Genomic DNA, 56,662 nt, shown 5'->3' on the forward strand with positions numbered 1-56,662 from the left:
GTTTCTTATGTGCCCGTCTCGGTGTTTTATCGCGGCCAGGAAAAAATTGACCGGCTGTCAGAGCTGAGCGGAAAGAAGGTGGCGATCGGCGCACCAGGCAGCGGTTCGCGCGTGTTGGCATTAACCTTGTTGAAAGCCAACGGCATCGAAGCCGGCGGCAAGGCGGAGTTACTCGATATCGGTGGCGACGAAGCTGCGAAGGCGCTGACCGATGGCAAGATCGACGCTGCCTTTCTGATGGGCGATTCGGCCTCGCCGCCGACCATGGGCAAGCTGTTGCGTACGCCTGGCATTCGTCTTCTCGATTTTGCGCAGGCGAGTGCCTATGCGCGCCGCTTCAGCTATCTGACCGAACTGAAAATTCCAAAAGGTGTGTTCGATCTGGGTAAAAACATTCCCAGCCGCGACATTCGCCTGATTGCCCCCACCGCCGAACTGATCGCCCGCGATGATCTGCATCCGGCACTCTCCGATTTGTTGATCGAGGCCGCCAAGGAAGTGCACAGCGGCGCCAATGTGCTGCAGCGTGCCGACGAATTCCCGGCGCCACTGGCGCATGAGTTCCACATCAGCGACGATGCCGCCCGTTACTATAAGTCGGGCAAGAGCTTCTTCTACCGTACCTTGCCGTTCTGGCTTGCCAGCCTGGTCGACCGTACTTTAGTGGTGCTGCTGCCGATTATCTTGTTGCTGATCCCTGGTTTCAAGTTGGTGCCGCTGCTCTACGGCTGGCGCATCAAATCGCGCATTTATCGCTGGTACGGGATTTTGATCGCACTGGAACGTGCCGCCGTCACCGACACCGACACCCCGGAACAACAGGCAGAGCTGTTGAAGCGCCTGGATAGTATCGAAGAAGCGGTTAACCGGATGAAAATGCCGCTGGCTTTTGCCGATCAATTTTATGTATTGCGCGAGCACATCGGCTTTGTGCGCATGCGCTTGCTTAATCGGAGCTAAGTTCCAGCTGAGCTCGGTTGACCGGACCGGACCTGCAGCTGAAGTAATGCCTTGCAAGCGGCCAAAATATATAGCACATTACGAGTGGCAATGGCAGGCCTGCGCGCTAAAACATCTTTGCAAATTGCCCTGCGGCATCAGTTATCATTTGGCGGATATTTGTTACTCGAGCAGAGGTGAGCCATGAGATTCCCTGTTTCTGTCATATGCGTGTTGCTGTTTGCACAATCCGCACCGGCGTTTGCGGCGCTTGGTGCAGCCGTCGGTCCGGCCGGCGGCACAGACCAGGCCCAGTCAGACTCGGCGCGTGCCAAGGCCAGCGCACGGGTGACCAGCTACAACGGGTATTCGGTTAGTGAGGTGGCGGAGCCGTCGGGTACCACGGTGCGGGAATATATAGGCGCAGACAACATCGTGTTTGCCGTCAGCTGGCAAGGCCCCAGCATGCCGAACCTGCAGCAATTGCTAGGCAGTTATGCCGATCAATATGTGAGCGCAGCCAGCGCGCCGCATCCGGGACGACGCGCGGTAGCGATTCAGTCGGATCGGCTGGTATTGCATTCGGGTGGACATATGCGCTCCTTCGCCGGCAGTGCGTATGTACCTGCCTTGCTGCCGCAAGGCGTAACTCCTGACAATATTCGCTGACCGGGGATGACTATGCGCTTCTTGACGTATCTGCTTTGCCTGTTCTGCAGTCTCCTCTTGCTTGCCTGTGGCGGCGGTGGCGGTTCTGACAGTGGTTCAACGCCGGCGCCGACACCGCAACCGCAACCCGCTCAAAATGTCCAGACACTGGTGCTCGATAGCGGACCCCTGACGGCTTCCGGCCAGTCGGTCGGCGCCGTCAATTCACCCTATGTCACGTTGACCATCTGCCAGCCTGGCAGTACGACGCAATGCCAGACCATCGATCACATTCTGGTGGATACCGGATCGAGTGGTTTGCGGATCATGTCTTCTGTCCTGGCCGGCAATATGGCCCTGCCGTCGGTGACCAGCGCCAACGGCAACCCCGTAGCCGAATGCGCACGGTTTGCTGACGGCTATAGCTGGGGCTCGGTGAAACAGGCAGATTTGCGTATCGCCGGCGAGGTTGCCAGTGGCATCTCGGTACACATCATAGGCGACAGCGCCTTTCCGACTGTGCCCAGCGGCTGTTCCGGCAGCCTGGTGGCGGAAAATACAGTGGCGGCATTCCATGCCAACGGCTTGCTCGGCATCAGTACCTTTGCCCAGGATTGCGGCGGGGCCTGTGCCAGCCAGGCGCTGGCGGGCTGGTATTACTCCTGCTCAAGCGTGAATTGCAGCGCTATCGCGCTGGCGCTGGGCCAGCAAGTGGGCAATCCGGTAGCGGTTTTCCCGCAGGATAATAATGGCACGCTGATACAACTGCCGGCCGTCGGCGCAAATGGCGCGTCCGGCGTGACAGGTTCGCTGATTTTCGGCATCGGCACGCAAGCCAACAATGCATTGGGCAGCGCTACCATCTATACCTTGAACAGTTCCGGCAACTTGAACACCTTGTATCAGGGACAGACTACGCCGGCTTTTTTTGACAGTGGATCGAATGGATTGTTCTTTGCCGATTCGTCTATTCCCAACTGCACCCTGAGCACAGGTTTTTACTGCCCTTCGTCGACGTTGAGCAAGAGTGCGGTGAATACCGGCCTGAACGGCCGTAGTAATAACGTCAGTTTCAATGTTGCCAATGCAGATTCCCTGTTCAGGGCCAACCCGAATAACACGGCATTCAGCAATTTGGCAGGCGCGGAGGCTTTTGCTTCATTTTTCGACTGGGGGCTGCCATTCTACTTCGGGCGCTCGGTTTATACCGCGCTTGAAGGCGTAACAGCTGGCGGTACGGTGGGGCCGTACGTTGCTTATTGAACCGCAGCCAGCGGAATTGCCGTGAATTACCTGAGGGCGCACAATCATGCGCCCCTTTTTTTGTTTGTCGGCGAGCAGATCCGCTCTTTATCTACCCTTTATCGACTCGGTAGATAACGGGATGGGTCGACCGGTTTTCCCTGCCGGCGGATTTCGAAATACAGTTTGACTGAGTTGCTGTCGGATTTGCCCATCTCGGCAATTTGCTGACCCTTACCGACCATCTGCCCCTCTTTGACGACGATGGTCTTGTTGTGGGCGTAGATCGATAGCAGATTGCTGTTATGTTTGACGATGACAAGGTTGCCGTAGCCGCGTATGCCGCTGCCGGAATACATGACTTTGCCGGCCGCGGCGGCCAGAACCGGCTGCCCGAGCTGGCCGAAAATATCTATCCCTTTCTTTCCCTGGCCGAGGCCGCTGGCGGATTTGCCGCTTGCAGGCCAGGTCCAGTCGATTTTGTCTTTTTCGTCGTTGGATGGGCTGGAGGCGGTGCTGTTGTCGACGCTACGCGGCGTGGTCGTGCCGCTGACACGAGCGCCTTGGGAGGCGACTCGCAATACTTGACCCACCTTGATGTCATTGGGGTCCGACAGCTTGTTCCAGTTGATGATGGCGCTATTGCTAAGCCGGAATTTGCGCGCGATGCTGGATAAGGTGTCGCCCTTTTGCACAGTGTAATAGCCGGGGCCGCTGGGCTGCGCTGCGCCACTGGTATCGGAGCCGGACGGCGTGCTGCAGGCGGTGAGGGCGGCCAGCAGAATCAGTGCAAGGCCGAATTTTCTAATTCTGTCTGGATTTTGCGAGCTGGATGCTGCTGTTTTCTGGACCAACAATGACATTCCTCTAATCAATAAATCTCGGCATAGAGCGGGAAAAAGATCTTGCCCACCCCGCACCTTGTTTCGCTTTGGTCAAAGAATGACCGGCAACGTTCGGCTAGTGCGCATCCTCTGACCTTGTTTGGCTTAACTAGTTGCGTATTCCGCATCCACTGTGTCAGGGCCACGCATGTGTTGCCACTTTTTCTAGAGATTTAAGGATATCTCAATTGTGCCGATGAGGTAAATCTCGATGTCGATCCGTCGAAGCTGGATTGACTGTCAATCCCGGGCGGGCAGCAGCCTTCTTTTTAGATATCGATAAGATAATTAATTGTACCCGTCCGCAGCTTGCCGTTACGTTACATGTAACGTATCAAGTGTTGCCAGGTAACACGGTTTTCAGGTCATCAGGATTTGATTGGAAATTTTCTTAGTCATTGATTTGTAAAGCTTTATTTCTTTTCTTTATGGAAAAATAACGACCTTCTATTTCTCTTTATTTGAGGTTTTTCAGTTGGCATGCTCCTTGCGGAATAGACAAGCAGGGACAACTGGTTCGAACTTTCAATAAGGGGAAATACATCATGAATACATCGCAAAAAGGCGGTCTGATTGTCGCATCGTTATTGTTGACCAGTTTGTTGGCCGGTTGCGCCAGCGGCGGCGACCTGGGTAAATCACTTGGCTCGGCAGCAGGAACCGGACAGGGAGCAGGCGGTACCGGCGCTGGTACAGGCGGCGGCGCGGGCGGCGGTGGCGATGGGGGTGGTTCGGGTGGCGGTGCAGGTGGTGGTGATGGTACCGGTGGTGGCACTGGCGGAGGTACCGGCGGCGGTGATGGCGGCGGTAACGGCGGTGGTAATGGTGGTGGTAACGGCGGCGGTAATGGTGGTGGTAACGGCGGCGGTAATGGCGGTGGCGGCGGTGGTGGCACAGGTGCTGCAAGTAACTTGCTCACCAACCTTGGTGGCACCGTATCTGGCACAGGCGCCGCGCTTGGCGGGATAGGCAGCACTGTGATCAATAACGTGCCGATCCTGTCTCCCCAGGCAAAAAGCGGTCTGGCCGGAGTGGTTGATAACGGCACGGGCATTGTTTCTACCTTGGGTGCAGGTATCACCAACGGACTGGGTCAGCTCGGCACCAATCCGGACGCGGTCGGCACTACGCTCGGCAGTACCGGCGGGGTAATCACGGGCCTGGGAAAGACTGTAGAGAGCGCAGGGCAACTGGTCACCGGATTGGGCAGCGGCCCATTGGCGCCATTGGCCGTAGTGACCACGCCTCTGGGCGATGTGGTGACAAAGGTCGGCGCTACTGTCGCCGGACTGGGAGACCCGTTGACCCACGTCTTGACTACCGGTCCGGTGGAACAAATCACCCAGACCGTCGGCCAGGCAATTGTACCGCTGACCAGCACGGTGACTACCTTGACGCAAACAATCGGCAATACAACCGGCCTGAACCAGCCGGTGAACACCTTGCTGGTGACGGCCGGCGGTGCCGTAAATACTCTGGGAAGCGCACTGACCGGCACCAAGGCGCCTGTGGTCAGCAACCTGGGGCCGGTGGTGAGCGATGTGGGCGTTATCGTGGCTGGTCTCGGCACGAATGCCCTGGTCGGTACCGGTCAACCTCTGCTCGGCAACAAGACAGGCGGCTTATTGCAGCCTTTGAATAGCGCTCTTACGGGCGTGCTTGGTGGAGTGGGCGGAGCTGCCGGTGGCGGTCCATTGGGCCCAGTCACCGGTTTGCTGGGTGGTTTGACTGGCGGTCTCGGCGGCGCCTCAGGTTCGGGTAGCGGCCCACTGGCTCCGATAACCGGCTTGCTGGGCGGTTTGACCGGCGGTCTCGGCGGTGCAACAGGTTCAACTGGCGGACCACTGGCTCCGGTAACCGGTTTGTTGAGCGGCTTGACCGGTGCCGTCGGCAGTACAACAGGCTCTACCGGCGGGCCATTGGCTCCGGTAACCGGCTTGCTGAGCGGTTTGACCAGCGGTCTCGGCGGTGCCGCAGGTGCGGGCGCGGGGCCATTGGCCCCGGTCACCAAGCTGGTAGGTAGCTTGACTGGTGCGGTCGGTGGTGCGGCGGGTGCAGGCGCGGGCGCCAGCCCACTGGCTCCGGTCACTAATCTGGTCGCCGGCTTGACTAGTGCAGTCAGTGGCGGAACCGGATCAACCGCCAGCCCGCTGGCGCCGGTAACAGGCTTGCTTGGCGGATTGTTGGGCGGTGCTAAGAAATAATGGTTGAGTGTTTTTCAGGGAAGCGCTGGCAAGGCGCCAGGCTTCCTTGTTTCAATATTGAAACCGGCCACCGTCGCTCCGGCGATGTTGACGCGAGAACCCGGAGCCGATATTGCGCAGATACTACAAGTTGAAGCCTGGTGTCAGCTACCCACAGTCCAATTAGCAACGCCATGCAGCGGCAGGGAGTCAGTCGAGAAAAAATGCAGTAGGAAGACAAGCAAACAAAGGCTGAAATCGTGTATTTAATTTTTCGGGGATGGGATCATGAGAGCCGAACAGATAGTGGATTTGATTGCTTGCGCCAGCCCACAAGCGCAGATACCGGGAAATGATTTGCTGATCGGGATGCTGGCGCGGGAGATTGCGTCACTGTCGTACAAGCTGACCGAACAGGAGTTATATCGTTTGATAGCCGTTGGTTCCCTGGTGTATGAACGGGGGCGTCGCGGCAGGATTTGAGATAACCGCGAGATAACCGCGAGATAACCACCGGTTAATGCAGATCGGCGCTGGAACAAACACGATTACGACCGGCAAATTTTGCCGCATACAGCGCTCTGTCTGCAGCCTGAATCAGTTCAAAAGGAACATTTCCATCCCTGACCGGGACGAAGGCATCGACGCCGGCACTGATAGTGACTACACCCTCAGGGTCGCCAGGATGCTCGATCTGCAGATTGTAGATGGCAAGCCGGATCTTTTCCGCAACCGCAACAGCACCCGCCAGATTGGTATCGGGTAGCAACACCGCTATCTCTTCGCCGCCGTAACGTGTCGCCAGATCGCCTGGACGATTTTTGCTGGCTTTGACAGTGTCACTGATCTGCCGCAGGCATTCGTCGCCGGCCAGATGCCCGTAAATATCATTAAATTGTTTGAAGTAATCGACATCGATCATCACCAGCGCCAGTGAATTCCCGGTGCGCACGGCGCGACTGAATTCGTCGCGCAGCGCGCTGTCGAACTGGCGCCGGTTGGCGAGGCCGGTCAGGCTGTCTTGCAAGGCGAGTCGTTCCAGATGCTGATTGAGGGATCTCAGCGATTCCTGGACCCGCAGCAGATCGGCTTCTGCCAGCAAGCGCAACTTGATCTGATGGATCAGCCGCCAGCCCAGCAGGGCCAGGGCCAGCGTCAGCAGCATGGCGCCAAACAGATGCAGGTAGGTGTCGGCGCGCCAGTCGGATAACACTTCCTCCTTTGAGCGGGCGACAGTGACGAATAGCGGATATTGCTCCAGATGGCGATAGGCGATCAGCCGCTCCACGCCGTCCTGGCCGGAGCGCATGACGGCCGTGCCGACGGCGCTTCTGGAAGCATAGTCGCGGTAGATCGGATAGTTAGACAGGTTCTTGCCGATAGCATCTTCCACCATCGGGCGCCTTACCAGCATGGTGCCGTCATTCAAGCTTAGAAAAATAGAACCGGCGCGGCCGATATCGAAACTTTCGTAATAGTTCTTGAAGTAATCGATGTTGATGGTGCCTAGCACCAGGCCGGCGAAGCTGCCGTCGGGATGGTTGAAGCGTCTGGAGACGGTGACTATCCAGGCGCCGGTGGAGCGGCTGCGTATCGGCGGCCCGATGTAGGGGCCGCGGCTGGCGTGGCTACGGTGATAGCCGAAGTATTGCCGATCGGAGTTGTTGACCACCGGGATCGGTCCGCTGCGTGCGTTGGCTAGCCACAGTCCGTTTTCATCGTAGATAGAGAGATCGTTCAGCTGCGGCAATTCGGCAATGTGCTGGATCAATAATTTATGCAGGCGCTCCAGCGAGGCGCTGCCGGTGCCGTCGACTTCGAGGCGTTCAATCACGCCTACCAGCACAGTGTCGGCTTCCTTGATGGTGTCGTCGGCATGTTGCGACAGGGCGCGCGCCAGGTTGGAGGTCGCAATTTCGGTTTGGCGCAAAGCGATATCGTGCGCATTCCAGCTGCGCCACACTTCGATCGTCATCAGCGAAGCGCAAACCAGTACTACGAAGATGGTCGCAAGAAAGGTGATGGGTAGCGGTTTGAGGCTAACATGCGTTGGCCGAGGCGCTATCGCGATGGGAGCGTTCATCGTATCTCCTGACAATAGCGCGTTGGTCCATGTTTCAGTTTGGCCGGATTCCCTTGCGATATTCGGTCGGAGAAGTCCACATGTGCTTGCGGAATAATTTGGCGACGTGCTCGCCGCTAAACAGGCCGCAGCGCCGTGCAATCTTGTCTACCGGCAAGTCGGTCTCGGTCAGTTGCTGGCGTACTGCTTCCAGGCGCAGATTCAGCAGGAAGTCATGCGGCGTCTGTCCGGTTTCACGCTTGAACTGCCGCACGAAATTTCGCTCGCTCATGGAAACATAATTGGCGGCGTCGACTACGCTGATCGATTCGGCCAGATGCTCGACAAACCAGAGCGAAGCTTTGTGGATCTTGCTGGCCTTGACGGGGGCATTGGTTGGCGACGCCTGATTGACGGTCGGCGTATCGCGCCGACGCTGGCACACCACCAGGCTTTGCGCCACGCGCCGTGCAACCGTCGGGCCGAGATCGTTTTCCAGCAGGCGCAGCGCCAGGTCGGTCGCCATGCCAACGTCGCAGGACGTGAAAATTCCATCGTCTTCGCTGATTTGCGCTTCGCGGTCGATTTTTATCAAAGGGAATTCACGCGCCAGTTTATCCAGCAGTGCCCAATGCGTAGTGGCGCGGCGATTATTCAGGAAGCCCGCAGCGCCGATCACGAATACGCCGGTGCAGATTGCAGCGACGCGGCGTACTTTGCTGCGCATTTGCTGAAGCCAGGCAATCAAGTCGGGATCGCGGTAAGCGTCGAAGTTTCCGGTGCCGCTGGCGATGAGCAGTGTGTCGAACTGATGTGTGCCGACAGATGCCAGCGATGAGGTCATGATTTGGACCGAGGCAGACGACATGATCATGCCGCCCGAGATAGAAAGAACTGAAACCGAGTAACGCGTGGTGCCAGGAAATACTGTCGACATCAGCTTGTCGCCGATGCAGAAAACATCTGCAGCGCCTACCACGTCTGCCAACACGACCCCTTCGAAAACAATGATCCCTATATGCCTGGTCGAGCTAGTGTCTAAGCGGCTGTCGCCTATCACCTCAAGTGTCTTTATGCACTCGATATCCATGTGACTCTCCCCACACGCAATCTACCTTTTTGCATTGCCGGGACGCAATTTTTTATTGGTAAATTACTATGTTCCATTCTGCTACAAAATTTGATTTTGTCCAGCGAATGATTGTTAAATTTAGTTAGTTCCGTGGCGTATTCACACAAAATTTCTTACGGCAACTAAAAGTCCATTCTTAAATTTCTTCTGAGCATCAGTGTTGATTTTCATTAAGTATTTAATTGCGTGCCAAACTGTTTTATTGCATCCGAACTTAAACAATATCGCTCATCGGATTGTCATCTCTAAACCCGTTCTTGCGTTCATCCATTGCGTTCATTCAATTGGGCGAACTAGTGTTCGTGCATTCCCCTTTTGTCGTCGAGCGCGTCTTGCAGGCGAGAATTTTCCAGCGTCAGTTCAGCCACAATCTGTTTCAGCTTGGCATTCTCGTCTTGCAGGCACTTCATGTCGTGCGGATAACCTTGCAGGCCACCGTATTGCCTCTTCCAGTTAAGGAAGGTGCGTTCGGTAATTCCAGCCTGCCTGATCACGTCGGCCAACGGCATGCCTAGCTCTTCCTGTTTGAGAGCGGCAGCAATTTGGTCGCTTGAGAATGGCGAACGCTTCATGGCATTCCCTCGCCTTCTGGTGGTTAGCGATCTTTTAATTGCGATAGATCTGGCAATTTATCCAAGCCAAGTCGAGCACGAATTACGGGATCTTTGTACTGATCACCGATGTTGTTGATATTGTTTTGACCGATCACGCCGGTTGAAGATGCAGCAGGAGGAACCGGTGCGGCTGGAGCTCCAGGTGCTGCGGCTCGTTCCATGCCAGGGCAAGAACGTCCGGTCGATTCAACTGCTTTCCGATTGGCTTCGCTTTGGCACAGCAAGGCAAGCGCGACATCGTTCAAACCCATTGCACGGAACTCACGCGAATCGAGTCGGCGTACGCAAGCCTGGTCGACCATGGTGGTGCCGCCGGTTGCGCCGAAACCTGTGAAGGACAAGCCGAACGATGCGGAACCCATGCAAGTGTCGGACAAGGTTGTGGTCAACGATGGCGCGACAATATTCGGTACTGTCTTGACGGTGTACGTGCCGCCGTAATCAACTGTGGCTTTGGTGTTGTTGGGGCTGCTGCCTGGATCGCCCGCTGCGCTGCTGGTGCCTGTTCCGGCTCCGGCTCCGGCTGTAGTGCCGGTACCGGACGTACCCGACGTGCCTGACGTACCTGAACCCGGCAGTGAAACCGATACGCTCACAGTTGAATTGCCACCGGTCGCTGCGCCGCCGGTTCCGCTACCGCCATTGGTGGCCGAAGCGCCATATGTACCTGAAATCTGGTTCGACGCGGTACCGCCCGCAGCCGTGCCACCTGCTGCCGATCCGCCTGATCCACCGCTGCCGCCAACGGCGGTTGCCGTAGATGTGGATGTGGATGTGGGCGTCGTCTGCGCAAAAACTGGTAATGTGAAAGCTGAGGCTACCAGGATACCTATAAGTTTGTGTTTCATGGCCTCTCCATCGTAATGCTTGGTTTTATAAGCGAGAGGAGAAAATTTCTTTTCCCTCTCGCAACTCATAGCTAACCGAGCCGTTACCTGTTGTTGTTATTACTGATTGCCGGCTTTTGCCGATGAGAATGCACTGCCGCCAAAGCCCCCGTTGCCAGCAGTAGCATTGCCAGACAGGGCGCTGCCAGCGAACACAAAGTTTCCTGCCGAGCCGCCTGTATTGGTAGCGCCATTAATCGATGCATCTGCGTTACCGGTCCATGAGCCGCTTGTTCCTCCGCCCGAAAGGGCATTGCCGTTATTGGCTTGCGTACCGCCGGTGGCGCTGGATGAGCCAGCACCGCCTGTGGAGCTGCCAAACCAGCCAGCGTTGCCGCTGTTGCCGCCAGTGCCGGCGCCGCTGCTGGTTCCGCCGGCTGTAGTTGCGCCGCCTGTTGCCGTGCTGCCGCCGGCGCCGGTCCAGTTGGCGCCGGTATTGGCATTGCCGCCGGTAAGTGTTTGAGTGGCATTGCCGCCAACTGCTGTGCCGCCGGTGGCCGATCCGCCGGTTGCGCCACCTGAACTTGCCGATCCGCCCGCACCGCCTGCGCCACCGACCGACACTGCGGATGCGACGCTAGTGGTGGTGGCGGTACTTGTATTTGTATTTGAACCCGAGGATTGATGAGCGAATGCTGAGACGGCGAACAGTGAAACTATGGATGCGGCAATAATTTGCTTTTTCATTTCTGTTTCTCCTTGGAGGGGGGGGGCATCATTCACCAGAGTGTCTTGCCTGCACGCCCCTAGCCACAAGCAAGCGTTACCACTGATAAGTGCATGCCAGCTACGCGCTGAGCCGCCAGCTCCTGTTTGTTTGATCGGAGTTGCGCTCCCATGCGGCAACAGGCGTTGCGGATGCCTCATCAAGTCAAAACGAAAATGTCTGATTTCGACAAGGCCAAGCGTGATCGGATAGCGATACGGAGAAGGCGATCGACACTAGACTCATCGAGTGAGTACATTTGCGTTGATCTGATAATAGGACCGCAAAGCGGAGTGTTAATGACAAAACCTTGTCTGGTTCGGACACCTGAAATGGCCGATATGGATAATTTTTTTTGAAATGCGGGATGTGAGCGCTAACAAAAAATGACAAAAATGACAGTGCATTCACAGGGCACCCCCGAAGCCCGTTGTGAATAATGGCGTACGGAAATCTTATTGGTATTAGAGGTTGTCCGTTTTTGACAAGAGATAAAAAGAACTTGTGTGTTTTCCGACTGTCGGTGTCGGTAACCGTAGCGGGAGAGGGAATTTACTTCATCGTTATCGGCGTTGCGCTGTGTAAAAGTCGAGTTGCAGAAGCCTTGGCGAAAACTGCTTCTCTCTTTTACGCATCTTGCGGTTATCGGATATATTGCCGCATGCAAACGAATTTCTGCTCCGTGCTTATCCCATCTCAAAAAGACCAACAATGAATATCACCGAATTGTTTTTGCTCGCCGCCGTCTGGGGCGCGTCGTTTCTTTTCATGCGCGTCGGCACGCCGGAATTCGGCCCGGTGCCGCTGATTGCCTTGCGGGTGGGGATAGCGGCACTGGTGTTGCTGCCGGTGCTGCGGTCGGCCGTGGCACGCGCTCATGTGCGCAAAAAGGCATGGCCGTTGCTGGTTGTAGGGGTGACGAATTCAGCGCTGCCGTTTTCACTGTTTGCCTACTCGACCTTGTATGTCAACGCAGGATTCGATGCGGTTCTGAATGCAACCGTGCCGCTATGGACCGGACTGATTGCATTCGTATGGTTGAAAGCGCCAATGAGCCGGCCGCAAGTCATCGGCATGCTGGTGGGCATGGCCGGCGTGATTGTGTTGGTGTGGGACAAGATTGGTGAGGGGCAGCCCGGTGTCTGGCTGGCGACAGGCGCGGTATTGCTGGCCACGCTGTCCTACGGCTTCGCTATCAATTATTCGAAAACCCGGCTGGCCGGTGTGCCGCCGTTGGTGGTTGCATCCGGCAGTCAATTGGCGGCGACGCTGGTGTTATTGCCTTTGGCGTTCCTGTATTGGCCGGCAGCGCCGGTTTCGGCCACGGCTTGGTACGCAGTGTTGGCCCTCGGCGTGGTTTGCACTGGCTTCGCATATGCGATTTTCTATCGTTTACTGGATCGGGTGGGTTCGGCTTATGCTGCCTCGGTGACTTTCCTGATTCCCATATTTGGCGTGATCTGGGGCGCTGTTTTCCTGAAGGAGGCGGTGACGGTATCCATGATTCTGGGTTGCCTGATCATATTGTTTGGTACGGCCCTGGCAACCGGCAAACTCAATCCAGCCGGTTTTTTAAGCGGTAAAACAGCAAAATAAAGTCCGGCTCTCCTGTGTCGGAGAAATCCGGGATTCGTGAATATATGTAACATTCCGATAGCCAGTATGTCGTTTTCGCGGCTTCCGGCAGCGTAAATTGCCTGCTTCTATGGCATAATCAAGAGCTAAATTCACTGTTTTGCGCGCCTCGCAGCCGCCCTGGATCATGCTTAAAACGCTCTACGATAAACTTTGGGAATCTCACGTCGTCCATTCTGAACCGGATGGCACGGCGATTTTGTACATTGATCGACATCTTTTGCATGAGGTCACCAGCCCTCAGGCTTTCGAAGGGCTGAAGCTGGCAGGCCGCAAGCCCTGGCGGCTCCCGGCCAACCTGATGGTGGCCGACCATAACGTACCTACCACCAGTCGCGCCAACGGCATTGCCGACCCAATCTCGCGCCTGCAGGTGGAAACCCTGGATGCGAATGCCAAGAGCTACGGCCTGACCTATTTCGGCATGAATGACCATCGCCAAGGCATCGTCCACGTGATCGGACCGGAGCAGGGCGCAACTTTGCCTGGCATGACCGTGGTCTGCGGCGATTCCCACACGTCGACCCACGGCGCGTTCGGTTGCCTGGCGCACGGCATCGGCACTTCCGAAGTCGAGCATGTGCTGGCTACCCAGACCTTGCTGACCAAAAAATCCAAATCGATGCTGGTACAGGTCGACGGCGTGATTCCTGACGGCGTCACCGCCAAGGACATCGTGCTGGCCGTGATCGGCCGCATCGGCACTGCCGGCGGTACCGGCTATGCAATCGAATTTGCCGGTTCGGCGATTCGGGCGTTGTCGATGGAAGGCCGCATGACGGTATGCAACATGGCGATTGAAGCCGGTGCACGTGCCGGCATGATCGCGGTCGACGACACTACCGTCAACTACGTCAAAGGCCGGCCGTTTTCGCCGGTCGGACCGCATTGGGAGCGCGCCGTGGCTTACTGGCGCACCTTGCATTCCGATCCGGGCGCCAAGTTCGACATGGTGGTTACCCTCAACGCAGCCGAGATCAAGCCGCAAGTGACCTGGGGCACCTCGCCTGAAATGGTAGTGGCGATTGATGGCCGCGTGCCTGATCCGGACAAGGAAAAAGACGCCACCAAGCGCGACGGCATGGAGAAGGCTTTGGCCTACATGGCGCTGAAACCGAATACTGCGATTGAAGACATCCGTATCGACAAGGTATTCATCGGCTCCTGCACCAACTCGCGGATTGAAGATTTGCGTGCCGCAGCGGCGGTAGTGCGCGGCAAGTTCCGTGCTTCCAACGTCAAGCTGGCGATGGTGGTGCCGGGTTCCGGCCTGGTCAAGGAGCAAGCCGAGCGCGAAGGCCTGGACCGGATTTTCAAGGATGCCGGTTTCGAATGGCGCGAGCCGGGTTGTTCGATGTGCCTGGCAATGAATGCCGACCGCCTCGAACCGGGTGAACGCTGCGCTTCCACCTCGAACCGCAACTTCGAAGGCCGGCAAGGCGCCGGCGGCCGCACCCACCTGGTCAGCCCCGCGATGGCGGCGGCGGCGGGTATCGCCGGTCATTTCGTTGATATCCGTTCCCTGTGATCGAGTAGTTCGTACGCTCTGAATAAAATATTTACCGAAGGACAAAGATGAAGAAAATAGTCACCTTATGTGTTTTGCTGGCCAGCGTTTATGCATTGAGCGCTTGTAATACCTTCCACGGCTTTGGTAAAGATGTGGAACACGTAGGCGAGAAAATTCAAGGCAAATGATCACCTCGCGTGGGCGGGGATGGCAGATTGGGCAGATTGGAATCAAGAAATGAATAAATTTACTGTACTGGATGGCTTGGTAGCGCCGCTGGATCGCGCTAATGTGGATACCGATGCGATTATTCCGAAGCAGTTCCTGAAGTCTATCCAGCGGACCGGTTTCGGCCCGAATTTGTTTGATGAATGGCGTTACCTGGATCATGGCGAACCAGGCGTGGATAATTCGCGGCGTCCTTTGAATCCGGATTTTGTCCTGAATCAACAACGTTACCAGGGCGCATCGATTTTGCTGACCCGCAAGAATTTCGGTTGCGGTTCGTCGCGTGAACACGCGCCATGGGCGCTGGACCAATACGGTTTTCGTGCGGTCATCGCGCCAAGTTTCGCCGATATTTTTTTCAACAACTGTTTCAAGAATGGCTTGCTGCCGTTAGTGCTGCCTGAGGCGCAAATCGACCGTCTGTTCGATGAAGTCAAGGCCTTCCCGGGTTATCGCCTGATAATCGATCTGGAGAAACAACTGGTCTGCACAGCCAATGGCAGCCTGGCGTTTCCGTTTGAAGTCGGCGAGTTCCGTAAGTATTGCCTGCTGAACGGTCTTGACGATATCGGCCTGACCCTGCGCCAGTCCGACAAGATTCGCGACTTTGAAGAGCGCCATTTGTCTGCTCAGCCTTGGTTGAGCAATACAATTTAAGCGGCTTGACCAGTAACTGGTCACTGATACTGATATTTTTTGAATTATTCAATCCAGGAAAAAATGAAAATAGCAATTTTGCCAGGTGATGGCATCGGTCCGGAAATCGTTGAACAAGCGGTTAATGTGTTGAACGTGCTTGGCGAAAAATTTGAACTGGAATCGGCTCCGGTCGGCGGCGCCGGCTATGCGGCGCATGGTCATCCGCTGCCCGAAGGCACCCTGAAACTGGCAAAAGAAGCAGATGCTATCTTGTTCGGCGCCGTTGGCGACTGGAAATACGATACCTTGGAGCGTTCACTGCGCCCGGAACAAGCAATTCTCGGCCTGCGCAAGCACCTCGGCCTGTTCGCCAACCTGCGTCCGGCGATCATGTATCCGGAACTGGCCGGCGCTTCGACGTTGAAGCCGGAAGTCGTGTCCGGACTGGATATCCTGATCATCCGCGAACTGACGGGCGACATCTATTTCGGTCAGCCGCGCGGTGTCCGCACGGCGCCGGACGGCGCTTTCAAAGGCGAGCGCGAAGGTTTCGATACCATGCGCTATGCTGAACCGGAAATCCGTCGCATTGCGCACGTCGCATTCCAGGCGGCGCAAAAGCGCGGCAAGCGCCTGACCAGTGTCGACAAGGCCAATGTGCTGGAGACTTTCCAGTTCTGGAGAGACATTGTCACTGAAGTCCATCAGGAATATCCGGATGTCGCGCTGGATCACATGTATGTCGATAACGCAGCGATGCAACTGGTGCGTGCGCCGAAGAATTTCGACGTTGTAGTCACCGGCAACATGTTCGGCGATATCCTGTCGGATCAGGCTTCGATGCTGACCGGTTCGATCGGCATGCTGCCATCGGCCTCGCTGGACGCCAACAACAAGGGTTTGTACGAGCCGTCGCATGGTTCCGCACCGGATATCGCCGGCAAGGGTATTGCCAATCCGCTGGCGACCATTCTTTCGGCGGCCATGATGTTGCGCTACTCGCTGAACAAGGCAGAACAGGCTGATCGCATCGAAAATGCGGTCAAGAAAGTATTGGCGCAAGGTTTGCGTACTGCCGATATTTACGAAGCAGGTACGACCAAGGTCAGCACCGGTGAAATGGGTGCGGCGGTGGTCAAGGCGCTAGGGTAAAAGAATTAGGCAGATGGGTCTGCCGTAATGTGAAGTGCGGGGCTTTTCCCGTTTATTGTTAGGGAATCATGATGAAACTGGTTGGTTTGGTCGGTTGGCGTGGCATGGTGGGTTCGGTCTTGTTGCAGCGTATGCAAGAAGAGGGCGATTTCGCCCATATCGAACCGGTATTCTTTTCAACTTCAAATGCTGGCGGTAAAGCCCCGGCATTGGCGAAAAACGAAACAACGTTAAAAGACGCCACCGATATTGAAGCCTTGAAAAAATGCGACATCATTATTACGTGCCAGGGCGGCGACTACACCAGCGAGATTTTCCCGCAATTGCGTGCCGCCGGCTGGAATGGCTACTGGATTGACGCAGCTTCGACGCTGCGCATGAAAGACGACGCCATCATCGTGCTGGATCCGGTCAATCTGGATGTGATCAAGGATGGTTTGAAGCGCGGCGTCAAGAACTACATCGGCGGCAATTGCACGGTGTCATGCATGATGATGGGCCTGGGCGGTTTGTTCGAACACGACATGATCGAATGGATGACCTCCATGACTTATCAGGCGGCATCGGGTGGCGGTGCGCAGCACATGCGTGAGCTGCTGACCCAGTTCGGCTCCATCAATGCCGAAGTCAAGGCGCTGCTGGACGATCCGAAATCGGCGATCCTGGAAATCGATCGCAAGGTGCTGGGCAAACAGCATTCCATGTCGGCTGACGAAATCAAGCAATTCGGCGTACCCCTGGGTGGCAACCTGATTCCCTGGATCGATAAGGATCTGGGCGAAGGCTTGTCAAAAGAGGAATGGAAAGCCGGCGCGGAAACCAACAAGATCCTTGGCCGCGGCGCCGGTTTCAGCAATGGCGGCAAGGTTATCCCGGTGGATGGCCTGTGCATCCGCATCGGCGCCATGCGCTGCCATTCCCAGGCTTTGACCATCAAATTGAAAAAAGATGTGCCGCTCGATGAAATCAATGACATCATCGCTAGCAATAACCAGTGGGTGAAGGTAGTGCCTAACGACAAAGAATCGTCGATGCGCGACCTGACGCCTGCGGCGGTTACCGGCAGCCTGACAATTCCTGTCGGTCGTTTGCGCAAATTGCAGATGGGTGGCGATTATTTGTCAGCATTCACCGTAGGTGACCAATTGCTGTGGGGTGCGGCAGAACCATTGCGTCGCATGCTGCGGATTGTTCTGGATACCTGACTTGTTACGGTAGTTGTGATATTGTTGCCGACTTGCAACATAGCCCGCTAAATATTTTCTTGAGGAAAGTCTTAGCGGGCTTGGCGTATCTGTCGGTATAGTATTTGTCAGTCCCTATCGACCGTTACGCCAATTGGTGCAGTGCTACGTAAACAGGCTCATTGTTTGTGAGGCGCCACACTAATGTCAATCTAGATATTGATTTTTAAAAAAACTGGGTACAGTATTTGCTTTCAGCAAGATTTGTTTCCTAATACGTCAACGGACAGCCCTTCATGCCACACAACATGCACCCGAATTCTTCGAATAAATTTATTTCCACCGGTTTAAAGACCCTCACTGCAGCCGTGGTTTCCGCCATGCTGATGATTTCCAGTGCAGAGGCTGCCGGTCTGGGTAAATTAACCGTGCTGTCCTCGTTGGGACAACCGTTACGTGCAGAAATTGAGCTTACCTCGGTAAGCCAGGACGAAGCGGGTTCGCTAGTGGCGAAACTGGCTAGTCCGGAAACTTATCAGCAAGCCAATATCGATTTCAACCCAGCCTTGTTGTCTTTGCAATTTGCCATCGATCAGCGCAATGGCCGCCGTTTTGTGCGGGTAACCTCGACCCAGCCTATCAATGAGCCGTTTGTCGACATGTTGATGGAACTCGGCGGCACCAAGGCACGTCTGGTGCGCGAATATACCTTGTTGCTTGATCCTGCCGGCCAGCGCCAGGCACAACCGGCACAAATTGCCGCGCCTGCAGCGCCGCGCGCCACAGCCGCAACCTCTACTGCCGCTGTCGCCCCTCGTTCGGCGCCAGTCCAGCCAGTAGCCCAGGCATCATCGCCAACCGGTTCGACCATCACCGATGCTACTCGCGCTGCTGCTGCCAAGGCAGTCGCTAGCGGTGCTAACGGCGCCACCGGTACAGCCAGCAAACCGGTGGCTGCTGCCACTGGCGCCGCCAGCCCGGCCAAAGCCACAGCCGCTGCGCCTGCAGGCGGTGATTATCACGTCAAGAAGGGCGATACGCTGGCACGCATTGCTAGCGAAAACCTGCCGGCCGGCATCTCGCTGGACCAAATGCTGGTCGCGTTATACCGCAGCAACGAAGGTGCGTTTGTCGGCAAGAACATGAATCGTCTGCGCTCAGGCCAGATCCTGTCGATTCCTAATGCTGACAGCGCAGGTGCTGTCAGTAAATCGGAAGCCAGGAACGTCGTAGTGGCGCAGTCCAAGGACTTCAAGAGCTATCGCAATACCTTGGCCGGGCTGGTGGAATCGGCCGCGCCGAATGCTGCAGCTGAATCCAGACAAAGCAGCGGCGGCAAAATTACTGCCAAGGTGGAAGAACAAGCCACTCCAGCCAGCGAATCCAAGGACAAGCTGAAATTGTCGCGCGGTTCTGCTGCGGCTGCGGCCGGTGCTGCCGATGCCAAGGCTGCTGCCAATGCGGCGACTGAAGAGAAGATTGCACGGGAAAAAGCTGCCGCCGAGGCCGCTTCGCGCGTCAAGGAGCTGGAAAAAAATGTCAGCGACCTGCAGAAAACTCTCGAGTTAAAGAACAAGAACCTGGCTGACCTGCAAAATCAGGCTGCCAATGTGAAGCCTGCCGTACCTGCACCTGCTGCACCTGCACCAGTTGCAGCGGCGCCGGCACCAGCAGCGGTAACACCACCTCCGGCCGTGCCTGCGGTTGCCCCGGTTGTGGCAGCTCCAGCAGCAGCCGTTGCGGCAAGTTCGGCTTCGGCCCCGGAAGCAGTTGCTGCTGCCTCTGCAGCCGACGCAAGTGCTAAGCCAGCGGCCCCGGTGGTTGCTGCGGCACCCGCTGCCGTAGCGCCTGCAGCGCCGGCTGCGGTTAAACCGAAGGTGACAGCACCGCCTCCGCCAGAGCCAGGTTTCATTGAAAGCCTTACCGAAAATCCATTATTGCTGCCGGTTGGCGGTGTCCTGGTGGCGTTGCTGGCCGGTCTCGGCTTGTTCCGTTACCGTCGCAACCGTGCGCGTGAGCAGGCTTTCCTGGACAGCAGCGGCGCGCCGATGACCAATTCGGGTTTGAAGGGTAACTCCTTGTTCGGCTCGACAGGTGGCCAGAGCGTCGACACCAAGAACAGCATCTTCAATTCAAATTTCGTACCGTCGGTCAGCCATCTGGATACCAATGTCGATCCGGTCGCCGAGGCAGATGTGTACATCGCTTACGGACGCGATGCGCAAGCCGAAGAAATCCTGAAAGAAGCGCTGCGCAACCAGCCAAACCGCAACGCGATTCGCGTCAAGCTGCTGGAAATCTACGCGAACCGTAAAGATCCACGCTCGTTTGAAATCCTGGCCAGCGAGTTGTACAGCCTGACCCGCGGTGAAGGTGAAGACTGGCAGCAGGCGGCCGCTCTTGGTCTGAATGTCGATCCAGCCAATCCTTTGTACGGTGGCGGTAAATTGCAGGATCAGGTAATTGCCAAGGCCAATTCGATTACTGCGCCGACTCAGCCGATGGAAGGTCTCGATTTCAATTCGTTGACTGCGCCGACCGAGCCGCAAGCTGCGCCGATTCCTGAACTGGTGCACACCGCGGCCCCGGTAGAATTACTGGCGCCGTTGACGGCAACGGAGCTGGGCAAGCATGCCAGTGCACCTGCAGCTTCTGTAAACGATATGGATTTCGATCTGGAAGAACTCGGCAGCGAAGCATCCGCCAACCAGAACACTGTATTGCTGTCGCCTTCCCACGAAACCGGCAAATCCATGCTCGACGCACTCGATTTCGAGTTGGACCATAAGCCTGCCGCAGCGCCGAAAGTCGCGGAAAAGAGCGTACCGGCGCCGACCGCGTTTGGCACGCTGGAAATCCCTGCCGGCGGCCAGCCTTCGAATTACGAACCGGCTCATGCCCATATCGATATTCCAGCGGAAGCCAAGCCAGTCAAAACACCGGCGGCACCTTCGTATGCGCAACATGCCGAACCTATGGCTGCACCGCTGGAGTTTAATCTGGCCGGCATGAATCTGGATCTGGACAGCGCAGTTCATGCACATGCTCCCGCCAAGGCAGAAGGCGCCGCATTTGCAACAGTGGCGACTGACGTAGCCGTATCTGCCGCAGCCAATCCTGAAATGGCGACCAAGCTGGACCTGGCCGTTGCGTACAAGGAAATCGGCGACAAGGAAGGTGCGCGCGAACTGCTGGAAGAAGTATTGAAAGGCGGCAGTGCAGAGCAGGTCGATGCAGCGAAGACATTGCTGGCCAAGCTGTAACTGCCATGTAAGCTAGTACAATATCAGCAGCATTTTGCTTTTGACGGGCGCAGCGTTATGCTGGCGCCCGTTTTTCTTTTTTTTAACAGGAGCTGGATTGAAACGTATCGTTCTAGGCGTGCAGTACGACGGCACACCTTGGCAAGGATGGCAGACCCAACCTAACGGCAAGACAGTGCAGGACCGGCTGGAAGCTGCCTTGCAAAAATTCACGCAAGGCCCGATAGACACGATTTGTGCCGGCCGTACCGATTCGGGTGTGCATGCGCTTGAACAGGTGGTGCATTTTGATACGCCTTTGTCGCGCGAAATATCTTCCTGGGTGCGTGGGTTGAATGCTTTCCTGCCGTCATCGATCGCCGTGCGATGGGCTCATGAGCTGCCTGGGCTGCCTGCGCCTGCCGATGGAGACGTGGCGGATCACGGCGCCAGAGACCAGTTCCACGCGCGTTTTAGCGCCACTGCCAGAACTTATCACTACCTGCTGTACAACAATCCGGTCCGCTCGCCGCTGCTGGAGGGCAAGGCAGGTTGGGTATTCCGGCCATTGGAACTTGAGTTGATGCGTCAAGCTACGGCGCATCTGGTCGGCACTCACGATTTTTCGGCGTTCCGCGCAGTGGAATGCCAGGCCAAGTCACCGATACGCACCATGGACGAAATTCGCATCGAGCAGCGTGGCGACCTGATCGTATTCACCTTGCGCGCCAACGCCTTCTTGCATCATATGGTGCGCAATATCGTCGGCTCCCTGATCTATGCCGGCAATGGGAACAAGCCACCGGAGTGGATCGCAGAATTGCTGTCGCAGCGCGATCGCCGGCTGGCTGCGCCGACTTTCATGCCGGACGGTCTGTACCTGGCGCAAGTGGCCTATGATCAGAAATGGCAGTTGCCCCAGCAACCGGCTGGATTGATGCCTTGGTTATAGATGTCCCGCGCTTGCGATGTCAAATTATCATTTTTGAAGTAATGTTTTCAAGGTGATGTAGTGCGCAAGTTAATGTTTTTTTGACTAGATTAAACTACACTAAAGCCCATGAGCCACCGTACCCGAATCAAAATCTGCGGCTTGACCCGCGAGCAGGATGTGCAAGCTGCCATCGCTGCAGGCGCGGATGCCCTTGGTTTTGTGTTTTACCCGAAGAGCCCGCGCTACGTCACCCCGCAGCAGGCCGCCAGGCTGATTGCCATCGTGCCGCCGTTTATCACCACGGTTGGTCTGTTTGTCAACGCCGAGCCGGAGCAGCTGCAAGAGATAGTGGCGCAGGCGCCGGTATCGCTGTTGCAGTTCCATGGCGACGAAACCGTAGAGCACAGCGCCTCCCTGGCGCAATCGGTAAACCGGCCATTTATACGTGCCATGCGGATTGGTAGTGCTACTGTGGCCGCCGATTTGCTAGAATACGCTCAGGCGTATCGTTCCGGCAGCCGTTTGTTTGCCGGATTGCTGCTCGATACCCTGGTTGAAGCTTATGGCGGCAGTGGAAAGGTATTTGATTGGTCTCTCATCCCAAAAGAACTCGCGCCTCAGGTCGTTTTAAGTGGTGGCTTGAGCGTGCTCAATGCGACTGACGCGGTAAAGCGCGTACGTCCCTTTGCGGTCGACATCAGCAGTGGCGTCGAGCAAGACAAGGGCATCAAGGACGCCGCCAAGATTCGCGCATTTATTGAAGCGATACGGCAGGCGGACGCCGATCACGATCAGTTAGGTTAGAGAGATACACCATGAAAGAATTCACCCCCCTCGAGCAATATGCCGAGCGCCAGCCGCTCGCCAGTACCTCCTTGCATCAAAGCGCCCAATACAACTTGCCTGACGCCAAAGGCCATTTCGGCATGTACGGCGGCAGCTTCGTATCGGAAACCTTGACCCTGGCGCTGAGCGAATTGCAGCAGGCTTACGCCAAATATCAAAACGAGCCGCAATTCCTGGCTGAATTCCACAGCGAGCTGAAACACTACGTCGGCCGCCCCAGTCCGATTTACCACGCCAAGCGCTGGTCCGAGCAGATGGGCGGCGCGCAGATCTATTTCAAGCGCGAGGATTTGAATCATACCGGCGCCCACAAGATCAATAATGTGATCGGCCAGGCCCTGCTGGCCAAACGCATGGGCAAGCCGCGCGTGATTGCTGAAACCGGCGCCGGCCAGCACGGCGTGGCGACCGCCACCATATGCGCGCGCTTCGGCCTCGAATGCGTGGTCTACATGGGCAGCGAAGACGTCAAGCGGCAAATGCAGAACGTGTATCGGATGAACCTGCTGGGGGCCAAGGTAGTGCCGGTCGAATCCGGTTCGAAGACCTTGAAAGACGCGTTGAATGAAGCCATGCGCGACTGGGTCACCAATGTTGAAGATACTTTCTACATCATCGGCACGGTCGCTGGCCCGCATCCGTATCCGATGATGGTGCGCGATTTCCAGTCGGTGATCGGCAATGAATGCCTGACGCAAATGCCGGAAATGACCGGGCGCCAGCCTGACCATGTGATCGCTTGCGTCGGCGGCGGCTCTAATGCGATGGGGATTTTCTATCCCTACATCGATCATCACGACGTTGCCCTGGTGGGGGTGGAAGCTGCAGGCGAGGGACTCGCCAGCGGCAAGCACTCAGCCTCGCTGACGCTGGGTTCGCCGGGCGTGCTGCATGGCAACCGTACTTATCTGCTGCAAGATGCGAATGGCCAGATCATCGAAACCCATTCGATTTCTGCCGGTCTCGATTATCCGGGAGTCGGGCCGGAACACGCATGGCTGAAGGATTCCGGCCGCGCTACTTATGAAACCGTGACCGACGATGAAGCGCTGGCGGCATTTCATACCTGTTGCCGTATCGAAGGCATCATCCCGGCGCTGGAATCGAGCCATGCCTTGGCCTATGCGGCCAGGCTGGCTGCGACCTTGCCAAAGGATAAGATCATCCTGGCCAATTTGTCGGGCCGCGGCGACAAAGACATGCATACCGTTGCCGAACGGTTGAAGCTGGCTTAACACGGTTAGCCGAGATCCTGTCCGCAGCAGTCAGGTCCGCTGTGGACGGGCAAACAACCACAACGCATTCCATCGCATTTTCTATCTATAGAGCCTATGTCACGAATCCAGACTACCTTGGCAGCACTCGCCGCAAACAATAAAAAAGGGCTGATCCCTTTCATCACCGCCGGCGATCCTGCGCCGGAACTGACCGTGCCGCTGATGCATGCGCTGGTCAGGGGCGGCGCCGATATCCTGGAACTGGGGGTGCCGTTTTCCGATCCAATGGCGGAAGGCCCTGTGATCCAGCGCGCTTGTGAACGGGCGTTGAAATTCGGCGTCAGCTTGCATGACGTGCTGGGCTACGTGCGCGAGTTCAGGCAAACCAATGCCACCACACCGGTGGTGTTGATGGGTTACGCCAATCCTTTGGAGCGGATGGGCGTCGATGCCTTTATTGCCGCCGCCAAGGAGGCAGGGGTCGACGGCAGCATCGTGGTTGATTATCCGCCGGAAGAATGCGAAGAATTTGCCGAAAAAATGCAGGCTAACGGCATGGATCCGATTTTCCTGCTGGCGCCGACCTCGACTGAAGAGCGGATTGCGCAAGTAGCCAAGGTCGGCAGCGGATTCACGTATTATGTTTCATTGAAGGGTGTCACCGGCGCCGCCAATATCGATACCGCCGAAGTCGCAGCAAAAGTGGCGGCGATCCGCAAGCATGTCAAATTGCCAATCGGTGTCGGTTTCGGCATTCGCGATGCGGCGACTGCCAAGGCGGTGGCGCAAGTATCGGATGCGGTAGTGATCGGTAGCCGGATCATCCAGGAGTTGGAAAATACGCCGCGTGAGCAGGCTGTGGCGGCGGTAGAGAGCTTCTTGTCAGGGATACGGAAAGCGCTGGACGAGTAATTTAGATGTCGGAGTGGAAATATTTCCTGAATCAACTGGTTTGATTAACTATTTCGCTGATTTGGGGATGAAGGTACAATTCGGCAAGAAAAAAATCTGAAGGAGGTCACTCTATGAGTTGGCTAGAAAAATTACTACCCCCACGTATTCAGCGCAGCGACTCGGCAACCCGTAAATCGATCCCTGAGGGATTGTGGGTTAAATGCCCGTCGTGCGAAGCGGTTTTGTATCGCACCGACCTGGAGTCGAACATTCATGTTTGCCCGAAGTGCGATCATCACATGCGGATCCGTGCGCGTGAGCGCCTGGACGCCTTGCTGGACGCCGGCGGGCGCTATGAAATCGGCCAGGAAACCCTGCCGATCGATACCCTCAAATTCAAAGACAGCAAAAAATACCCGGACCGCCTGAAAGCAGCGATGGACGCCACCGGCGAAACCGATGCGCTGATCGTGCTGGGTGGTTCCATCATGACGTTGCCAGTGGTCGTGGCGGCGTTTGAGTTTGAATTCATGGGCGGCTCCATGGGTTCGGTGGTAGGTGAGCGCTTTGTGCGTGGCGCCCAGGTTGCGCTGGAGCAAAAAGTGCCGTTCATCTGCATCACCGCTACCGGCGGCGCGCGTATGCAAGAAGGTTTGTTGTCCCTGATGCAGATGGCCAAGACCACTTCGATGCTGACCAAGCTGTCGGAAAAGAAGTTGCCATTCATCAGCGTTCTGACCGATCCGACCATGGGCGGCGTTTCCGCCTCTTTCGCCTTCATGGGCGATGTCGTGATCGCTGAACCGAAAGCGTTGATCGGCTTTGCCGGCCCGCGTGTGATTGAGAATACCGTGCGCGAAAAGCTGCCTGAAGGCTTCCAGCGCGCCGAATTCCTGGTCACCAAGGGCGCGGTCGACATGATTGTCGATCGTCGCAAGATGCGTGAAGAGATTGCCCGTTTGTTGGCGCTGTTGCAAGATCAGCCGGCTGAATCCATCGCTTGATGTGAATTTCGCCATGGGGCCTGAACTGTTGCCGGTTCAGGCCTTTTGTTTTTAGTTGGATGTCAAAATGTCAAATATTTCCGCCAAGCCTGTGACGCTGGCCGACTGGCTTGCTCTACTCGAGTCACGCCACTTCAAAACCATCGACATGGGCCTGGACCGCGTGGTGCAGGTGAAGGAAAGACTTCAGCTGCAATTCGCCTGCCCGGTCATCATGGTTGCCGGCACCAATGGCAAAGGCTCGACCTGCGCCATGCTGGAATCGATCCTGCTGCGCGCCGGTTACAAGGTCGGCCTGTATATCAAACCGCATTTCCTCGATTTCAATGAACGCGCGCGCATCAACGGCGAATCGGCATCGGATGCCGCCCTGATCGCCAGTTTCGAGGCGGTAGAGGCGCAACGCGGCGATATTTCCCTGACTTATTTCGAATTCACCACGCTGGCCATCATGCATCTGCTGGCAGAGGCCAAGCTCGATGTGGTGATCCTGGAAGTCGGCCTGGGAGGGCGCCTGGATGCGGTCAATATCGTCGATGCAGATGTGTCGATCGTCACCAGCGTCGATATCGACCATACCGAATACCTGGGCGATACGCGCGAGAAAATCGGTTTTGAGAAGGCTGGCATTTTCCGTGCCGGCAAAGCCGCGATCTGCAGCGATCCGGTGCCGCCGCAATCATTGATCGATCATGCCAACGCGATCGACGCCGATCTTTGGTTGCTGGGACGCGATTTCAACTATACCGGCGACAAGCAGCAATGGAATTACGGCGGCCGCGGCCAGCGCCGTAATTCATTGGGCTATCCCAGCCTGCGCGGCGCCAACCAGTTGTTGAATGCCTCGGCGGCATTGGCTGCGCTGGAGGCGCTGCGGCAGGAGTTGCCGGTGAGTGCACAAGAGGTGCGTAGCGGTTTTGTCATGATGGATTTGCCGGGCCGCTTCCAGGTCCTGCCGGGACAGCCGCTGGTGATCCTGGACGTCGCGCACAATCCGCATGCGGCGGCGACCCTGGCCCAGAATCTCGACAATATGGGCTTTCATCCTTATACCTATGCCGTATTCGGCGCCATGCTGGACAAGGATATCGAGGGCATTGTCGCGCAATTGAAAACGCGCATCGATCATTGGTGCCTGACGGCATTACCGTTGCCGCGTGCCGCCACTGGCGAGCAGTTGAAAGAACGTTTGCTGGAGGCCGGTGTCCATCGGGAGGACGGGGCAAATGCGCAATCGAGCATCATGTCTTTCGATTCTCCTGCAGAAGCCTATGCAAATGCATTAAGCAGAGCAGGTGAGAATGATAGAATTGTGGTTTTCGGATCGTTCCTGACAGTGGCCGGTGTAATGGCGGCCCGAAAGTCTGGATTTCACTGACGATTTATCAGCGGGTATGCACGGGGTATGCGTGTGAACCGGCTCACTAGCTAGCAAAAAATATCGCATGGGTTTGTTCTCTTTTCTTCGCAAAAACAAGCAGCAAACAGACCCTGACCAGGGCGTTTATCGTTCAAAGGCGGATACCGGATTCGGTCCTGGCGCGGAACAGGGCGAACTGCCCCTGCGTACGCGCAAAGCCAAGGCAAACAAGGCCGGCAACCAGCCGAATGAAGCGGTAGATCCGGTCTTGCCGGAAAAGAAGCGGGCCCGGCGCCGGCTGGTGGGAGCTGTAGCCCTGGTGCTGGCGGTAGTGATCGTGTTGCCGATGATCCTCGATTCCGAGCCGAAGTCGCTGCCTAACGATATTGCAATTCAGATCCCGTCACGCGATAAGGTGGATGCAAGCGCGGGCGCAAATGCCTCGGCCAGCGCGGCATCGGTCAGTAATAGCAGCGGCCTTGATCAACAGGAAGAAATAGTCGATCCGGCCAGCAGCACCCCAGTTGCGCCAACACCGGCGCCACCGCCAGCGACCGTAGCCAAACCTGCCGTGTCCGACAATGCTGGCAATACTGCTGCAACTCCGCCTAAGGTGGTAGCAGCGGCGCCACCTGAGGCCGCGTCTAAGCCGGAACCTAAACCAGAACCTAAACCAAAGCCGGAAGCCAAGCCGGAAGCGAAGCCAAAGCCTAAAGCGGAACCAAGCCAGGTCGCCGATAAACAGGATGACGCAGCGCGGGCGCAAGCGATTCTGGACGGGCGGGGCGGGGCTGCGCCAGCAGCCGACAAGAAGCCAGGAAAATTCGTGCTGCAAGTAGCCGCACTGGCAACGCAAGACAAAGTCGATGAGCTGCAAGGCAAGCTGAAAGATGCCGGTATTCATTCATATACGCAAAAAGTTCCAACTCAGGCCGGTGAGCGCATCCGTGTCCGCGTTGGCCCGTTCAGTAGCAAGGAAGAAGCTGAAAAAACGCGCGCCAAGCTGGCCAAGCTGGGTTTGAGCGGCAGTTTGATTCCTGGTTAAAAACGAGCTGGCGGACGAGTGGCTTGATTTCGGCCGTATCTGGCGCCATATAGGTCACTGATCAAAGATATGCAGACAGCAATGCGGACAGCGTGACAATTTTCGACTATCTGGTGTTATTCGTACTGATCTGCTCGGTTGTGATCAGCACTTTACGCGGCTTGGTAAAGGAAATCCTGTCATTGGCAAGCTGGGTCGTAGCCTTGGTGATCGCCAACGCGTATGGTGAAAATCTGGCAAAATTGCTCCCCGAAGTGATTCCTGGAAATGTAACGCGTTTAATTGTGGCTTTCCTGGCATTGTTTATTGGCGTAAGGTTATTAATGATGTTGTTGAGCATGGCGCTGGAAGCCGTGATCAAAACCAGCGGTTTGGGGTTGGTGGATCATGGGCTGGGTGTCTTGTTCGGCGTGGCGCGTGGCCTGGTGATTGTATTGGCGGTGGTTTTGGTATGCGGTGCTACGGCAATTCCGCAACAGCCTTTATGGCGCGATGCGCTGCTGAGCCCGATGGCGGAGACTGCTGCACGGACTGTCATACCCTATTTGCCGGGTGAGTTCGCCAGCCATCTGAAGTTTTGAATTTGTTTTACAGGATTTGTGCAGGATTTCGCTGGCATGGCGAAGTTTGCATGAGTCCCATTGAGTAGTCCCGGATTGTTTATTGTTTAGGAGTCCACCATGTGTGGCATAGTCGGCATCGCTTCCCACAACCCCGCTAATCAGCTCATTTATGATGCCTTGTTGCTTTTGCAACATCGTGGTCAGGATGCGGCGGGGATCGCTACCAATCACGGCAACGGATTTTTCATGCATAAGGCCAACGGCCTGGTGCGCGACGTCTTCCGTACCCGCAACATGCGCTCGCTGCCAGGTAATTTCGGCATCGGCCAGGTGCGTTATCCGACTGCAGGCACCGCCAGCGCGGAAGAGGCGCAACCGTTTTACGTCAATGCGCCATTCGGCATCATCCTGGCGCACAACGGCAACCTGACCAACGCCGAGCAGCTGAAAATCGAGATGTTCAAAAACGATAGACGGCATATCAACACCGATTCCGACACCGAAGTGTTGCTGAACGTACTGGCGCATGAAATTCAGCAAGCAACTATCGGTTACTCGCTCGATCCTGGCGTCTTGTTCAAGGCCGTATCGAGCGTCCACAAACGTGTGCGCGGTTCTTACGCCGTGGTGGCGCAGATTGCAGGCCATGGTTTGCTGGCATTCCGCGATCCGTACGGAATCCGGCCACTGTGCATCGGCCTCAACGAAACCGACAAGGGCACCGAATACGTCATCGCCAGCGAGTCGGTTGCTCTGGAAGGCCTGGGTTTCCGCTTCCTGCGCGATGTGATGCCGGGTGAAGCGATTTTCATCGACATCGACGGCCAGATGTATAACCAGCAATGCGCTGACAATCCGACCCTGAATCCTTGCGCCTTCGAATTCGTTTACCTGGCCCGCCCTGATTCGATCATCGACGGCGCATCGGTGTACGCAACCCGCCTGAAAATGGGCGAGTATCTGGCAGACAAGATCAAGCGCGAATTTCCTGGTGGCGACATCGATGTGGTCATGCCGATTCCCGATTCGTCCCGTCCTGCGGCAATCCAGCTGGCGCTCAAGCTGAATATCGAATACCGCGAAGGCTTCATCAAGAACCGTTACATCGGCCGCACCTTCCTGATGCCAGGGCAGGCAATCCGCAAGAAATCGGTACGCCAGAAACTCAATGCGATCGGCTCCGAGTTCAAGGGCAAGACCGTATTGCTGGTCGACGATTCGATCGTGCGCGGCACTACCAGCCGTGAAATCGTGCAGATGGCGCGTGATTCCGGCGCCAAGCGGGTGATCTTTGCCTCGGCTGCGCCACCGGTCAAGTTCCCGAACGTCTACGGCATCGACATGCCGACCCGCGGCGAGCTGATCGCCTACGGTCGTACCGATGAAGAAGTCTGTCGTGAAATTACCGCCGACGCATTGGTGTATCAGGATATCGACGCCCTCAAGCGTTCGATTTCCGACGTCAATCCTTTGCTGCGCAATTTCGAAGCATCCTGCTTTGATGGCAACTACATCACCGGCGACATTTCGCGCGATTACCTCGACCGCATCGAGTTCGCACGCAATAATCCAAAGCCGGAAAGCGAAGATGCGGTGCGTTCGCAGTTGAATCTGAGTCTGGCGCAAGTTGACTGATTGTCGGGTGTAGCTGAAGTAGGGTGGGCACGCCTTTGTGCCTAGGCGTGACCTTAAATACACCGGTCACGCTATAGGTGCATCGAGGTCCCGCGTGGGCACAAAGGCGTGCCCACCCTACGCGCCAAAGCTCTCAAATAAGTATTGATCAAATATGACTTCACGATACGGCTTCACCACCACCATCCTGCACAGCGACCGGCAAAAAACCATCGAGCACGGCGCGCCGCACAAGCCTATCCACACCTCGGTAACCTGGGGGTACAGCGATGCGCGCCAGCTGGCCGAAGTGTTCCAGGGCAAGCAATCGGGTTACCGCTATGGTCGCCAGGGCAACCCGACCGTCGCAGCGCTTGAAGACAAAGTGACAAAAATGGAAGGGGCTCTCGCCACCATCTGTTTCGCTTCCGGCATGGCGGCCATCGGGGTGCTGGTGCAAGCCTTGCTGCGCGAAGGCGATCACGTGGTGTCGTCGGTATTTTTGTTCGGGAACACTGCCAGCCTGTGGCAAACGTACGTTGGCCAGGGCGGTAAAGTGAGCATGGTCGACGCTACAGATGTGGCGCAGGTGGAAGCCGCTTTGACGCCGGCTACACGCATGGTGTTCGTTGAAACCATCGCCAATCCGCGTACCCAGGTTGCCGACCTCAAGCGCATCGGCGATTTGTGTCGCGAGCGCGGCATTTTATTCGTGGTGGATAACACCATGACTTCGCCCTATCTGTTCCAGCCGAAATCGGTGGGCGCAGGACTGGTGGTCAATTCCCTGACCAAATCGATCGGCGGCCATGGCAATGCATTGGGCGGCGCGCTTACCGATACCGGCTTGTTTGACTGGAGCTGCTATCCCAACATTCTCGATGCCTACAAGCGCAATCCGCAGCCGCAATGGGGGATGGCGCAGATCCGCGCCAAAGGCTTGCGCGACTTCGGCGCATCTCTAGGGCCCGAGGCGGCCCACCATATCGCCGTCGGCGCAGAAACCGTGGCGTTGCGGATGGAGCGTAGCAGCGCCAGTGCACTCGCTGTGGCGCAGATGCTGGAAGCCGATCCGCGGGTGGCGGCAGTACACTACCCGGGCTTGAAATCACATCCGCAGCACGCGTTGGCAGCCGATCTGTTCCGCGCGTCGGGTTATCTGTTCAGTTTTGAATTGAAGCCGGAGATCGATTGTTTCGATTACCTGAACCGGTTGAAGCTGGCGATTTCCGGCACCCATCTGGGCGACAACCGCACCCTGGTCATCGCGGTTGCCCATACCATCTTCTATGAGATGGGAGCAGAGCGCCGCGCTGCCATGGGCATCAGCGAATCGCTGATCCGGGTATCGATCGGAATCGAGGATACAGCCGACCTGGTGGAAGATTTCCGGCAAGCGCTGCAGGCTTAATCCGGCAGCACTATATAAAACGGGGTGGACATTTTACTGTCCACCCCGTTTGCATTTCAAATTGCATTTCAGATGGTGTTGCGGTCCAGCCATTTCGGCACGTGATGCGGCACAAACGACCTGAACCGTTGCAGCAGGTCCGCAGGCTGCGCTTCCGCTATCAGGATTTCCGCCTGTTCGCCTTTCAGGAAGCGTTGCGACACCATGTGCTGGATGAACTGCAGCAAACCGTCGTAAAAACCGTCGACGTTCAGCAAGCCGATCGGTTTCTGGTGAAAACCCAATTGGGCCCAGGTAAATACCTCAAACAATTCTTCCAGCGTGCCGACGCCGCCCGGCATAGCGATAAAGCCATCTGACAGGTCGGCCATCATCGCTTTGCGCTCATGCATGTCCTTGACGATATGCAGCTGCGTCAGGCCGTTGTGACCCAGTTCTTTTTTTAGCAGCGCTTCCGGGATAACGCCGGTGGCCTGGCCGCCCAGGCGCATGACTTCATCGGCAATAATTCCCATCAGGCCGACATTGCCGCCGCCGTACACCAGCGCGATATTCTGTTCGACCATGGCTTTCGCCAGTTCGCGCGCGGCCTGCGCATAGACCGGCGTGGCGCCGGGAGACGAGCCGCAATAAATACAGAGAGATTTCATCAGACGTTGTTTTGCAAATATTTGGTTTTCAATTGTTCAAAATGGACTAGCGTTTCGCCGCGCAGATAGGGCTGCATCAGCGCCAGCACCTGGTAACAGCCGCTGGCCAGAGCATGTTCGACTACAGCTTGCTCCGTATATTGGCGAGGATTCAGGACGTACTGGTATGACAGCCAGTAACTGGCAACCACCACCATGTTGGACGACAGGGCGTCGATCTCGGCCGGAGTGGCATGCAGCGCCTTGTCTTCGTGCAAGCCATGGCACAGCTCTTTGACCACCGCAATCTTGTGACCGAAGATTTCCTTGAAATGGAGCTCCAGGGTGCGATTGCGCGACAACAGGTCGTTGAGATCGCGATAGAAGAAGCGATAGCGCCAGATCAGCTGGAACATGTGGTGCAGATAATGCCAGACGTCGATCATGGTAGGGCGCTGACCTTGCGTCATTGCCAGCATGCGGCTGATTTCTTCCTCGAACGTGACGAAAATCGAATTGACGATATCGTCCTTGTTGCGGAAATGGTAGTACAGGTTTCCCGGCGAGATCTTCATCTCGTCGGCGATGATGGTGGTGGTGATATTGGGTTCGCCGAACTCATTGAAGAGTCGCAGCGACAGATCCATGATTTTTTCGCGGGTGCGACGCGGCGCCTTTTGCTCCATGACTTGTTTTCTTTCTGATATCCAGTCCGCAATGCTGTTTTACCAATTGGTAAATACGTTTAGTGAAGATTGTATATTGCTTCGTGCCTATCGTCGTAGTTTGCATTGCTGAAATGATAGTAAACATATTATCGGCCAGCCTGATCAACGTGCCTAATCATCGCACCCATCCTTCTGCTGTTATAAAATGGAACGCCTGGTGTCAATATCCCGGCAACGCTTTACATCTTAAAAGGTCAGCATGTCAGAGTCTCCTCCGCAACGTCCCGATACCCCATGCGTGGCGGTTTGTTCCACCACTTTCGACGACGTCTGTCGCGGTTGCGGCCGTACCGTCAACGAAGTTGCCCATTGGGTTTTCATGACCGAGGAAGAGAAAACCGAGGTCTGGCAACGAATTACCGCCGAAGGCTATCCACGCCGGCAAGGGTAGTTGCAGATCTTGACTGCCTGCGGCGGATTGGCGCCGTCGACGGCGAGTCACATCGATGCCATTTGCAGCAGGCGATCGACAGCAGTGCCATCTATTAGTCGATCCGATCAAAATCGATCTTGTCTTCTCTGCAACGTTTTGCGCCGGTCACCAGAATTGTGTTGTTTCCGATCACCAATATGACTGTAACTGAATGAAAATGATCGGGTTTGCACCGTTCTTTATGTTAAAACTTGCTGTATATTTCGGCGTAAAAACAAGCTCTGTCATAAGGGATTGCAAGAAAAGGTTACCGATAGTGATAGGGCATGGTTAATAATGTTTCTCTGCGGCATGTGGCCGTGTATAGCTTATAATGCCGCGCGAAATGCAGGGCTTATGATTGAAATTACGACTGGAATTGCCATCGGCTCAACTCCCAAGATTGCTGGCAGAACAGGAAGCGATTTGATGGATGTTGGAGAATGGTGAGATGAAACTAGGGGGTGTCAGGTTTTCAATTGTATCTGACGCGGCATGGGCGCCTGGACTGGATACGGCTGCAGCATGGCTGACGTGGGCCAACGATCCATACGTCATTGCGGGCAGTGGCGAAGCTGCTGTTTCCGCCATGCCTGCCATGTTGCGCCGGCGTGCGGGCGCCATGGGCAAAATGGCATTGGAAGCGGCTTACCGTTGCCTCGATGGCAAGGCCGGTGTGCCAACCGTGTTTTGTTCTCGCCACGGGGAATGCGTGCGTTCGGTAGAGTTGCTGGCCGATCTGGCGCAAGGTCAACCTCTGTCTCCCACCTCTTTCAGTTTGTCAGTCCACAATGCTGCTGCCGGCTTGTTTTCCATTGCCCGTCAGGATCAGGCCAGTCACGCCGCCTTGGCGGCGGGTCACAGTGGTGTGGAACATGCCGTAATTGAGGCCTGCGGCTTGCTTGCGGACGGTGCGGCCGAGGTGTTGCTGGTGGTTTATGACGGTTTTTTGCCGGAGATATTTGAAGAATTTCAGGATTGCCAGGAGCAGCCATTTGCCTGGGCCTGGTTAATACGATCAGCGCAGCCGACAGAGCTGGCAGGCACGGAATTGCGGAATACCGGTAGTACCATTTCTCTGTCCTGGAGCGGACAGGCTGGAGTTGAAATGGATGCAACGGAACAGGAGCCGGCAAGCGGCCGGCAATCTGCGGGTTTGGAAGTGCTGGCTTTTTATCTACGCCAGGATTCCGAGCTGATCCGCATGGTCGATGGCCGCCGATGGTGCTGGAGGCGTCTTGCTTAAGCGTGCAAACCGCTATTGGCGCGTGCTGGCAACCGGTTTCAGCTTTGTGCTGTTTGCAGTTGGCGGCTTGCTCTTGCGTGTCACGGTTTTCCCGGTAATGAATCTGCTGATTTGGGAGCGGCAACTGCGCATAGTGGTAGCGCGCCGTGTGATTCGCCTGGCATTTCGCGGTTTTGTCGGATGCATGCGATGGCTGGGTGTATTGAACTACGAAATCAGCGGGCTGGAACGATTGGAGCGGCAAGGTTTGTTGATCCTGGCAAACCACCCGACCTTGATTGACACCGTGTTCCTCATGGCTTTTGTCAAACGTGCGGATTGCATAGTCAAAGGCAGGCTCTGGGATAATCCGTTTACGCGCGGGGCGGTCGGCGCCGCCGGCTACATCAGCAACGACCGCGGCAGCGAACTGATCGAAGATTGCATCAGCTCCTTGCGGCGCGGCAGCAACCTGATTGTTTTCCCGGAGGGCACTCGCACTGCCGGTGATGGCCAAATCAGCTTGAAACGCGGTGCGGCGAATATCGCCGTGCGCAGCTCGTCAAATGTGACGCCGGTAATAATCCGCTGCCGGCCGCCGACTTTGGGCAAGGGCAGCAAGTGGTGGCAGGTGCCGCCGGTAGCCGCGCATTTCAGCATTGAAGTAAAAGAGGATATAGAGGTACAACAATTTTTGGCAAAAGCCGGTAGCGAAGTATTGGCAGCAAGGCATTTAACTGCCTATCTGCAAGATTATTTTAGGAAAGAAAGCCAGGGCTATGCAGCAGCTTGAAGAAGAAGTGAAGCAGATCATCATCGATGTTCTGCAGTTGGAGGATATCACTACGGCCGATATCGTCACCGACGCGCCGTTGTTTGTCGACGGTCTCGGCCTGGATTCGATCGACGCGCTGGAATTGGGCGTAGCGATCCAAAAGCGCTACGGCATTTCATTGTCGGCAGACTCGGCGGAGACGCGTAACCATTTTGCATCGGTACGCGCGCTGGCTGCGATGATTGCCAGCAATAGAAAGAAGTGACGGTGTGAAATGATATTGACCAACTCCATGAGCAAGGAAGAAATTTACCTGTGGCTGGTGAATGTGTTGCATGAAATGTTCGAAGTCGACAAGGACCGGGTGACGCCGCAAGCCAATCTGTATACGGATCTGGATATCGATAGCATCGATGCGGTAGATCTGGTGGTCAAGCTCAAGCAGCTTACCGGCAAGCGTTTGCAGCCCGATGTGTTCAAGGCCGTCCGTACCGTGCAAGACGTGGTCGACGCGCTGGCCGACTTGCTGGCAGAGGATGGCAAGTAAGATTGCCAGGGATCTTCAGACAGGATGCAGAATATACCCGATAGCAAGCTCAAGTTCAGGCTTATGCGCTTTTTCCCCACCCTGGTGAGCTTGCTGGTCACCTTGCTCTATCCGCTCGCGATCTGGTTCGGACACGGGCGGGTCGAGCCGCGCTTGCTGGCGCTGTTGCTGGTGGTGGCCGCCGCTACCCGCCTGCCGACCCTGAAACTGAATCGCGCCAGCCGCTGGTGGCTGGCCGGCGCCTTGCTGTTGGCGGCGCTGGCGATATGGAACAATGCTTTGCTGCCGTTGAAGCTATATCCGGTGCTGGTCAATCTCGGCATGCTGGTGGTGTTCGGCTACAGTTTGCATGCGCCGCCATCGGTGATTGAACGCATGGCCCGCCTGAGCGATCCGGCTTTACCGGCCTACGCGATTGCTTATACGCGCCGGGTTACCCAGGTATGGTGCGTCTTTTTCGTCATCAATGGCACGTTGGCCCTGCTGACAGCCATCTGGGCCTCTGCCGCCGTCTGGTCGTTCTACAACGGCGTCATGGCTTATGTGCTGATGGGGTGCTTGTTTGCCGGTGAATATCTGGTGCGGATCATTGTCCGGCGCCGTCATCGTCGACTCGATGCACAACAGGCCGGGCAAGCGGATGGGCAACATGTTTAATCCTCCTGATTTGCTGACGTTACTGAGTGCGCCATCCGGTCGCAATCCAGGGCAGGTGCAGGGCCAGAAGCAGGGCCAAGAGCGCGAGCGCCCGTTCGCATGGCGCGACGGCAAGCCGCTCAGCCATGCCTGGCTGGTTACGCAGGTTGCCGCCTGGCGGCGCTTGCTGTCGCGTCAGGCAGGATCGCGCTTCGCCTTGTATTCAAGCGACAGCGCCACCTTTGCCTGCATCTTGCTGGGCGCATGGCAAGCCGACAAGACGATTTATTTGCCGGGCGACGTGCTGCCTGCCACCTGCGCCAATCTGAGCGCGCTGGTAGATGGCTACCTGGGTGAATTCCCGCCCCAATATGCGCCGTTGGCCCTCGATATCGACGACGCTAATGCTAACGATGGCCATAACCATAGCCACGCAGAACCCGAATTCAAAGCGTTGTTGCCGGATTTTCCCGGATTGGTGATCTATACCTCGGGTAGCACCGGCGAGCCGCAAGCCGTACCGAAATTTTTGTCTCAACTGGCCACCGAAGTGGCGTCTCTGGAACAGTTGTTTGGCTCCAGAATCGGCAACGCCGATGTCGTCTCCACGGTCTCGCACCAGCATATTTACGGATTACTGTTCAAGATACTGTGGCCCTTGACCAACGGCCGTGTAATACACGCGCAGCAAATCGCTTATCTGGAAGAGCTTCAGCCGCAGCCTGAAGGCAAACCGGTCATCCTGATATCAAGTCCTGCCCACCTGAGGCGGCTGCCCGGCACGTTTACACGTGATCAGGTTGCTTCGATACGCGCCATATTTTCATCCGGCGGTCCGTTGGTGGCAGAGGTTGCCGTGGCTGCCGGGGCGCTGTTGGGATCGATCCCGGTTGAGGTGTACGGTAGTTCTGAAACCGGTGGCGTGGCCTGGCGCCAACGTGTCGTCGGCGCAGACGACAGCTGGCAAGTGATGCCTGCGATTACCTGGCGCGTCGGCGTTAACGACGACGTGCTTGAAATCTGCTCGCCGCATTTGCCCGACTCCGATTGGTACGCATTGGCTGATCAGGTGCAGCTTATCGACCCGCAACGCTTTCGTTTGAAAGGGCGCGTCGATCGTATCGTCAAAGTCGAAGAAAAACGCATTTCTCTGGATGGGTTGGAACGGCAGCTGAAGGCTATGAAGCAAGTGGCAGATGCGCGCGTTTTGTTGATCGGGCAGCCAGAGTTGCAGCATACGTCGCAACATGAGTCTCGACAACGACAGCGGATTGCCGCCTTCGTTGTGCCGTCCGCTGCCGGCCTGCAAGTTCTGGCAACGCAGGGCAAGCTGGCCTTGAATCGCATGCTGCGCAACGGTATGGCGCATGCGGTGGAAGCGGTTGCGTTGCCGCGTAGCTGGCGTTATCTGGACGCGATGCCGGTCAACGCGCAAGGCAAGACCACCCGCGCCGATTTGCTGGCGCTGCTGGAATCGCCGGCGCCGGCCAGCTCAAACCCGGCCGAGCTTCCGCGCAAGCCGCTGGTGCGCATGCTGGAACAGGAAACCGATCGCGTATTGCTGGAGTTGACAGTGCCAGCCGATCTCCTGTATTTCGACGGCCACTTTGATGGTGCCTCGATTTTGCCTGGCGTAGTGCAACTCGATTGGGCGATCAGCTATGGACGCCAGTATTTTCCATTGGCGCCGCATTTCCGCGGCATGCTCGGCTTGAAATTTCAACGTGTGATTTTGCCGGGCGCGGTAGTACAACTGGAGTTGCTGCACGATACTCAAAAAAGCAGCCTGGCGTTTCGCATGATGTCGGCAGCCGGACCGCATGCCAGCGGCCGCATCACGTTTGGAGCGGGCCATGCAGCAAGCTGAATTCAGGCCATGCGCGGTGATCCCGGTCTACGACCATGAACATGCCATCGGTACGGTGCTGGCGGCAGTACTGGCACACGACTTGCCTTGCGTACTGGTGGACGATGCCAGTTCGGCCTCGTGTGCGGCGGTGCTGGATGAATTGGCAGCCGCTCATCCGGGGGAGGTCACCTTGTTGCGCCATGCAGTCAATCGCGGCAAGGGCGGCGCCGTGTTGACGGGTGTCCGGCATGTTGCTGCAGCAGGCTACAGCCACGTGCTGCAGATCGATGCCGACGGCCAGCACAGCACCGACGACATCCCGCGGTTTTTGCAGCAGGCCGCTGCCCAGCCGCAAAGCGTGATCGCCGGTTGTCCGCAATATGACGATAGCGTGCCGTCGGTGCGTTTTTATGGGCGCTATCTGACGCACGTCTGGGTCTGGATCAATACCTTGTCGTTGGATATCAAGGACTCGATGTGCGGATTCCGCGTGTATCCCTTGCCGTCCCTGATGCACCTGGTGCGGCGCAGGCACATCGGCGAACGGATGGATTTCGATACCGAGGTGCTGGTGCGTTTGTACTGGGATGGCGTGCCAGTCGTCAATCTGCCGACGCGCGTGACTTACCCCATGGACGGTGTATCGCATTTCCGCGTTGGCCGCGACAATCTGCTGATCTCGCGTATGCACGCGACCTTGTTCCTTGGCATGCTGATACGTGCGCCGCGCTTGCTAGGGCGTCGTCTGTGGTTGGCGCGAGGCCGATCTTGAGCGCCAGCCAGCAACATTGGGCGCAGATCAACGAAGCCAGCTTCGTGGGTGGCATGCGGCTGTTGTTCGCGATCTACCGGATCGCCGGCCGCTGGCCGTTTCGCCTGGTTCTGTACCCGGTGCTAGTCTGGTATTTGCTGAGGAAGCCGGCCGCCCGCCGCGCTTCCATGCTTTATTTGCAGCGGCTTTGCGATTTCAGTCCGGCCGTGGCCAGGCTTAACCGGATTCGACCGGACTGGCGCGGGGTGTTCCGGCATTTTGCTGCGTTTGCCGAAAATATCCTCGACAAGATGTTGTTGTGGGGCGGCTTGTTCAAGACTGCCGACGTGGTTTCGTTCGGCCGCGAGCAGATCCAGCAAAGCATACAGGCGCAACGTGGCGGCCTGCTGATTTGTGCGCATCTGGGCAATCTTGAGTTGTGCCGGGTGCTGTCGCGCCAGCATCACGCGTTACGCATTACGGTGCTGGTGCATACCAAGCACGCCCAGGCGTTTAACCGGCTGTTGGCCAAACTTGATCCGGACAGCCAGTTGAACCTGATGCAGGTTACCGAGATGACACCCGCTACCGCCATGCTGCTGGCGGAGAAAGTAGGGCGCGGCGAGTTTGTCGCGATTGCCGGCGATCGTATCCCGGTGGCGGCCGTGCCACGCGTCGCATATGCCTCATTCCTGGGCGAAAAGGCGGCCTTCCCGGTTGGCCCGTATGTATTGGCCAGCCTGTTGCAGTGCCCCGTCTACCTGCTGTTCTCGATGACAAAAAACGGCCGCTCCGAATGTCATTTCGAATTGTTTCGGGAAACGATTCAACTACCGCGCAAGAGCCGCGATGAAGTCTTCCATGAACTGGCCGCCGCCTATGCGGCAAGGCTGGAGCATTTTTGCTTGAAAGCTCCGCTGCAATGGTTCAATTTTTACGATTTTTGGCATTTATCCGGGTACAAAGATGCATCTCGCTGAACTGAAAGACTTGTCTGCCATAGCATCGCAGGCGCCGACACCACGCACTGTCCGTTTCGACCAAGGCCGATTAACGGTCGAAGACATTGTCGACATCGCTTCGGGATCGGCCAAGGTCGTGTTGTCCGACGAGCCGGCATTCCGCGCCGCAATCAGCCGCGGCGCCGACTTCCTCGATCGCCTGTTGCGTGAGGACGGCACCATCTACGGCGTTACTACGGGTTATGGCGACTCCTGCACCGTTACCGTCCCGCCCGAACTGATCGCAGAATTGCCGCATCATTTGTACACCTATCACGGTTGCGGTTTGGGCGAATTGTTTACCCCGGCCCAAACCCGGGCCATCATGGCGGCGCGGCTGGCGTCGCTCAGCAAAGGATACTCCGGTGTCAGTGTCGGCCTGCTGGAACAGATCGCCCGCTTGCTGAAAGAGGATTTGCTGCCCCTGATCCCGTCCGAAGGATCGGTCGGTGCCAGTGGCGACCTGACACCGCTGTCATACCTGGCTGCCGTACTGTGCGGCGAACGGGAAGTTTGGCGCAACGGTGTCAAGGTCGGCGCCGCCGAGGCCCTGGCGGCAGCCGGTATTACGCCACTGCGCCTGCGGCCGAAAGAAGGCCTGGCGATCATGAACGGCACCGCGGTAATGACGGCGCTGGCATGCCTGGCTTATGACCGCGCGCAATACCTGGTGCGTATCGCTACCCGGATTACCGCCATGGCGAGTTTCGCTTTGGATGGCAACGCCCATCATTTCGACGCCACTTTATTTTCCGTCAAGCCGCACGCCGGCCAGCAGCAGGTGGCCGCCTGGCTGCGACAGGATTTGCCGGTAGATGACGCACCGCGCAATCAACAACGGTTGCAGGATCGCTACTCCATCCGTTGCGCACCGCATGTGATCGGCGTGTTGGCGGATGCTTTGCCGTGGATGCGAGAGTCGATTGAAAACGAATTGAATAGCGCCAACGACAATCCGATCATCGACGCCGAAAATGAGCGCGTACTGCACGGCGGCCATTTCTATGGCGGCCATATCGCGTTCGCCATGGATAGCATGAAAAACGCTGTCGCCAATGTCGCCGATTTGCTTGACCGGCAAATGGCGTTGCTGGTTGATAGCCGTTACAACCATGGCCTGCCGGCTAATCTGTCTGGCGCCGAAGGTCCGCGCGCCAGCATTAACCACGGTTTGAAGGCGCTGCAAATCAGCGCCTCTGCCTGGACCGCTGAAGCGCTCAAGCAGACCATGCCGGCTTCGGTGTTTTCCCGCTCTACCGAATGCCACAATCAAGACAAGGTCAGCATGGGCACGATCGCCGCCCGCGATTGCCTGCGCGTGTTGCAACTGACCGAACAGGTAGTGGCCGCACTGTTGATCAGCGTGCGCCAAGGCGTCTGGCTGCGCTCCCGGCTGGATGGCGCCGTGCAACCGCAACAGAACGTGCAACAGATGATGGAAGCGCTGGCGGCCGACATTGCCGTGATACAGGAAGACCGCATGCTGGAACCGGATCTGCGTCGTTTGCTGGAGCGCATCCGCCTCAAGCAATGGCAGTTGTATGTGTAACACCGTGAGTGAAGTCATGACTAGCCTGCACACCAAATTACCTGTCAAAGAGCACTGGTCCGCAGAGGTGGAATTGCAAGTGCAATTCTTTGATCTCGATCCGATGCAGATCGTCTGGCATGGCAACTATGTCAAGTACCTGGAAGTGGCGCGCTGCGCGCTGCTGGATAAACTGGATTACAACTATCCGGAAATGCAGGCTTCCGGCTACTCCTGGCCGATCATCGATTTGCACCTGCGCTACGCCCATCCGGCCGCATTCGGGCAGCGCATCAAGGTGCGCGCCAGCGTTACCGAATGGGAAAATCGCCTCAAGATCGCCTACGTGATTACCGACAGCGTCAGCGGCCAGCGCCTTAGCCGTGGCACTACTACGCAAGTCGCGGTGGATATGACGACTCACGAAATGTGTTTTGCGTCGCCGCCCGTGTTGTTTAAAAAATTAGGGATTGAGCAAGTATGAAACGAAGTCTCATAGTCGTCTTTTTAGCCGCGGTTTTAGCCGGCACGGCCATGCCGGCGCTGGCTGCCGCACCTGTGGAAAAAATCCAGTCGATGCTGGCGCGGCCGCCGATCTTGTGCGGGCGCTTCGATCAAACCAAGCAACTGGTCGGCATCAAGAAACCATTGCTGTCGAACGGCCGGTTTTGCGTGGTGAACGGCAAGGGTGTCCTGTGGCGCACCTTGCAACCGTTTCCCAATACGTTACGCCTGAAGCGCGACGAAATCGTGCAAATGCAGGGTGACCGGGTTGCCATGCGCATGGACGCCAAGCAAGAACCGGTAGTCAGGATGATTAACAGCGTGCTGTTTTCATTGCTGGCGGGTGATCTCAGTCAGCTGGAAACCCTGTTTCAACTGGACGGCAGCGTGCAGGGCAACAGCTGGAAAGTAGCGTTGACAGCGCGCGAACCGGCGCTGGCCAAGGCAATCGGTACGTTGGCGTTGACTGGCGGTGCGTACGTCAAGACCGTAACGATTAATGAGGCGAGCGGCGATCACACGGAAATCAATTTCTCCGCCCTGCAAAGCGGCAGCAGCGCGATGACTGCTGAAGAAGGGGCGGCAATTGAGTGATCCTGGTAATGACAGCAGCTTAAAAACTGGCTGGCCGAAGCGCATGGCGCTGATATGGGCCTTGGCGGTTGCTTTGCTGTTGGCGCACAACGGCTATCTGTGGCTGGTCAAAGGCGTCGTGCCGGATACCGACATCATGGCGCTGTTGCCAGTCGAGCAGCGCGATCCGGTGCTGCAACAGGCTTTCACGCATATGGTCGACGCCGCCCAGCAACGTGTGATCGTGCTGGTTGGCGCCGATGACTGGGAACATGCCCGCGCCGCTGCCGATGCCTACAACGCGGTGCTGTCCAAACATCAGGATCTGCTGCAGACCGGGGTTCAGCTGTCGGCGCAAAACCAGCAGGACTGGCTGGCGCCGTCGCAACAGATGCGGCTCAGCTTGCTGACACCGGCGCAACAGACAATGCTGCGTGAGCAAGCTCCAAAATATTGGGCCGACACCGCGCTGCAACAGTTGTACAGTCCGTTTTCCGGCCCCAAGCTGGGTGCCTGGCAAGACGATCCGTTCGGCTTGTTCAGCGGCTGGGTGCAAGCCCGTGCGCAAGAAACGCCGGTGCGTCCGCGCGACGGGTATCTGTTCGTCGAGAACAAGGGCCGCCCTTACATAATGCTGCTGCTGAATCTGCAACAGCCGGCATTCTCGATGGCGACCCAGCAGGCAGTGTTGCCGTTGCTGGAACAGGCTGGCAAAGCTGCGCGGCAAGCGGTGCCGACGGTCGAGTTGATCAGCGCCGGCGTGATCCTGCATGCGGGAGCCGGCAGCGCGCAAGCCAGCCGCGAGATGTCGACCATCGGCATCGGCTCGTTGCTGGGAATCGTGCTGCTGATGTGGCTGACCTTCCGTTCCTTGCGGCCGATCGGGTTGATCATGCTGTCGATCGGCATCGGTTGCATGGCCGCTTTTTCTTTGTGCTGGATGATATTCGGGCAAGTGCATTTGCTGACGCTGGTGTTCGGCGCCAGCCTGATCGGCGTGGCCCAGGATTACGGCATATATTTCTTGTGCAGCAGGGTTTCGGTAGATCCGTCGCTGGGATCATGGCAATTGCTGCGGCGCCTGTTGCCCGGCCTGGTGTTGACCCTGGCCGCTGCGGTGATCGGTTACGTTGGCCTGGCGCTGACCCCGTTTCCCGGGTTGCGGCAGATGGCCTTGTTCTCGGTACTGGGTTTGGTGTTCGCCTGGTTGACCGTGATTTTCTGGTTTCCAGCGTTGTTGACTGCGAATACCCTGAAAAGCTCTTCCTTTGCCGGTTGGGTCGGCCAGACCCGCCGGCATTGGCCGTTGCTGGGTTTGAACCGTGGCTCTGCAGTGGCGGCGCTATTGTTCGGCATTTTTGCCGTGGCCGGCATAACGCAGTTGACGGTGAACGACGATATCCGGTCCTTGCAGACACCGCCGAAAGCACTGCTGGCGGATCAGATCAAGCTGGGAAAGCTGCTGGATGCGCCGACACCGGTGCAGTTTTACCTGGTGCGCGGCGCCAGCGCGGAACAGGTATTGCAGCGTGAGGAAGCGCTCAAGCTGCGTCTGGAGCCCTTGATTGCCAAACACATTATCAGCGGCTATCAGGCGATGTCCAACTGGACACCGTCGATGCAGGCACAAGCCGCGAATCGCGCTTTGGTCACGCAGGCCTTGCTGGGTGCAGACGGCCCGTTGAAAGCACTGGCCGCGCAACTCGGTGAAGATGACAGCTGGGTCGCACAAATGCGCAGCCGGGCACTTAGCGCGGCGGCGGACGCCAACGGCGGCCGCGATCTTACCCCGGCCGAATTTTTGAAGAGCGCGGCCAGCGAGCCGTCGCGCCATCTCTGGTTAGGAAAAGTTGAAGGCAAGGGGGGGCAGGGTAGCGTCTACGCCAGCATCGTCGCTCTGCGCGGGCTTGATAATTACGGCAACCTGCCCGTGCTGAAGTTGGCTGCCGAACAACTGGACGGTGTGTCTTGGGTTGATAAGGTTAGCGAAATATCGTCAGTGCTAGGCCATTACCGGCAATATATGGGGTGGGTATTGTCAGGCGCCTATGTGGCAATCTACCTGTTGTTATTTACCCGCTATCGCAGCGCGGCCTGGCGCGTGCTGACGCCGCCGGCCATTGCCAGTATCGCTACTCTGGCTATGCTCGGCTTGCTTGGGCAGCCTTTGCAATTGTTCCATGTGCTGGCGCTGATGCTGATTCTCGGCCTTGGCGTGGACTACGGGATTTTCATGCAGGAACAAAGCATGCAACGCGATCGCTTCGCCTGGCTTACGGTCGGTTTGTCGGCTGCGAGCGCCTTGCTGTCGTTCGGTCTGCTGGCGTTGTCCGGCACGCCGCCGCTGCATGCATTCGGATTCACGATGTTAATTGGAATTGCCATTGTCTGGTTGATTGCGCCATGTTTTAGCCAGGATTCAGGTCCAGACCCACAACAGAAAAAAGAAGAAAAAAATGCAAACAAGAATTGAGCAGTGTGATGTGCTGGTAATCGGCGCCGGCCCGGCAGGCTCGGTGGCGGCGGCGTTGTTGTTGCAGCAAGGACGGCAAGTGCTGGTGCTGGAACGGGAGCAGTTTCCACGGTTTAGCATCGGCGAAAGCTTGCTGCCGCAGAGCATGGAGTATTTGCAGCAGGCCGGTATGCTGCAAGCCGTGGTGGAAGCCGGTTTCCAATACAAGAACGGCGCCGCTTTTGTGCGCGGAGAGCGCTATACGGATTTCGATTTCCGCGACAAGCATTCTGCAGGCTGGGGCACGACCTATCAGGTACAGCGCGCCCGGTTTGACCAGGTGCTGGCCAATGAAGCTGAGCGCCAGGGCGCCCAAGTGCGCTATCAGCACACCGTCACGGCGTTTGATGCGAATGGGGGAAAACCGCGGGTCACCGTGCATCACATGGACGATTCGGCCGACGGCTCGGAATACATAGTGGAAGCGGGGTTTGTACTGGACGCCAGCGGTTTCGGGCGCGTATTGTCGCGCTTGCTGGATTTGGAAACGCCATCGAATTTTCCGGTGCGCGGCGCCATTTTCACCCACATCGAGGATGGGATCGACGCCGCCGCAGCTGATTTTGATCGCAACAAGATCCGCATTACCGTGCATCCGGAACATTGCAATGTCTGGTACTGGTTGATTCCGTTTGCCGGCGGCCGCTGTTCCATCGGCGTGGTCGCCGAAACCGCTTTCCTGGAGCAGTTCAAGGGTAGCGAGACCGAACGTCTGCAGACGCTGGTAATGCAAGATCCGGCATCGCGCGCCTTGCTGAAGAATGCGAACTGGGATACGCCGGCCCGCCAGATCGTTGGTTATTCGTCCAACGTCAAGTCGCTCTGGGGCCAAGGTTATGCCTTGCTCGGCAATGCCGGGGAGTTTCTCGATCCGGTGTTTTCTTCCGGCGTCACGATCGCAGTCAAGTCCGCCAGCCTGGCCACCGCTGCTTTGCAACGTCAGTTTGCCGGTGAGGCCGTCGATTGGGAGAAAGAATATGCGATTCCACTGAAAAAAGGCGTCGATACTTTCCGCACCTTTGTCGATTCCTGGTACTCGGGCGGATTCCAGAAAGTCATTTTTTTTGAACAACAGCAGCCGGAGATACGTCGCATGATTGCCGCGATCCTGGCCGGCTATGCCTGGGACGACAGCAATCCATACGTAAAGGAGAGCAAACGTCGCCTGAGTACTTTGGAGGAGATATGCAGTTGAATTTGCCTGGCCGCCGCAGTTGGCAGAGCTTTGGCTTGCGGGCTTGCGTGCTGTTGGCGGTGCTTGCATTGGCCGCTTGTACAACGACGCCGGCATCGCAAGCACCGGCACGGCTGGGGTTGAAGCTGGCGCCGGCGAGCCTGGGCGCCAATATCAGCTTGCAACAGCATTTGACGGTCGAGAGAAACGGCCGCATCGACCAGCTCGATGCAGCAGTGGAAATCGATCCGCAGCACTTCAATATGGTCGGGCTGGCGTTTGGCCAGCGGGTCCTGAGCCTGCAGTATGATGGACAGACTTTACAGTCCTGGCGTCATCCGATGCTGCCGTCGCAGGTACGCGCTGAAGACGTGCTGGAAGACACGCAATTGACATTATGGCCACTGGCGGCGATCCGTCAGGCGCTGCCCGCAGGCTGGACAATCGAACAACATGGATTGCAGCGCAAGCTGCTGCTGCAAGGAGAGCCGGTAATGGTGATCAACTACAGCACGCCGACGCCATGGGATGGCAAAGTGGAGCTGAACAATTTGCGCTATCACTATCGCCTGACGATTGAATCGGTCAGCGACACGGCCGCTGACGGCCCGGCTTCACCTTCAGCCGCCCCCGGCGTACCTGCTGCGGCGCCATAACCATGCTTTATCTCAATCAACTCGGCATGATTTGTCCGCTTGGTGAAAGCCACGCAGAGATCGGCCGCCGCTTGTTCGCCGGCGATAGCGGGGTGGCCCTGACGCCGCGCTATTCTCATTCGCAATCGCAGGGACCGGAGCCACAGCCAGAACGTGAACTGGCGTTGGGTTGCGTGGATGCTGTTCTGCCCGACATCAGCATGCTGCCTCTAGGCCAGCGCAGCCGCAATAACCAGCTCGCTTTGGCGGCGCTGGCGCAGATCCGGCCGCAAGTGGACGCGGCCATCCAGCAGTTCGGTCCGGACAAGGTGGGGATCGTGCTCGGCACCAGCACCTCCGGCATCGCACAAAGCGAAGCGGCGTTTCGCTATCGGCTGGCAAATGGCCCGTTCCCTGCTGATTTTGCCTATGAACAGCAAGAGATGGCCTCGCCGGCGGCGACGTTGGCATCGGTGCTGGGCGTGACCGGGCCTGCCTATGTGCACTCCAGCGCCTGTGCGTCGAGCAGCAAGGCGATGGCTAGCGCTGCCCGTTTGATTAATATGGGGCTATGCGATGCGGTGCTGACCGGCGGGGTTGATTCTCTGTGCGCCTTCACCGTGGCTGGTTTTGCGGCGCTGGAGTCGGTCAGCACAGCGCGCTGCAATCCGTTCAGCGTCAATCGTAACGGTATCAATATCGGCGAGGGCGCAGCCTTGTTCTTGATGAGCAAGGTTGAGGCAGCAGTGAGCTTGCGCGGCTGGGGTGAATCTTCCGACGGGTATCATATTTCGGCACCGGATCCTTCCGGCGCGGGTGCCCGCAGCGCAATGGAACAAGCCCTGGCGCGCGCCGGTGTGGCGCCGAAACAAATCGACTATATCAACCTGCATGGTACTGCTACCGTGCAAAACGATGCCATGGAAGGACGGGCGATTGCCGCCGTGTTCGCCGACCACGTGGCGCTCAGCTCGACCAAGCCTTTTACCGGCCATGCGTTGGGAGCGGCCGGTGCAATTGAAGCGGGCTTATGTTGGCTGGCAATGCAAGACAGCAATCCGCAGGGCCAGCTGCCGCCGCATTTGTGGGATGGCGTCAGCGATCCCGGTTTGCCGCCGCTCAATCTGTCGCCCGTCGGCGCTCGTCTTGGACAGCCATTGCGTTTGGCTTTGAGTAACTCCTTTGCATTTGGCGGCGCCAATGCAAGTTTGCTGCTGGGGCGTGAATGATGAGTCAATCAAACATGGATCAGCCGAGCGCGGTCGATACTTTGGATATCCGGCGTTTCCTGCCGCACTCCGGCGCCATGGTCTTGCTGGACAGGTTGCTGGATGTGGGGCCGGAAGATTTGCTGGCCGAGGTGACTATCCGGCCGGACAGCATGTTTTGCGATGAACATGGCGTGCCGGGCTGGGTCGGCATAGAGTACATGGCGCAGGCAATTGCCGCCTACGCCGGTTATACCGCGCAGTTGCGCGGCGAGGCGGTGAAAATCGGTTTCTTGCTGGGTACCCGGCGCTATGAAGCCGGTTGTCACGGTTTTACTGTCGGCAGCCTGCTGAAAATACATGTGCACAGAGTACTGCAGGCAGACAATGGGATAGGATCGTTCGAATGCCGGATCCATGCCGGCAGCGAGCAACTGGCTAGCGCCACCATTACCGTGTTTCAGCCGGCTGATGCGGCTGTTTTTCTTGAGGGAAGTACCGAATGACGTTGGAATTGAACAGGGCAGATTCCCCTGCTGTCCGCATGAACAAGAGTGTGCTGGTTACCGGCTCCAGCCGCGGGATCGGCAAGGCCATTGCATTGCGTCTGGCGCGCGACGGTTACGATATCGTCTTGCATTGCCATCAACAGCGAGAGGCTGCCGATGCCGTGGCGCAGAGCGTGCGTGAGCTGGGCGTACAAGCGCGGGTCTTGCAATTCGACATAGGCGATCGCCAGGCCAGCGCCGCTGCCTTGCTGGCAGATGTCGAGCAGCACGCTTGTTACTACGGCGTAGTGTGTAATGCCGGTGTCGCGCGCGACAACGCTTTCCCCGCCATGCCGGGAGAGGATTGGGATCTGGTGCTGAAGACCAACCTGGATGGTTTCTACAATGTCCTCAATCCACTGGTAATGCCAATGGTGCAGCGTCGCGCGCCTGGCCGCATCGTGACGCTGGCTTCGGTATCGGGATTGATAGGTAATCGTGGACAGGTCAACTACAGCGCCGCCAAGGCGGGGATAATCGGCGCCACCAAAGCGTTGGCGATCGAGCTGGCCAAGCGCAACATCACGGTCAATTGCGTCGCCCCCGGCTTGATAGAAACCGACATGATCAACGAGGTACCGTTGGATGAGGCACTCAAACTGATCCCGGCGCGTCGGGTCGGCAAACCGGAGGAAGTTGCGGCGACAGTGGCATTCCTGATGCATGTCGACGCTGCATATATCACGCGCCAGGTGATTTCGGTCAATGGAGGCATGGCATGAGCGCGAGCAAGACCGCGGCAGAACGTCGGGTAGTGGTGACCGGCATGGCCGGCATCAGCCCGATCGGTAACGACTGGAACAGCATTCGGGCGCATCTCGGCAGCTATCGCAACGCCATAGTACGGATGGAAGAATGGGCCGGTTACGATGGCTTGAACACCCAGTTAGGCGCCCCCGCTGCGGAATTCAGTTTATCCGATCGCTATAACCGCAAGAGCATGCGCAGCATGGGGCGGGTGGCGTTGATGGCGACGCGGGCGAGCGAACTGGCATTGATCGACGCCGGCCTGATTGACGATCCGGTGCTGCAAAGTGGCGCTTGCGGAATCGCCTACGGTTCATCTGCCGGTACGCCGCAGGCGATTGGCGATTTTGGCCGGATGATGGACGAACGCAGCACGCGCGGTATCAACGCCACCACCTATATCAAAATGATGGCGCATACGGCGCCCGTCAATATAGGCGTGTTTTTCGGTATTACCGGCCGGGTTATCACGACTTCCAGCGCCTGCACTTCCGGCAGCCAGGGTATCGGTTACGCCTACGAGACGATTCGCAGCGGCCGCCAGCAAATCATGGTCGCCGGCGGCGCCGAGGAATTATGCGCTACCGAAGCAGCGGTATTCGATACGTTGTTTGCCACCAGCGTGCGCAATGACACGCCAGCCATGACGCCGCGGCCATTTGACAGCCGCCGCGACGGTTTGGTGATTGGCGAGGGCGCCGGCAGCCTGATTTTGGAAGATTTTGAACATGCGCGCGCCAGGGGCGCAAAGATGTATGCTGAAATCGTCGGTTTCGGCACTAATAGCGATGGCTGTCATGTCACCCATCCGAATGCGGAAACCATGCAGGTCGCGATGACGCTGGCACTGGCCGATGCCGCATTGCCGATAGAGGCGATCGGTTATATCAATGCGCATGGCACCGGCACCGAACAGGGAGATATTGCCGAATCCCATGCGACTGCTGCCGTATTCGGCCGGAATACGCCGATCAGCTCGCTGAAGAGTTATACCGGCCATACACTAGGCGCCTGCGGTGCTCTGGAAGCCTGGGTTGGTATCGAAATGATGCGATCCGACTGGTTTGCTCCGACTATCAACCTGACGCAAGTGGACCCGCAGTGTGCCGAGCTGGACTACATAGTCGATGAGGGCCGCAATTTGCAATGCGAATATTTCATGTCGAATAATTTTGCGTTTGGCGGCATCAATACATCGTTGATTTTCAAGCGCCTGGATTAACACTCCCCATGCCATCCGCGGTCATCCTGCTGCACAACGCCAATCAGTTGAAGGACGATGACCGCAACCGCTTCCTTGCCTGTTTAAGTGCCGGGGAACTGTTGCGTTACCAGCGGTTCCTGCGGCCGTTGCGCCAGAGTGAATTTTTGCTGGGACGGATATTGCTGCGTTTTGCGGTCGCCCGCCTTGCCGGCATCGCACCTGACGCCGTGTGCGTCACCGAGCGTAAGAACCGTGCGCCATTGGTGCAACTGCCTGCCGCCAACGCCACCAACACCACGCCCGCTCACTTCAGTTTGTCGCACAGCCGCGGCTGGGTAGCTTGTGCCGTCAGCGGAGATACCGCGCTGGGTCTCGATATAGAGACACTGGATGCTGAACGCGACGTCGAAGCTATCGGCCGTGCCGCTTTTTCCGAGGCCGAAAGCAACTGGTTGTCCAGCCGTCCTGCGGGCGATAAAGTGGCGGACTTTTATACCATGTGGAGCAGCAAAGAGGCGCTGTTCAAACTGATGTCGGCTCAGGAGCGTGCCACCCCTTCACTTGAGCAAGTAGCCGTCGGAGTACGTTTACGATCGGGGCCGGATTGGCATGCCCGCACCTGGTCGACGCAAGGTTTGGCAATGACGTTATGCAGTCGCGATCGCTTGCAATCGGTTGCTCGGATTTGCCTGCATGGCGATACGCCGTCGGCTTGGTCGCAGCAATTGGGTAGCCACTGAGCCACCGCTGAGCAACTACCGATTTCCCCTGACGTTCTTCCTTAGATTTGTAGCTCGTACACCCCATCGACGGCATTTAACGGGGCATGAATAATCATGCCTAAAAACAACACTTTTCCAGATATTGCAAAAAACACATCCATTCGATAGACGAAATTTTGTAAGAGTGTTAAATTTTGCGCCCTGACAACTTTTCGAGTCGAAATGTCAACTCGGAGGCGGTCAGTTAACGCAGAAAATCACGGCTGGTTCTTCAGCTATTTTTAATCTTATTGTCGATTCCCCCCATGGGGAGATGTGGAGATGAGCCATTGAAACAAATTAGATTGATTCCGATTCTGGCGGCCGGCGCGCTGCTGTCCGCGCTGGGTGGATGCGCCACCGAGACCTCCAACGCAGTGCAGGTGCAGAAGGTCGAGACTGCCAACAAGCCATACAATGGGGCGCGCACCCTGATCGCGGTTGGTAAATTCGATAACCGCTCCAGCTATATGCGCGGCATCTTTTCCGACGGCGTTGACCGCCTGGGTGGACAAGCCAAGACCATTCTGATTACGCATCTCCAGCAAACCAATCGCTTCAATGTCCTTGATCGGGACAATATGGAAGAGATCAAGCAAGAGGCTGCGCTGAAGAAGCAGGCCCAGGCTTTGAAGGGTGCTGATTTCGTCGTCACCGGCGATGTCACGGAGTTCGGCCGCAAAGAAGTCGGCGATCAGCAGCTGTTCGGTATCCTCGGCCGCGGCAAGACACAGACCGCTTATGCCAAAGTGAACCTGAACATTGTTAACATCAAGACTTCCGAAGTGGTGTATTCCACCCAGGGTGCGGGTGAATACAATCTGGCCGCGCGCGAGATCATCGGTTTTGGCGGCACCGCCAGCTACGACTCCACGCTGAACGGCAAAGTGCTTGACCTGGCGATGCGTGAAGCGATCAATAATCTGACCGCCGCTATCGATTCCGGCGCCTGGCAACCTGCTAAATAATAACAACCCGGAATTCGCTAAATATCATGAAGAACAAATTTGCAAAACGGCATGCGTTGCCATTTGCCTTGACGGCCTGCGCCTTGCTTGCAGGCTGCAACACACCACCCAAACCGCTTTATCAGTGGGAGAGTTATCAGCCGCAGGTCTATGAATACTTCAAGGGACAGTCTTCGGTAGAGCAGGTGACAATCCTGGAGCGCGATCTGCAGAAAATCCGTGCGACCGGCAGCAAGCCGCCACCGGGGTATCACGCTCAACTGGGAATGTTATATGCCAGCCTGGGAAAAGACGAGCAAGTGGTGCAGGAGTTCCAGACAGAGAAAGAACTGTTTCCGGAATCGTCGACTTACATGGATTTCCTGATGAGAAAATTCAAAAAATAAGAGGATGGACATGTTAGAAAAGATTCTGAAATCATTTGTTTGTTTGTCCGTGGTGATTCTGGCGGCGGGTTGTGCTGCGCCGGTCAAGCAACTTGACTATACGGCGTACAAGCAAAGCCGTCCTAAAACCATCTTGATATTGCCGCCGCTGAATGAGTCGCCAGATGTCAAGGCGACCTACAGCATGCTGTCGCAAATGAGTTACCCGTTGGCCGAGGCTGGTTATTATGTGTTGCCTGTGGCGCTGGTCGATGAAACGCTCAAGCAAAACGGCATGACTACAGCGGCAGACAGTCACGGTATCGCGCCGGCTAAATTGCAGGAAATCTTCGGCGCCGATGCTGCGCTGTACGTCACTGTCAGCAAGTACGGTTCGGTTTATACGGTGATTAACAGCGCCGTGGTGGTAACCGCCAATGCCAAACTGATGGACTTGAAAAGCGGAGCCCTGTTGTGGTCCGGTACCGCCAGTGCATCCAGCGCCGAAGGAAGTAATAGTGGCGGCGGCCTGATCGGGGCGCTGGTTACGGCGGCCGTCAATCAGATCGTCAACAACGTTACTGACAAGGGGTTCACCATTGCAGGTTTGACCAGTCAGCGATTATTGTCGACTCAACAGCCGAACGGCATCCTGTATGGTCCGTATTCGTCGAAATACGGTACCGATTGATCTAAAAAGCTGCGTCGAAATAGCAAGAAGCAGGGTGGGCACGATGTATCCACCCTGCTAATCCCGCCATCTCTCAGAGTTTCTTCAAACGTTTTGCGTTGGCTGTCGCCCGTGCGTGGATCGGATGCAATCCGGTTTGGGCGATATTCGCCAGCGAAGTGTTGAACTGCGAGACCGCCTCGGCGGAGTTGCGGATGGTGTCATGCGCCAGTTTGCTCTGCCGGTGCCCGGATTGATGCAGCGTGCTGCTGCTGGCCACCGACATCAGGTTGGCGGCGCCGTCCAGCATGTGTTGTATCGCCAGGCTGGCAACTTCCTGATGCAAGCTCATTATCCGAATTGCCATGGCGTGGGCCGACTCCGCGGCCACTTCCATTTTTTCCTGACTCATCAAATTGAATTCATTGCGGTCGCGCTGGTTTGGCGTCGGTCCGGCTAGCGCCATCCGGGCGGTGCGGTGGCCGATCACCTGCGCAGAGGCGCTCATCATTTCCCCCGCTTTAAACAGCAAGTCGGTCCAGGCGTTCAGCGGGGCGGCGCTAATGGGGAGAGTGTTGCGGACTCGGTACGATGTCATGGAGGCTCCTTGATCGTTTAAACAGGTAGGGTGCTTGAACAGCGGTCTTGCCGCCGGACGTTGTTCCTGTCTGATGTAGGCCGGCGGCGGTTTAGCTTTAACGCATACAGCGTTAACCCGTGTGCCGGTTGGAGACACTTGTTAATGTAATCTTGATAGCGCTAACAATACCTGTTTTAACGCGTATATTGTGGATTTTGTGCGGCGCTGCAACATAATTTTACAAACGCATGATTTGCATGCTTAAAAGGCAACCAAACCGCACTCTTGTGGGTCTATAGAGTGCAGCTGGATAATTTTCAAAAATCTTCATAAATCAGTAACATTGCTTCGGGTAAAATCAAAATATGAAAATATTGATCAGCAACGACGATGGTTACTTGGCGCCGGGCATTATCGCTCTTGCGAATGTACTGACACCGATTGCCGAAATCGTGGTGGTAGCCCCGGATAGCAATCGTTCCGGCTCTTCCAACTCGCTGACGCTGGATCGGCCTTTATCTGTGAAGCGCGCTGACAACGGGTTTTATTTTGTGAATGGGACGCCATCTGATTGCGTGCACATAGCCTTGACCGGTTTGCTCAATTTTCGTCCGGACCTGATTGTTTCAGGTATCAATCAAGGCCAGAACATGGGCGATGACACGCTTTATTCCGGCACCGTGGCGGCGGCCACCGAGGGTTTCCTGTTTGGCATTCCCGCTATCGCTTTTTCGCAACTGCACAAAGGCTGGGATGAGTTGGAGGCGGCGGCCACGGTGGCGCGTGAAATCGTCGAGCGCCGCTTTGACAATCTGCCGCACCCCTATTTGCTGAATGTGAATATTCCCAACCTGCCTTACGATCAACTGAAAACCGCAGTCGCGACCCGACTGGGAAAGCGGCATGAATCTGAAGCTGTCATCAAGGACAAGGATCCGCATGGCCGCGACATTTACTGGATCGGGCCGGCAGGCGCTGCGCGTGATGCCGGCGAGGGCACCGATTTCCATGCGACAGCCAATGGCCACGTTTCGATCACGCCATTGCAGATCGATTTGACGCATTCGGCACAATTGGCGGCACTGAGGAAAGACTTGTCATGACCGACAAGACCAAGCGTTTCCCGCTGACGCTGTCGTCGGTAGTCGACCAGAAATCCAAAACCGATCACAGCAAGCGTAGTGTCGCCACCCCGCAGACCGCAACCAAAAATGCGGCCTGGGAGAGTTCACGGCCAGTATCTGCGCCTCGGACCGCGTCAGGCGCTGCGCCAACTCCATCGGCAAACAGGTCGATGGCGCGTCCGGCGCAAACGGCAAGTCATGTCGAGCGCTCCGATTCCATGGTGTCCGATGGCGTGCGCAAGGCCATGGTGGATCGGGTTGCCAGGCAGGGCGTCAGCGACGCCAGGGTGCTGGCAGCCATGGAGGCGGTGCCACGCCATATGTTCATGGAGCCGGGCTTGTCCAGCCAGGCATACATAGATGCCTCGTTGCCGATCGGCCATCATCAGACTATTTCGCAGCCGTATATCGTGGCGCGCATGATAGAGATCATGCGCGACAACCAGCAAGGCGGCGTCTTGAATCGCGTGCTGGAAATCGGCACCGGTTGCGGCTACCAGGCGGCGGTGCTGTCGCTGGTTGCGAAGGAAGTGTATTCGATAGAACGGATCAAGCCCTTGCACGAACTGGCGAGAAGCAATTTGCGTCCGCTGCGGATCGCCAATATCCGCTTGCATTATGGAGATGGTATGCTTGGCCTGCCCCAAGTTGCCCCTTTCGACGGTATCATACTGGCTGCAGCCGGCCTCGAAGTACCGCAAGCTTTACTGGACCAATTGACGATCGGCGGCCGTTTGGTGGCGCCGGTCGGTTCCCGTCATCAAGTACTGCAGCTCATCCAGCGAACAAGTAAATTTGATTGGACCAGTACCACACTGGAAGACTGTCATTTTGTGCCTTTGCGTGCCGGGACGGTTTGAGTGATGCTGGTGTGGTTTGAAGAATAAATTGACGAAAAAATTGACGTATATGCCGACGTATATGCCGACGAATATATCAACGAATAATCAGCGACTTTGTCGCACATACAAATAAATGTAATGAGAATGAAGAAAACTCGCTTTATAGCTTTGGGATTAATGGTAGGTACGCTTGCCGCATGCACCACTCCGCGTACTCCCGCTCCGGTTGTGGAACGGCGCCCAAGTGGCAATGTAGCTGGCACGGCGGCACCCGATACCTCACGCGCGGCGGAAGGGCGCGGTTCTTATACAGTCAAACCGGGCGATACCTTGTATCGGATTGCACTTGAATTCGGTCAAAGCTATCGTGATATCGTGGCCTGGAACAAGC

At 56.9% G+C, this 56,662-nt stretch carries 57 protein-coding genes (2 of these 57 cut by a window edge); 48 read left to right on the plus strand and 9 right to left on the minus strand.

Going from position 1 to position 56,662, the window contains the following annotated elements; all coding sequences use genetic code 11:
• The 3 genes from BM029_RS00835 to BM029_RS00845 form a co-directional block, all read left to right on the plus strand.
• On the plus strand, positions 1–960 hold the 3' portion of the coding sequence (locus BM029_RS00835) for a TAXI family TRAP transporter solute-binding subunit (RefSeq protein ID WP_092432036.1). The gene continues 399 nt to the left of window position 1, outside the view; only the last 960 of its 1,359 coding nucleotides appear in the window; its start codon lies off the left edge, out of view; it ends in the stop codon at positions 958–960.
• 183 nt (positions 961–1,143) lie between these two features.
• A complete protein-coding gene (locus tag BM029_RS00840) occupies positions 1,144–1,608 on the plus strand; it encodes a DUF2844 domain-containing protein (protein ID WP_092431737.1) in 465 nt (154 codons plus the stop codon).
• Positions 1,609–1,620: 12 nt separating this feature from the next.
• The gene (locus BM029_RS00845) at positions 1,621–2,850 is read left to right on the plus strand and encodes a DUF3443 domain-containing protein (protein ID WP_244544843.1); all 1,230 of its coding nucleotides are present in this window, start codon (positions 1,621–1,623) and stop codon (positions 2,848–2,850) included.
• 98 nt (positions 2,851–2,948) lie between these two features.
• Here the strand turns inward: BM029_RS00845 and BM029_RS00850 are convergent, their stop codons facing one another.
• The gene (locus BM029_RS00850) at positions 2,949–3,692 is read right to left on the minus strand and encodes a peptidoglycan DD-metalloendopeptidase family protein (RefSeq protein WP_170850941.1); all 744 of its coding nucleotides are present in this window, start codon (positions 3,690–3,692) and stop codon (positions 2,949–2,951) included.
• Positions 3,693–4,258: 566 nt separating this feature from the next.
• Between BM029_RS00850 and BM029_RS00855 the strand changes: the two genes are divergently transcribed.
• Both BM029_RS00855 and BM029_RS00860 read left to right on the plus strand, forming a co-directional pair.
• Entirely contained in the window at positions 4,259–5,917 is a 1,659-nt protein-coding gene (locus tag BM029_RS00855; protein ID WP_092431744.1) for a collagen-like triple helix repeat-containing protein, read from the plus strand.
• Positions 5,918–6,184: 267 nt separating this feature from the next.
• Complete coding sequence (locus BM029_RS00860; protein ID WP_092431746.1) at positions 6,185–6,379, plus strand: hypothetical protein; 195 nt, start codon at positions 6,185–6,187, stop codon at positions 6,377–6,379.
• A 34-nt stretch (positions 6,380–6,413) separates the two neighbouring features.
• Here BM029_RS00860 and BM029_RS00865 read toward each other — a convergent pair whose 3' ends face one another.
• The 5 genes from BM029_RS00865 to BM029_RS00885 all read right to left on the minus strand — a co-directional run bounded on the left by BM029_RS00865 (position 6,414) and on the right by BM029_RS00885 (position 11,278).
• On the minus strand, positions 6,414–7,979 hold the full coding sequence (locus tag BM029_RS00865; RefSeq protein ID WP_092431748.1) for a sensor domain-containing diguanylate cyclase: 1,566 nt from the start codon (positions 7,977–7,979) through the stop codon (positions 6,414–6,416).
• Positions 7,980–8,013: 34 nt separating this feature from the next.
• Complete coding sequence (locus tag BM029_RS00870; RefSeq protein WP_092431750.1) at positions 8,014–9,048, minus strand: GlxA family transcriptional regulator; 1,035 nt, start codon at positions 9,046–9,048, stop codon at positions 8,014–8,016.
• A 335-nt stretch (positions 9,049–9,383) separates the two neighbouring features.
• The gene (locus BM029_RS00875) at positions 9,384–9,662 is read right to left on the minus strand and encodes a transposase (protein ID WP_092431752.1); all 279 of its coding nucleotides are present in this window, start codon (positions 9,660–9,662) and stop codon (positions 9,384–9,386) included.
• Between the two features lie 23 nt (positions 9,663–9,685).
• Positions 9,686–10,552, minus strand: coding sequence for a hypothetical protein (locus BM029_RS00880; RefSeq protein WP_092431754.1), 867 nt, complete (start codon positions 10,550–10,552; stop codon positions 9,686–9,688).
• A gap of 99 nt (positions 10,553–10,651) precedes the next feature.
• Positions 10,652–11,278: a hypothetical protein gene (locus BM029_RS00885; RefSeq protein WP_092431757.1), complete on the minus strand. Its 627-nt coding sequence runs from the start codon at positions 11,276–11,278 to the stop codon at positions 10,652–10,654.
• A 730-nt stretch (positions 11,279–12,008) separates the two neighbouring features.
• Between BM029_RS00885 and BM029_RS00890 the strand changes: the two genes are divergently transcribed.
• The 17 genes from BM029_RS00890 (at position 12,009) to BM029_RS00970 (ending at position 31,775) form a co-directional block, all read left to right on the plus strand.
• A complete protein-coding gene (locus BM029_RS00890; RefSeq protein WP_092431759.1) occupies positions 12,009–12,893 on the plus strand; it encodes a DMT family transporter in 885 nt (294 codons plus the stop codon).
• A 166-nt stretch (positions 12,894–13,059) separates the two neighbouring features.
• Positions 13,060–14,460 carry a 3-isopropylmalate dehydratase large subunit gene (gene leuC, locus BM029_RS00895; protein ID WP_092432038.1) on the plus strand — a complete coding sequence of 467 codons (1,401 nt, stop codon included), beginning with the start codon at positions 13,060–13,062 and terminating at the stop codon, positions 14,458–14,460.
• Between the two features lie 47 nt (positions 14,461–14,507).
• Positions 14,508–14,630 carry an entericidin A/B family lipoprotein gene (locus BM029_RS00900; protein WP_092431761.1) on the plus strand — a complete coding sequence of 41 codons (123 nt, stop codon included), beginning with the start codon at positions 14,508–14,510 and terminating at the stop codon, positions 14,628–14,630.
• A 49-nt stretch (positions 14,631–14,679) separates the two neighbouring features.
• On the plus strand, positions 14,680–15,327 hold the full coding sequence (gene leuD, locus BM029_RS00905) for a 3-isopropylmalate dehydratase small subunit (protein WP_092415661.1): 648 nt from the start codon (positions 14,680–14,682) through the stop codon (positions 15,325–15,327).
• A gap of 63 nt (positions 15,328–15,390) precedes the next feature.
• On the plus strand, positions 15,391–16,461 hold the full coding sequence (gene leuB / locus BM029_RS00910; protein WP_092431762.1) for a 3-isopropylmalate dehydrogenase: 1,071 nt from the start codon (positions 15,391–15,393) through the stop codon (positions 16,459–16,461).
• Positions 16,462–16,532: 71 nt separating this feature from the next.
• The gene (asd, locus tag BM029_RS00915) at positions 16,533–17,666 is read left to right on the plus strand and encodes an aspartate-semialdehyde dehydrogenase (RefSeq protein ID WP_092415603.1); all 1,134 of its coding nucleotides are present in this window, start codon (positions 16,533–16,535) and stop codon (positions 17,664–17,666) included.
• Between the two features lie 275 nt (positions 17,667–17,941).
• Positions 17,942–20,908 carry a motility hub landmark protein FimV gene (locus tag BM029_RS00920; protein ID WP_244544844.1) on the plus strand — a complete coding sequence of 989 codons (2,967 nt, stop codon included), beginning with the start codon at positions 17,942–17,944 and terminating at the stop codon, positions 20,906–20,908.
• Positions 20,909–21,005: 97 nt separating this feature from the next.
• The gene (truA, locus tag BM029_RS00925; RefSeq protein ID WP_092431764.1) at positions 21,006–21,839 is read left to right on the plus strand and encodes a tRNA pseudouridine(38-40) synthase TruA; all 834 of its coding nucleotides are present in this window, start codon (positions 21,006–21,008) and stop codon (positions 21,837–21,839) included.
• Between the two features lie 108 nt (positions 21,840–21,947).
• Positions 21,948–22,625, plus strand: coding sequence for a phosphoribosylanthranilate isomerase (locus BM029_RS00930; RefSeq protein ID WP_092431765.1), 678 nt, complete (start codon positions 21,948–21,950; stop codon positions 22,623–22,625).
• An 11-nt stretch (positions 22,626–22,636) separates the two neighbouring features.
• Entirely contained in the window at positions 22,637–23,902 is a 1,266-nt protein-coding gene (trpB, locus tag BM029_RS00935) for a tryptophan synthase subunit beta (RefSeq protein WP_092431766.1), read from the plus strand.
• A gap of 96 nt (positions 23,903–23,998) precedes the next feature.
• The gene (trpA, locus tag BM029_RS00940) at positions 23,999–24,796 is read left to right on the plus strand and encodes a tryptophan synthase subunit alpha (protein ID WP_092431768.1); all 798 of its coding nucleotides are present in this window, start codon (positions 23,999–24,001) and stop codon (positions 24,794–24,796) included.
• 113 nt (positions 24,797–24,909) lie between these two features.
• Positions 24,910–25,782 carry an acetyl-CoA carboxylase, carboxyltransferase subunit beta gene (gene accD, locus BM029_RS00945; RefSeq protein ID WP_092415597.1) on the plus strand — a complete coding sequence of 291 codons (873 nt, stop codon included), beginning with the start codon at positions 24,910–24,912 and terminating at the stop codon, positions 25,780–25,782.
• Between the two features lie 67 nt (positions 25,783–25,849).
• Positions 25,850–27,160: a bifunctional tetrahydrofolate synthase/dihydrofolate synthase gene (gene folC / locus BM029_RS00950; RefSeq protein ID WP_092431769.1), complete on the plus strand. Its 1,311-nt coding sequence runs from the start codon at positions 25,850–25,852 to the stop codon at positions 27,158–27,160.
• 67 nt (positions 27,161–27,227) lie between these two features.
• Positions 27,228–28,187 carry an SPOR domain-containing protein gene (locus BM029_RS00955; RefSeq protein WP_092431771.1) on the plus strand — a complete coding sequence of 320 codons (960 nt, stop codon included), beginning with the start codon at positions 27,228–27,230 and terminating at the stop codon, positions 28,185–28,187.
• A gap of 92 nt (positions 28,188–28,279) precedes the next feature.
• On the plus strand, positions 28,280–28,768 hold the full coding sequence (locus BM029_RS00960) for a CvpA family protein (protein WP_092431773.1): 489 nt from the start codon (positions 28,280–28,282) through the stop codon (positions 28,766–28,768).
• A 99-nt stretch (positions 28,769–28,867) separates the two neighbouring features.
• Entirely contained in the window at positions 28,868–30,385 is a 1,518-nt protein-coding gene (gene purF, locus BM029_RS00965; protein ID WP_092431774.1) for an amidophosphoribosyltransferase, read from the plus strand.
• A gap of 154 nt (positions 30,386–30,539) precedes the next feature.
• Positions 30,540–31,775, plus strand: coding sequence for a cystathionine gamma-synthase family protein (locus BM029_RS00970; protein ID WP_092431776.1), 1,236 nt, complete (start codon positions 30,540–30,542; stop codon positions 31,773–31,775).
• Positions 31,776–31,843: 68 nt separating this feature from the next.
• Here the strand turns inward: BM029_RS00970 and BM029_RS00975 are convergent, their stop codons facing one another.
• On the minus strand, positions 31,844–32,425 hold the full coding sequence (locus BM029_RS00975; protein WP_092431778.1) for an LOG family protein: 582 nt from the start codon (positions 32,423–32,425) through the stop codon (positions 31,844–31,846).
• On the minus strand, positions 32,425–33,090 hold the full coding sequence (locus tag BM029_RS00980) for a TetR/AcrR family transcriptional regulator (protein WP_092431780.1): 666 nt from the start codon (positions 33,088–33,090) through the stop codon (positions 32,425–32,427). Before BM029_RS00980 ends, BM029_RS00975 begins: the two co-directional genes overlap by 1 nt.
• 241 nt (positions 33,091–33,331) lie before the next feature.
• Here BM029_RS00980 and BM029_RS00985 point away from each other — a divergent pair, with 241 nt between their 5' ends.
• From BM029_RS00985 to BM029_RS01095, 23 genes are all read left to right on the plus strand, one after another.
• On the plus strand, positions 33,332–33,523 hold the full coding sequence (locus tag BM029_RS00985) for a DUF1289 domain-containing protein (protein WP_092431782.1): 192 nt from the start codon (positions 33,332–33,334) through the stop codon (positions 33,521–33,523).
• 472 nt (positions 33,524–33,995) lie between these two features.
• On the plus strand, positions 33,996–34,790 hold the full coding sequence (locus BM029_RS00990; protein ID WP_244544845.1) for a beta-ketoacyl synthase chain length factor: 795 nt from the start codon (positions 33,996–33,998) through the stop codon (positions 34,788–34,790).
• A complete protein-coding gene (locus BM029_RS00995) occupies positions 34,756–35,562 on the plus strand; it encodes a lysophospholipid acyltransferase family protein (protein ID WP_092431785.1) in 807 nt (268 codons plus the stop codon). Before BM029_RS00990 ends, BM029_RS00995 begins: the two co-directional genes overlap by 35 nt.
• Complete coding sequence (locus BM029_RS01000) at positions 35,549–35,809, plus strand: phosphopantetheine-binding protein (RefSeq protein ID WP_092358167.1); 261 nt, start codon at positions 35,549–35,551, stop codon at positions 35,807–35,809. Before BM029_RS00995 ends, BM029_RS01000 begins: the two co-directional genes overlap by 14 nt.
• Positions 35,810–35,836: 27 nt before the next feature.
• On the plus strand, positions 35,837–36,091 hold the full coding sequence (locus BM029_RS01005) for an acyl carrier protein (RefSeq protein ID WP_170850942.1): 255 nt from the start codon (positions 35,837–35,839) through the stop codon (positions 36,089–36,091).
• 24 nt (positions 36,092–36,115) lie between these two features.
• Positions 36,116–36,748, plus strand: coding sequence for a COG4648 family protein (locus BM029_RS01010; protein WP_371329068.1), 633 nt, complete (start codon positions 36,116–36,118; stop codon positions 36,746–36,748).
• Complete coding sequence (locus tag BM029_RS01015) at positions 36,741–38,594, plus strand: ApeI family dehydratase (RefSeq protein WP_244544846.1); 1,854 nt, start codon at positions 36,741–36,743, stop codon at positions 38,592–38,594. Before BM029_RS01010 ends, BM029_RS01015 begins: the two co-directional genes overlap by 8 nt.
• Entirely contained in the window at positions 38,581–39,348 is a 768-nt protein-coding gene (locus BM029_RS01020; RefSeq protein WP_092431791.1) for a glycosyltransferase family 2 protein, read from the plus strand. The genes BM029_RS01015 and BM029_RS01020 overlap by 14 nt, the downstream gene beginning before the upstream one ends.
• Positions 39,345–40,307, plus strand: coding sequence for an LpxL/LpxP family acyltransferase (locus BM029_RS01025; RefSeq protein ID WP_170850943.1), 963 nt, complete (start codon positions 39,345–39,347; stop codon positions 40,305–40,307). Before BM029_RS01020 ends, BM029_RS01025 begins: the two co-directional genes overlap by 4 nt.
• Positions 40,294–41,877, plus strand: a complete 1,584-nt coding sequence (gene hutH, locus BM029_RS01030) for an HAL/PAL/TAL family ammonia-lyase (RefSeq protein WP_092431794.1) — start codon at positions 40,294–40,296, stop codon at positions 41,875–41,877. The genes BM029_RS01025 and hutH overlap by 14 nt, the downstream gene beginning before the upstream one ends.
• Before the next feature lie 16 nt (positions 41,878–41,893).
• On the plus strand, positions 41,894–42,340 hold the full coding sequence (locus tag BM029_RS01035) for an acyl-CoA thioesterase (RefSeq protein ID WP_092432045.1): 447 nt from the start codon (positions 41,894–41,896) through the stop codon (positions 42,338–42,340).
• Entirely contained in the window at positions 42,337–42,954 is a 618-nt protein-coding gene (locus tag BM029_RS01040) for an outer membrane lipoprotein carrier protein LolA (RefSeq protein ID WP_092431796.1), read from the plus strand. The genes BM029_RS01035 and BM029_RS01040 overlap by 4 nt, the downstream gene beginning before the upstream one ends.
• A 43-nt stretch (positions 42,955–42,997) precedes the next feature.
• Positions 42,998–45,406, plus strand: a complete 2,409-nt coding sequence (locus tag BM029_RS01045; protein ID WP_092431798.1) for an MMPL family transporter — start codon at positions 42,998–43,000, stop codon at positions 45,404–45,406.
• Positions 45,390–46,640 (plus strand): NAD(P)/FAD-dependent oxidoreductase, encoded by a 1,251-nt coding sequence (locus BM029_RS01050; RefSeq protein WP_092431800.1) that lies wholly within the window; start codon positions 45,390–45,392, stop codon positions 46,638–46,640. Before BM029_RS01045 ends, BM029_RS01050 begins: the two co-directional genes overlap by 17 nt.
• A complete protein-coding gene (locus tag BM029_RS01055; RefSeq protein ID WP_092431801.1) occupies positions 46,631–47,275 on the plus strand; it encodes a DUF3261 domain-containing protein in 645 nt (214 codons plus the stop codon). The genes BM029_RS01050 and BM029_RS01055 overlap by 10 nt, the downstream gene beginning before the upstream one ends.
• A 2-nt stretch (positions 47,276–47,277) precedes the next feature.
• A complete protein-coding gene (locus BM029_RS01060) occupies positions 47,278–48,483 on the plus strand; it encodes a beta-ketoacyl-ACP synthase (protein ID WP_092431802.1) in 1,206 nt (401 codons plus the stop codon).
• Positions 48,480–48,968 carry a hotdog family protein gene (locus BM029_RS01065; protein WP_371329069.1) on the plus strand — a complete coding sequence of 163 codons (489 nt, stop codon included), beginning with the start codon at positions 48,480–48,482 and terminating at the stop codon, positions 48,966–48,968. Before BM029_RS01060 ends, BM029_RS01065 begins: the two co-directional genes overlap by 4 nt.
• Before the next feature lie 38 nt (positions 48,969–49,006).
• Positions 49,007–49,732, plus strand: a complete 726-nt coding sequence (fabG, locus tag BM029_RS01070) for a 3-oxoacyl-ACP reductase FabG (protein WP_170850944.1) — start codon at positions 49,007–49,009, stop codon at positions 49,730–49,732.
• Positions 49,729–50,979, plus strand: a complete 1,251-nt coding sequence (locus BM029_RS01075; RefSeq protein ID WP_092431806.1) for a beta-ketoacyl-ACP synthase — start codon at positions 49,729–49,731, stop codon at positions 50,977–50,979. Before fabG ends, BM029_RS01075 begins: the two co-directional genes overlap by 4 nt.
• 8 nt (positions 50,980–50,987) lie before the next feature.
• Positions 50,988–51,701 (plus strand): 4'-phosphopantetheinyl transferase family protein, encoded by a 714-nt coding sequence (locus BM029_RS01080; RefSeq protein ID WP_092431807.1) that lies wholly within the window; start codon positions 50,988–50,990, stop codon positions 51,699–51,701.
• A 287-nt stretch (positions 51,702–51,988) separates the two neighbouring features.
• Positions 51,989–52,690, plus strand: a complete 702-nt coding sequence (locus BM029_RS01085; protein ID WP_092431809.1) for a CsgG/HfaB family protein — start codon at positions 51,989–51,991, stop codon at positions 52,688–52,690.
• Between the two features lie 26 nt (positions 52,691–52,716).
• Positions 52,717–53,076, plus strand: a complete 360-nt coding sequence (locus BM029_RS01090; RefSeq protein WP_092431811.1) for a DUF4810 domain-containing protein — start codon at positions 52,717–52,719, stop codon at positions 53,074–53,076.
• A 10-nt stretch (positions 53,077–53,086) separates the two neighbouring features.
• On the plus strand, positions 53,087–53,746 hold the full coding sequence (locus BM029_RS01095) for a DUF799 domain-containing protein (RefSeq protein WP_092432047.1): 660 nt from the start codon (positions 53,087–53,089) through the stop codon (positions 53,744–53,746).
• Positions 53,747–53,819: 73 nt separating this feature from the next.
• Here the strand turns inward: BM029_RS01095 and BM029_RS01100 are convergent, their stop codons facing one another.
• A complete protein-coding gene (locus tag BM029_RS01100) occupies positions 53,820–54,323 on the minus strand; it encodes a polyhydroxyalkanoate granule-associated phasin (protein ID WP_092431812.1) in 504 nt (167 codons plus the stop codon).
• A 347-nt stretch (positions 54,324–54,670) separates the two neighbouring features.
• On the opposite strand from BM029_RS01100, the gene surE reads away from it, so the two are divergent.
• The 3 genes from surE to BM029_RS01115 all read left to right on the plus strand — a co-directional run.
• Positions 54,671–55,408, plus strand: a complete 738-nt coding sequence (surE, locus tag BM029_RS01105; RefSeq protein WP_092431814.1) for a 5'/3'-nucleotidase SurE — start codon at positions 54,671–54,673, stop codon at positions 55,406–55,408.
• Positions 55,405–56,289 (plus strand): protein-L-isoaspartate(D-aspartate) O-methyltransferase, encoded by an 885-nt coding sequence (locus BM029_RS01110; protein ID WP_092431816.1) that lies wholly within the window; start codon positions 55,405–55,407, stop codon positions 56,287–56,289. The genes surE and BM029_RS01110 overlap by 4 nt, the downstream gene beginning before the upstream one ends.
• Positions 56,290–56,415: 126 nt before the next feature.
• Positions 56,416–56,662, plus strand: the 5' end (the start) of a protein-coding gene (locus BM029_RS01115; protein WP_092431817.1) for a peptidoglycan DD-metalloendopeptidase family protein. It continues 737 nt past the right edge of the window; 247 of the gene's 984 nt are visible here — the first part of the coding sequence; its start codon is at positions 56,416–56,418; the stop codon falls past the right edge of the window.

Source organism: Collimonas sp. OK607, from assembly GCF_900111995.1.
GTDB lineage: Bacteria > Pseudomonadota > Gammaproteobacteria > Burkholderiales > Burkholderiaceae_D > Collimonas.

Excerpts from the sequence above, each read along its gene's own strand:
- BM029_RS00885 (WP_092431757.1), bottom strand. The coding sequence starts at position 11,278 with ATGAAAAAGCAAATTATTGCCGCATCCATAGTTTCACTGTTCGCCGTC.
- BM029_RS00975 (WP_092431778.1), bottom strand. The coding sequence starts at position 32,425 with ATGAAATCTCTCTGTATTTATTGCGGCTCGTCTCCCGGCGCCACGCCG.
- fabG (WP_170850944.1), top strand. The coding sequence starts at position 49,007 with ATGAACAAGAGTGTGCTGGTTACCGGCTCCAGCCGCGGGATCGGCAAG.
- BM029_RS00985 (WP_092431782.1), top strand. The coding sequence starts at position 33,332 with ATGTCAGAGTCTCCTCCGCAACGTCCCGATACCCCATGCGTGGCGGTT.
- BM029_RS01005 (WP_170850942.1), top strand. The coding sequence starts at position 35,837 with ATGAGCAAGGAAGAAATTTACCTGTGGCTGGTGAATGTGTTGCATGAA.
- BM029_RS00870 (WP_092431750.1), bottom strand. The coding sequence starts at position 9,048 with ATGGATATCGAGTGCATAAAGACACTTGAGGTGATAGGCGACAGCCGC.
- BM029_RS01075 (WP_092431806.1), top strand. The coding sequence starts at position 49,729 with ATGAGCGCGAGCAAGACCGCGGCAGAACGTCGGGTAGTGGTGACCGGC.
- BM029_RS00855 (WP_092431744.1), top strand. The coding sequence starts at position 4,259 with ATGAATACATCGCAAAAAGGCGGTCTGATTGTCGCATCGTTATTGTTG.
- leuD (WP_092415661.1), top strand. The coding sequence starts at position 14,680 with ATGAATAAATTTACTGTACTGGATGGCTTGGTAGCGCCGCTGGATCGC.
- BM029_RS00865 (WP_092431748.1), bottom strand. The coding sequence starts at position 7,979 with ATGAACGCTCCCATCGCGATAGCGCCTCGGCCAACGCATGTTAGCCTC.
- accD (WP_092415597.1), top strand. The coding sequence starts at position 24,910 with ATGAGTTGGCTAGAAAAATTACTACCCCCACGTATTCAGCGCAGCGAC.
- BM029_RS01000 (WP_092358167.1), top strand. The coding sequence starts at position 35,549 with ATGCAGCAGCTTGAAGAAGAAGTGAAGCAGATCATCATCGATGTTCTG.
- BM029_RS00860 (WP_092431746.1), top strand. The coding sequence starts at position 6,185 with ATGAGAGCCGAACAGATAGTGGATTTGATTGCTTGCGCCAGCCCACAA.
- BM029_RS00920 (WP_244544844.1), top strand. The coding sequence starts at position 17,942 with ATGCCACACAACATGCACCCGAATTCTTCGAATAAATTTATTTCCACC.
- BM029_RS01095 (WP_092432047.1), top strand. The coding sequence starts at position 53,087 with ATGTTAGAAAAGATTCTGAAATCATTTGTTTGTTTGTCCGTGGTGATT.
- asd (WP_092415603.1), top strand. The coding sequence starts at position 16,533 with ATGAAACTGGTTGGTTTGGTCGGTTGGCGTGGCATGGTGGGTTCGGTC.
- leuB (WP_092431762.1), top strand. The coding sequence starts at position 15,391 with ATGAAAATAGCAATTTTGCCAGGTGATGGCATCGGTCCGGAAATCGTT.
- BM029_RS00995 (WP_092431785.1), top strand. The coding sequence starts at position 34,756 with ATGGCCGCCGATGGTGCTGGAGGCGTCTTGCTTAAGCGTGCAAACCGC.
- BM029_RS01060 (WP_092431802.1), top strand. The coding sequence starts at position 47,278 with ATGCTTTATCTCAATCAACTCGGCATGATTTGTCCGCTTGGTGAAAGC.
- hutH (WP_092431794.1), top strand. The coding sequence starts at position 40,294 with ATGCATCTCGCTGAACTGAAAGACTTGTCTGCCATAGCATCGCAGGCG.
- BM029_RS01090 (WP_092431811.1), top strand. The coding sequence starts at position 52,717 with ATGAAGAACAAATTTGCAAAACGGCATGCGTTGCCATTTGCCTTGACG.
- BM029_RS01065 (WP_371329069.1), top strand. The coding sequence starts at position 48,480 with ATGATGAGTCAATCAAACATGGATCAGCCGAGCGCGGTCGATACTTTG.
- BM029_RS01035 (WP_092432045.1), top strand. The coding sequence starts at position 41,894 with ATGACTAGCCTGCACACCAAATTACCTGTCAAAGAGCACTGGTCCGCA.
- BM029_RS01085 (WP_092431809.1), top strand. The coding sequence starts at position 51,989 with ATGGGGAGATGTGGAGATGAGCCATTGAAACAAATTAGATTGATTCCG.
- BM029_RS01080 (WP_092431807.1), top strand. The coding sequence starts at position 50,988 with ATGCCATCCGCGGTCATCCTGCTGCACAACGCCAATCAGTTGAAGGAC.
- BM029_RS00845 (WP_244544843.1), top strand. The coding sequence starts at position 1,621 with ATGCGCTTCTTGACGTATCTGCTTTGCCTGTTCTGCAGTCTCCTCTTG.
- purF (WP_092431774.1), top strand. The coding sequence starts at position 28,868 with ATGTGTGGCATAGTCGGCATCGCTTCCCACAACCCCGCTAATCAGCTC.
- BM029_RS01050 (WP_092431800.1), top strand. The coding sequence starts at position 45,390 with ATGCAAACAAGAATTGAGCAGTGTGATGTGCTGGTAATCGGCGCCGGC.
- BM029_RS01010 (WP_371329068.1), top strand. The coding sequence starts at position 36,116 with ATGCAGAATATACCCGATAGCAAGCTCAAGTTCAGGCTTATGCGCTTT.
- BM029_RS00955 (WP_092431771.1), top strand. The coding sequence starts at position 27,228 with ATGGGTTTGTTCTCTTTTCTTCGCAAAAACAAGCAGCAAACAGACCCT.
- BM029_RS00990 (WP_244544845.1), top strand. The coding sequence starts at position 33,996 with ATGAAACTAGGGGGTGTCAGGTTTTCAATTGTATCTGACGCGGCATGG.
- BM029_RS01040 (WP_092431796.1), top strand. The coding sequence starts at position 42,337 with ATGAAACGAAGTCTCATAGTCGTCTTTTTAGCCGCGGTTTTAGCCGGC.
- BM029_RS00890 (WP_092431759.1), top strand. The coding sequence starts at position 12,009 with ATGAATATCACCGAATTGTTTTTGCTCGCCGCCGTCTGGGGCGCGTCG.
- surE (WP_092431814.1), top strand. The coding sequence starts at position 54,671 with ATGAAAATATTGATCAGCAACGACGATGGTTACTTGGCGCCGGGCATT.
- folC (WP_092431769.1), top strand. The coding sequence starts at position 25,850 with ATGTCAAATATTTCCGCCAAGCCTGTGACGCTGGCCGACTGGCTTGCT.
- BM029_RS01055 (WP_092431801.1), top strand. The coding sequence starts at position 46,631 with ATGCAGTTGAATTTGCCTGGCCGCCGCAGTTGGCAGAGCTTTGGCTTG.
- BM029_RS01020 (WP_092431791.1), top strand. The coding sequence starts at position 38,581 with ATGCAGCAAGCTGAATTCAGGCCATGCGCGGTGATCCCGGTCTACGAC.
- BM029_RS00930 (WP_092431765.1), top strand. The coding sequence starts at position 21,948 with ATGAGCCACCGTACCCGAATCAAAATCTGCGGCTTGACCCGCGAGCAG.
- BM029_RS00850 (WP_170850941.1), bottom strand. The coding sequence starts at position 3,692 with ATGTCATTGTTGGTCCAGAAAACAGCAGCATCCAGCTCGCAAAATCCA.
- leuC (WP_092432038.1), top strand. The coding sequence starts at position 13,060 with ATGCTTAAAACGCTCTACGATAAACTTTGGGAATCTCACGTCGTCCAT.
- BM029_RS01015 (WP_244544846.1), top strand. The coding sequence starts at position 36,741 with ATGTTTAATCCTCCTGATTTGCTGACGTTACTGAGTGCGCCATCCGGT.
- BM029_RS01110 (WP_092431816.1), top strand. The coding sequence starts at position 55,405 with ATGACCGACAAGACCAAGCGTTTCCCGCTGACGCTGTCGTCGGTAGTC.
- BM029_RS00840 (WP_092431737.1), top strand. The coding sequence starts at position 1,144 with ATGAGATTCCCTGTTTCTGTCATATGCGTGTTGCTGTTTGCACAATCC.
- BM029_RS00875 (WP_092431752.1), bottom strand. The coding sequence starts at position 9,662 with ATGAAGCGTTCGCCATTCTCAAGCGACCAAATTGCTGCCGCTCTCAAA.
- BM029_RS00970 (WP_092431776.1), top strand. The coding sequence starts at position 30,540 with ATGACTTCACGATACGGCTTCACCACCACCATCCTGCACAGCGACCGG.
- BM029_RS01100 (WP_092431812.1), bottom strand. The coding sequence starts at position 54,323 with ATGACATCGTACCGAGTCCGCAACACTCTCCCCATTAGCGCCGCCCCG.
- BM029_RS01045 (WP_092431798.1), top strand. The coding sequence starts at position 42,998 with ATGGCGCTGATATGGGCCTTGGCGGTTGCTTTGCTGTTGGCGCACAAC.
- BM029_RS00980 (WP_092431780.1), bottom strand. The coding sequence starts at position 33,090 with ATGGAGCAAAAGGCGCCGCGTCGCACCCGCGAAAAAATCATGGATCTG.
- BM029_RS00900 (WP_092431761.1), top strand. The coding sequence starts at position 14,508 with ATGAAGAAAATAGTCACCTTATGTGTTTTGCTGGCCAGCGTTTATGCA.
- trpA (WP_092431768.1), top strand. The coding sequence starts at position 23,999 with ATGTCACGAATCCAGACTACCTTGGCAGCACTCGCCGCAAACAATAAA.
- trpB (WP_092431766.1), top strand. The coding sequence starts at position 22,637 with ATGAAAGAATTCACCCCCCTCGAGCAATATGCCGAGCGCCAGCCGCTC.
- BM029_RS00880 (WP_092431754.1), bottom strand. The coding sequence starts at position 10,552 with ATGAAACACAAACTTATAGGTATCCTGGTAGCCTCAGCTTTCACATTA.